Source organism: Streptomyces sp. NPDC043996, from assembly GCF_056435225.1.
The window spans coordinates 1-44,385 of record NZ_JBWKEY010000028.1 but is presented as its reverse complement, the minus strand read 5'-3'; the positions used below and the strand labels follow the sequence as shown (position 1 = coordinate 44,385).

General features: G+C 69.6%; 44 protein-coding genes. 31 read left to right on the top strand and 13 right to left on the bottom strand.

What is annotated here, in order from left to right:
• Window positions 1–165 precede the first annotated feature (165 nt).
• Entirely contained in the window at window positions 166–1,386 is a 1,221-nt protein-coding gene (locus AC07A4_RS41510) for a DNA polymerase III subunit beta (RefSeq protein WP_478609862.1), read from the bottom strand.
• Window positions 1,387–1,951: 565 nt separating this feature from the next.
• Between AC07A4_RS41510 and AC07A4_RS41505 the strand changes: the two genes are divergently transcribed.
• The 3 genes from AC07A4_RS41505 to AC07A4_RS41495 all read left to right on the top strand — a co-directional run bounded on the left by AC07A4_RS41505 (window position 1,952) and on the right by AC07A4_RS41495 (window position 4,651).
• The gene (locus AC07A4_RS41505) at window positions 1,952–3,259 is read left to right on the top strand and encodes a DUF2637 domain-containing protein (protein WP_478609860.1); all 1,308 of its coding nucleotides are present in this window, start codon (window positions 1,952–1,954) and stop codon (window positions 3,257–3,259) included.
• Window positions 3,260–3,500: 241 nt separating this feature from the next.
• Window positions 3,501–3,929, top strand: coding sequence for a hypothetical protein (locus tag AC07A4_RS41500; RefSeq protein WP_478609858.1), 429 nt, complete (start codon window positions 3,501–3,503; stop codon window positions 3,927–3,929).
• Window positions 3,926–4,651, top strand: coding sequence for a bifunctional DNA primase/polymerase (locus AC07A4_RS41495; RefSeq protein WP_478609855.1), 726 nt, complete (start codon window positions 3,926–3,928; stop codon window positions 4,649–4,651). Before AC07A4_RS41500 ends, AC07A4_RS41495 begins: the two co-directional genes overlap by 4 nt.
• A 13-nt stretch (window positions 4,652–4,664) precedes the next feature.
• Here AC07A4_RS41495 and AC07A4_RS41490 read toward each other — a convergent pair whose 3' ends face one another.
• From AC07A4_RS41490 to AC07A4_RS41470, 5 genes are all read right to left on the bottom strand, one after another.
• Window positions 4,665–5,510, bottom strand: coding sequence for a hypothetical protein (locus tag AC07A4_RS41490; RefSeq protein ID WP_478609865.1), 846 nt, complete (start codon window positions 5,508–5,510; stop codon window positions 4,665–4,667).
• 994 nt (window positions 5,511–6,504) lie between these two features.
• Window positions 6,505–6,843, bottom strand: a complete 339-nt coding sequence (locus AC07A4_RS41485; RefSeq protein ID WP_478609852.1) for a hypothetical protein — start codon at window positions 6,841–6,843, stop codon at window positions 6,505–6,507.
• A 118-nt stretch (window positions 6,844–6,961) separates the two neighbouring features.
• A complete protein-coding gene (locus AC07A4_RS41480) occupies window positions 6,962–8,941 on the bottom strand; it encodes an FtsK/SpoIIIE domain-containing protein (RefSeq protein WP_478609850.1) in 1,980 nt (659 codons plus the stop codon).
• 149 nt (window positions 8,942–9,090) lie between these two features.
• A complete protein-coding gene (locus AC07A4_RS41475; protein ID WP_478609848.1) occupies window positions 9,091–9,867 on the bottom strand; it encodes a hypothetical protein in 777 nt (258 codons plus the stop codon).
• A gap of 32 nt (window positions 9,868–9,899) precedes the next feature.
• The gene (locus AC07A4_RS41470) at window positions 9,900–10,700 is read right to left on the bottom strand and encodes a ParA family protein (RefSeq protein ID WP_478609845.1); all 801 of its coding nucleotides are present in this window, start codon (window positions 10,698–10,700) and stop codon (window positions 9,900–9,902) included.
• 223 nt (window positions 10,701–10,923) lie between these two features.
• On the opposite strand from AC07A4_RS41470, the gene AC07A4_RS41465 reads away from it, so the two are divergent.
• From AC07A4_RS41465 to AC07A4_RS41375, 19 genes are all read left to right on the top strand, one after another.
• Window positions 10,924–11,292, top strand: a complete 369-nt coding sequence (locus AC07A4_RS41465) for a hypothetical protein (protein ID WP_478609842.1) — start codon at window positions 10,924–10,926, stop codon at window positions 11,290–11,292.
• Between the two features lie 3 nt (window positions 11,293–11,295).
• Complete coding sequence (locus AC07A4_RS41460; protein ID WP_478609839.1) at window positions 11,296–11,658, top strand: hypothetical protein; 363 nt, start codon at window positions 11,296–11,298, stop codon at window positions 11,656–11,658.
• Window positions 11,659–11,709: 51 nt separating this feature from the next.
• Window positions 11,710–14,328: an ATP-binding protein gene (locus AC07A4_RS41455; protein WP_478609836.1), complete on the top strand. Its 2,619-nt coding sequence runs from the start codon at window positions 11,710–11,712 to the stop codon at window positions 14,326–14,328.
• The gene (locus AC07A4_RS41450; protein ID WP_478609833.1) at window positions 14,325–17,099 is read left to right on the top strand and encodes a hypothetical protein; all 2,775 of its coding nucleotides are present in this window, start codon (window positions 14,325–14,327) and stop codon (window positions 17,097–17,099) included. The genes AC07A4_RS41455 and AC07A4_RS41450 overlap by 4 nt, the downstream gene beginning before the upstream one ends.
• The gene (locus AC07A4_RS41445) at window positions 17,096–17,653 is read left to right on the top strand and encodes a hypothetical protein (protein WP_478609831.1); all 558 of its coding nucleotides are present in this window, start codon (window positions 17,096–17,098) and stop codon (window positions 17,651–17,653) included. Before AC07A4_RS41450 ends, AC07A4_RS41445 begins: the two co-directional genes overlap by 4 nt.
• On the top strand, window positions 17,653–18,642 hold the full coding sequence (locus AC07A4_RS41440; RefSeq protein WP_478609829.1) for a C40 family peptidase: 990 nt from the start codon (window positions 17,653–17,655) through the stop codon (window positions 18,640–18,642). Before AC07A4_RS41445 ends, AC07A4_RS41440 begins: the two co-directional genes overlap by 1 nt.
• Before the next feature lie 14 nt (window positions 18,643–18,656).
• A complete protein-coding gene (locus AC07A4_RS41435) occupies window positions 18,657–18,851 on the top strand; it encodes a hypothetical protein (protein ID WP_478609827.1) in 195 nt (64 codons plus the stop codon).
• Window positions 18,852–19,038: 187 nt separating this feature from the next.
• Window positions 19,039–19,269: a hypothetical protein gene (locus AC07A4_RS41430; protein WP_478609824.1), complete on the top strand. Its 231-nt coding sequence runs from the start codon at window positions 19,039–19,041 to the stop codon at window positions 19,267–19,269.
• 3 nt (window positions 19,270–19,272) lie between these two features.
• Window positions 19,273–19,671, top strand: a complete 399-nt coding sequence (locus AC07A4_RS41425) for a hypothetical protein (protein WP_478609823.1) — start codon at window positions 19,273–19,275, stop codon at window positions 19,669–19,671.
• Between the two features lie 106 nt (window positions 19,672–19,777).
• Entirely contained in the window at window positions 19,778–20,395 is a 618-nt protein-coding gene (locus tag AC07A4_RS41420) for a hypothetical protein (protein WP_478609820.1), read from the top strand.
• Window positions 20,392–21,015 carry a hypothetical protein gene (locus AC07A4_RS41415; RefSeq protein ID WP_478609818.1) on the top strand — a complete coding sequence of 208 codons (624 nt, stop codon included), beginning with the start codon at window positions 20,392–20,394 and terminating at the stop codon, window positions 21,013–21,015. The genes AC07A4_RS41420 and AC07A4_RS41415 overlap by 4 nt, the downstream gene beginning before the upstream one ends.
• A 146-nt stretch (window positions 21,016–21,161) precedes the next feature.
• Window positions 21,162–21,860 carry a hypothetical protein gene (locus tag AC07A4_RS41410; protein ID WP_478609816.1) on the top strand — a complete coding sequence of 233 codons (699 nt, stop codon included), beginning with the start codon at window positions 21,162–21,164 and terminating at the stop codon, window positions 21,858–21,860.
• Window positions 21,857–22,606, top strand: a complete 750-nt coding sequence (locus tag AC07A4_RS41405; RefSeq protein ID WP_478609814.1) for a nuclease-related domain-containing protein — start codon at window positions 21,857–21,859, stop codon at window positions 22,604–22,606. The genes AC07A4_RS41410 and AC07A4_RS41405 overlap by 4 nt, the downstream gene beginning before the upstream one ends.
• A gap of 24 nt (window positions 22,607–22,630) precedes the next feature.
• Window positions 22,631–22,933, top strand: a complete 303-nt coding sequence (locus tag AC07A4_RS41400) for a hypothetical protein (protein ID WP_478609812.1) — start codon at window positions 22,631–22,633, stop codon at window positions 22,931–22,933.
• 94 nt (window positions 22,934–23,027) lie between these two features.
• Window positions 23,028–23,369 carry a hypothetical protein gene (locus tag AC07A4_RS41395; protein WP_478609810.1) on the top strand — a complete coding sequence of 114 codons (342 nt, stop codon included), beginning with the start codon at window positions 23,028–23,030 and terminating at the stop codon, window positions 23,367–23,369.
• A 104-nt stretch (window positions 23,370–23,473) separates the two neighbouring features.
• Entirely contained in the window at window positions 23,474–24,055 is a 582-nt protein-coding gene (locus AC07A4_RS41390) for a hypothetical protein (protein ID WP_478609808.1), read from the top strand.
• Between the two features lie 104 nt (window positions 24,056–24,159).
• A complete protein-coding gene (locus AC07A4_RS41385) occupies window positions 24,160–24,777 on the top strand; it encodes a hypothetical protein (RefSeq protein ID WP_478609806.1) in 618 nt (205 codons plus the stop codon).
• A gap of 128 nt (window positions 24,778–24,905) precedes the next feature.
• The gene (locus AC07A4_RS41380; protein ID WP_478609804.1) at window positions 24,906–26,405 is read left to right on the top strand and encodes a ParB/RepB/Spo0J family partition protein; all 1,500 of its coding nucleotides are present in this window, start codon (window positions 24,906–24,908) and stop codon (window positions 26,403–26,405) included.
• 31 nt (window positions 26,406–26,436) lie between these two features.
• Entirely contained in the window at window positions 26,437–27,354 is a 918-nt protein-coding gene (locus AC07A4_RS41375) for a ParA family protein (protein WP_478609802.1), read from the top strand.
• Between the two features lie 84 nt (window positions 27,355–27,438).
• Here the strand turns inward: AC07A4_RS41375 and AC07A4_RS41370 are convergent, their stop codons facing one another.
• Window positions 27,439–28,392 (bottom strand): SUMF1/EgtB/PvdO family nonheme iron enzyme, encoded by a 954-nt coding sequence (locus tag AC07A4_RS41370; RefSeq protein ID WP_478609800.1) that lies wholly within the window; start codon window positions 28,390–28,392, stop codon window positions 27,439–27,441.
• Window positions 28,393–28,446: 54 nt separating this feature from the next.
• Entirely contained in the window at window positions 28,447–29,229 is a 783-nt protein-coding gene (locus tag AC07A4_RS41365) for an aminotransferase class IV family protein (RefSeq protein WP_478609798.1), read from the bottom strand.
• A 157-nt stretch (window positions 29,230–29,386) separates the two neighbouring features.
• On the opposite strand from AC07A4_RS41365, the gene AC07A4_RS41360 reads away from it, so the two are divergent.
• Window positions 29,387–29,938 carry a hypothetical protein gene (locus AC07A4_RS41360; RefSeq protein WP_478609795.1) on the top strand — a complete coding sequence of 184 codons (552 nt, stop codon included), beginning with the start codon at window positions 29,387–29,389 and terminating at the stop codon, window positions 29,936–29,938.
• A gap of 371 nt (window positions 29,939–30,309) precedes the next feature.
• On the opposite strand, the gene AC07A4_RS41355 is transcribed toward AC07A4_RS41360, so the two are convergent.
• Window positions 30,310–31,509, bottom strand: a complete 1,200-nt coding sequence (locus AC07A4_RS41355) for a hypothetical protein (RefSeq protein ID WP_478609792.1) — start codon at window positions 31,507–31,509, stop codon at window positions 30,310–30,312.
• A gap of 474 nt (window positions 31,510–31,983) precedes the next feature.
• Window positions 31,984–32,715, bottom strand: coding sequence for a hypothetical protein (locus AC07A4_RS41350; RefSeq protein WP_478609790.1), 732 nt, complete (start codon window positions 32,713–32,715; stop codon window positions 31,984–31,986).
• A 345-nt stretch (window positions 32,716–33,060) separates the two neighbouring features.
• Here AC07A4_RS41350 and AC07A4_RS41345 point away from each other — a divergent pair, with 345 nt between their 5' ends.
• From AC07A4_RS41345 to AC07A4_RS41325, 5 genes are all read left to right on the top strand, one after another.
• Window positions 33,061–33,369, top strand: a complete 309-nt coding sequence (locus tag AC07A4_RS41345) for a hypothetical protein (RefSeq protein ID WP_478609788.1) — start codon at window positions 33,061–33,063, stop codon at window positions 33,367–33,369.
• Window positions 33,370–33,579: 210 nt separating this feature from the next.
• Complete coding sequence (locus AC07A4_RS41340) at window positions 33,580–38,502, top strand: hypothetical protein (protein WP_478609785.1); 4,923 nt, start codon at window positions 33,580–33,582, stop codon at window positions 38,500–38,502.
• Window positions 38,502–39,245, top strand: a complete 744-nt coding sequence (locus AC07A4_RS41335; protein WP_478609782.1) for a helix-turn-helix domain-containing protein — start codon at window positions 38,502–38,504, stop codon at window positions 39,243–39,245. Before AC07A4_RS41340 ends, AC07A4_RS41335 begins: the two co-directional genes overlap by 1 nt.
• A 307-nt stretch (window positions 39,246–39,552) precedes the next feature.
• Window positions 39,553–39,888 (top strand): hypothetical protein, encoded by a 336-nt coding sequence (locus AC07A4_RS41330; RefSeq protein WP_478609779.1) that lies wholly within the window; start codon window positions 39,553–39,555, stop codon window positions 39,886–39,888.
• A gap of 118 nt (window positions 39,889–40,006) precedes the next feature.
• A complete protein-coding gene (locus AC07A4_RS41325; protein WP_478609776.1) occupies window positions 40,007–41,038 on the top strand; it encodes a DUF6292 family protein in 1,032 nt (343 codons plus the stop codon).
• Between the two features lie 24 nt (window positions 41,039–41,062).
• Here AC07A4_RS41325 and AC07A4_RS41320 read toward each other — a convergent pair whose 3' ends face one another.
• Together AC07A4_RS41320 and AC07A4_RS41315 are read right to left on the bottom strand one after the other, a co-directional pair.
• Window positions 41,063–41,461 carry a PIN domain-containing protein gene (locus AC07A4_RS41320; RefSeq protein ID WP_478609773.1) on the bottom strand — a complete coding sequence of 133 codons (399 nt, stop codon included), beginning with the start codon at window positions 41,459–41,461 and terminating at the stop codon, window positions 41,063–41,065.
• On the bottom strand, window positions 41,461–41,727 hold the full coding sequence (locus AC07A4_RS41315) for a hypothetical protein (protein WP_478609770.1): 267 nt from the start codon (window positions 41,725–41,727) through the stop codon (window positions 41,461–41,463). The genes AC07A4_RS41320 and AC07A4_RS41315 overlap by 1 nt, the downstream gene beginning before the upstream one ends.
• Before the next feature lie 528 nt (window positions 41,728–42,255).
• Here AC07A4_RS41315 and AC07A4_RS41310 point away from each other — a divergent pair.
• From AC07A4_RS41310 to AC07A4_RS41300, 3 genes are all read left to right on the top strand, one after another.
• Window positions 42,256–42,651: a hypothetical protein gene (locus tag AC07A4_RS41310; RefSeq protein ID WP_478609767.1), complete on the top strand. Its 396-nt coding sequence runs from the start codon at window positions 42,256–42,258 to the stop codon at window positions 42,649–42,651.
• Between the two features lie 249 nt (window positions 42,652–42,900).
• Entirely contained in the window at window positions 42,901–43,305 is a 405-nt protein-coding gene (locus AC07A4_RS41305; protein ID WP_478609764.1) for a DUF3846 domain-containing protein, read from the top strand.
• 100 nt (window positions 43,306–43,405) lie between these two features.
• Window positions 43,406–43,750, top strand: coding sequence for a hypothetical protein (locus tag AC07A4_RS41300; protein WP_478609761.1), 345 nt, complete (start codon window positions 43,406–43,408; stop codon window positions 43,748–43,750).
• A 339-nt stretch (window positions 43,751–44,089) separates the two neighbouring features.
• Here AC07A4_RS41300 and AC07A4_RS41295 read toward each other — a convergent pair.
• Window positions 44,090–44,385 (bottom strand): hypothetical protein (locus AC07A4_RS41295; protein ID WP_478609758.1); only part of this gene is annotated, 296 nt, incomplete at its 5' end.

Below are 44,385 nucleotides of genomic sequence, written 5' to 3'. Positions count from 1 at the left end.
GAGCTAGGCTCTACCTCTGCGCTTCACGCAGAGCGCACATCGGGGAATTCCGCTAAAGCGGAATTCAACCACACTTGCTAAAGATTAGCAACCCGCTTCGCGGGTTGCTTTACCGATTTGGAATTGGCTGACCAGAATGCGGTCAGCCAATTCCAAAAGGGCATTTCAGCTGTCAAGCCGGATCGGCATAAGCAGATACTTGTAGTTTCCGCTATGCGGATCGAGTTCTTCGGTGATCAGGACTGGCTTACTGAGTCGATGGGCATCAGTCAGTTGAATGTGGATGGTAATGGATTCCCCTGGGAATGAGTTTAGCGCATCCAGAAGGAAATCCGGGTTGAATGCGGTTTGATCCGCTTTCAGGGATGCGAGTGAGCCGTAGGCCTGCGTGCCCGGGGCGTGCATTCCCTTCGTCCTGTCTCGCTCCGGGGCATTCAAGACTGGAGTGACGGTGACCCCGGTAGGCCCGTAGGTGAGCGTGCACGGGGTGTTCCGCATGCCCTTGGCGTCCAGGATGGCAGCGGCCTTCTTGGTTGCCCGCGTCATCGCTTCGCGATCGACGCTCACCGCTGCGTGGTAGGCCTCAGGGAACAGCTTCCTGTAGGCCGGGAGCTTTCCCGCGAAGGGGCGCCCGCTGATCTCGATGTCTCCCAGGGTCAGGGTGAGGTAGTCGGCCATGCCGATGGCCACCTGGCCGTTATAGCCGCGCAGCTTCTGCATGAGCTTCCGCAGCAGCCTGGCAGGGAACATGGCTTCCACGGGCTCGCCGGCCTCTGTGACGCGCTCAGCGACGTCCTGCGTCTTCACCTCCCCGAGAGCAAAGCGGTAGCGGTCTGTGGCCGCTAGGCGCAGCAGTCCGCCTTCTACAGCCATGCTGACGCCTTCGAGGGTGGGGAGGGTGTCGTCCGTGCCTGCGGCCGGGATGACCCGTACCAGCTGGCGGAAGAGCTCCGGCCCGTCGACGGTGGCCACGTAAGGGGCAGGCTCGCGAAGCCGCGGGTAGGCCTCGACTTGGTAGGCCTCAATGGGTGCGGCTACATCTGGGGTAGCCAGGACGTCATCTTCAACGGTCACGGGAATGCGCGCGGCAACCGTCTTCTTTTCCCCTGCCGCTGCCGCAGCAAGAACCCTTGTGAGTTCCCGATGGTTGAGCAGACTGCGCCCACCAGTTTCAGTGACGTTGGCCCGAATGAGAACCGAGACAACAGTCTCGTAGTCAGTCGCCTTGGCCTTGATTCCATCGCCGCAGGACTCCAGCAAAACGCCCCGCAGTTCTTCGCTCGCAGAATTCGATTCTACGCCGAATTCGACAAGCTTTAGCGCCCGCGCCAATTCTTCGTGAGAAGTGGAGAACTTCACTGGGGAGGACGTTTTCGATTCAGTCATCTTCTTCCCTTTCAGGGTGAGACTTCGGCCTGCTGGGAGGGCTGCCACTGCCCAACCAGCATGAGAACAGTATAGGGCTTGAATCACGAATATAGGAGGTGGGCGCACTGATTAGTTATGACGAGATCCGGCCATCACCCGGCCGGGGCGCGGCGCGGTGGTCGCCGTCCGCAGCGCGGAGCGCGGTGGACTCGATTCCGGCGGCGCGGAGCGCCCAAGTTCAGCGCGGAGCGCGGGACTTGCCTGCCGGGGTCGGTGCGCAGAGCGCGGAGCGCTCGGTCGGGCGCGGAGCGGCCGGGCGCACGCCGGGTGCGGAGCACCCGGCCCTCCGGCGGCCGCCGGGGCGCGCCCCGGCCGGGTGAAGAGCTGATTGTGCCCACCCTCTGCTGCGCCCGCGCCCCCCCTCCCTGGCGGGCGGCGCGCACCCAGCTTGACATTGTGATGGAGTCCCTATACTGTTTTCTTGTGGCTCGTTAAGTTACATGTGACTCGTGCAATACCGGCGATAGCATGAACTCGCATGACGGGACCGCACGGTGAACACCCGTCACGGAGGAGGGAAGGGATGCAGAGCACCGAGGACACCACGGGGGGCCCCACACCCACGGAGCCAGCAGAGCACCCCCAGGTCAGCCACTGGCGCCCCCCGAAGCTCTCCTGGGTCGAATGGCTCTTCATGGCGTGCGTGGCCCTGGGCGCCCTGGTCGTGGGAGCGCTCGGCCTCTACAGCAGCTACGGGAACGTCACGCAACACATGGCCGCCAAGGGGTTCGAGCACCCCGCCCTTGTGCCAGTCGCCATCGACATCGCGATCCCTGTCTTCAGCTTGAGCTACCTCTTGCTCATCCGGCTCGGCATGGAGCTCGGCTGGGTGCGCTGGGTGTCCTGGATCCTGACCTACGTGACGATCCACCTGAACGTCACCAGCACCAACCAGCTGGATGCCCAGATCGCGCACGCGGCCCTTCCCGCCCTCTGGATCGCCTTCACCGAGGTTGTGGCGCACGGCTACCGCGTGTGGATCGGACGGGCCAACGGCACCCGCACCGACCCCATCCCCCTGATCAACTGGGCCCTGTCGCCATTCGCCACCGCACAGCTGTGGCGCCACATGAAGTTGTGGGAGGTCACCTCATACCGGACGGCCCTGGAACTGCGGAAACGGCAGATGCGCGCCCGCGCCGCCCTGCGCCGCCACTACGGGCGCCGCTGGCGCAAGAAGGCCCCCATCGAGCTCTGGTTCGAGTACCGCATCGGCGACCTCACCGCCGCCCAAGTCAACGACGTCCACCGGCACGGCGACCCCGAACGGCTGCTCGCCTACCGGACCAGCACCCAGGCCCCCGCTCCGACCTCCGCGCCTGCTCCCATTCCTGCCCCCCTGGATGCACGGCGCGAGCTGGAGAACCCCGACGAGTCAACAGCCCTTCCCCCCGGCGCCACGGCGGCCGTAACCCCCGTCGAGGGCGACTCGCCGTACACCGGATCGGACGTCAGCCTCAGCAAGGCAGCGGACAGTGCCGCCACCGCGCTCGCCGCCGGAGCCAAACCAGGCCCCCACAACCGCGCCACCCGCCCCCAGGCAGTCGCCACCGCGGCCGCTACGCCCCGGGTCTCCACCATGGTCAGCGTCGAGACCCGGATGGAGCGAGATGAGCGAGAGCGCCAGGAGCAGCAGGACGTGGCCGACCGGCGTGCCGCCAACTTCGAGAACGCTGTCGCTGTGGTGCAAGAGCTGGTCGCTCTGGGCGAGACCGTCAGCGGCCCGCGCATCGCCGGAGACGATCGCGTGAATGTCGGCACGCGCTCCGCGCAGCGGTACATCAAGAAGATGGTGGAGGAGGGCATCATCAGCCAGGCGGACGTCGAGTAGGCCCGACGTGTCGTCCCTACGGATCACGCTCTGAGTGCCGGTTTCATTCGCTACAGTTGGGCCCGCGGTCATCTGACCGCGGGCCCGGCTCATGGCCCGGTTCGTCTGGCCCAGACCGGACGAGCAACACCGAAGGTGCTCCGCGCCGAGCCGCCCACCACACCGCATCACCCTTGCTGGCCTCGCTCTTGGCGGCCGGTGAGTCTGGGATCACCACGAGCCGCGGAAACGAGAGCTTGAGATGCCGAAGAACCACGCGCGCAAGAACGCCCTGGCCGACCTCAAGGACGAGCTGGGCATCAAGCACGCCTGCGCCATCGCGCTCCTGGACCACCCCAACGCCAACGAGCGGGACACCCTGGAGCGGTACCTCGCGGAGTACATCGACATCAACACCTACCGCGAGGCGCTCGACTACCTCCGCCAGGAGCAGAACGACCCTCGCAACCAGCTCCTGTGCGAGCGGTGCGGCTGGACGAACGGCATGGTCTGCCCGGAGTGCGAGGAGGGGTGTGGGTGCGCGGTCGGCTGTACCGGGTGGCGGCACGGCGAGTACGGCGACGACGACCCGGACAGCGACCCGTACGGGTGCCCGGAGTGCGGTGCCGGCGGGTTCGGGGACCCGTACGGCGAGTGCTGCTGCTACGACGACGAGGCCGAGGCTGCGTGAACGTCCGCGACGTCCAGGCCGTCATCACCGCTAGCGGGCACGAGCGGCACGGCAGGCCGTACGGCGGCAGCGCCTTCCGCGCGTGCACCTGCCCCAAGGTCGAATGCGGGGCCGTCGCCAGCGGCAGCGAGCGCGATGACTGCCCCGAGCACCGCCGCAACCCGGTGCAGCTCTGGCACTGGGCTGCCGAATGCCCACAGGTCCTCACCGCCGCGCGCACGGCCGTCGACCGGGGCCTGGCCGTCTTCCCGCTCCCGATCGGCGGCCGGGTGCCCCAACATGGGTGGCAGCGCCAGGCCACCCTGCTGCCCGAGCGGCTGCCCGAGCTACTCGCCGGGCGAGGGGTCGGCATCGGCTGCCGGGCCTCCCACGTCGTCGCCCTGGACCTCGACGTGCACGGCGACGACGACGGGCCCCGCGTCCTCGCCGCCCTGGCCGCCCGGCTGGGGGAAGCGGTGCCCGAGACGTTCACCGTGTCCACCCCGTCCGGGGGGCGACACCTGTACTTCCGGGCGCCGATGGGCTGCACCATCGGCAGCACGTCCGGCGGGCGCACGAGGCTCGGGCCCGGCATCGACGTCCGCGGCCCCGGCCACCGCAGCGGCGGCTACCTCGTCGGGCCCGGCTCGCTCGTCGACGGACGGCCGTACGTCGTCGTCCGCGACGTGCCCGTGGCGCCCCTGCCCGACTGGATCGCCGAGCGTCTCCACGCTCACCGGTAGGAGGTGACCGCGTCTACAGGGGCCGCCGTCGCTGTCTCTGCCACTGATTCACCAGCGTGCTCAGCGCCGCTCGTTGTCGCTGCTCTTCAGCGAGGACGTCCCTGAGCGCTCGCCGGTTAAGGTAGGACTCCACCGCAGCGAGCACCAAGCGCCGCAGTTCAGCCGGGTCCAGGCCCTCGACCTCCCACTGCACCGGGCGTGCCGGGTCGTAGGCGTGACGCCGCGCCCAGGCCGCCCACCGCGGGTCACGCACCTTGCCTTCTGCGGCCACCAGGCCGTGCGTCTCGACCTGCTCCCGCGTCAGCAGTACCCGCTCCACCCGCGCCCAGCACCCTGTCCGGGCTACCCAGTCCCGCTCGACGTCCTCGCCCGAACAGTCCCAGTCCCCCACGTACAGCAACACCGCAGGCCTCGAATCGGCCGCCGTCCGCGCGCGCACCAGCTGTGCGTACGGCTCGCTGGCAAAGCCACGGACCACAAGCACCGGCACACCGAGCTCCCCGAGCCACGACGCGAACAGCGCGCGCAGCGTGTCCTTCTCCGCACACACGTACAGCGCCACCGGCTGCCCGGCCGTGCGGTCCAGACGGAACCTCTCCGGGACCTCGGCGAGCAGTTCGCCCGCGTCGGCCCACGCGGGCGGCACATGCACCTGCCGCGTGACGTCGACCAGCTCGGGGCCGTGCCCCATCCGCCGAGACGCAGCAAGGCGCGACGACAGCTTCCGGTACGCCCATCCCTGATGCGGGACCGCTCCCTCAGCGACAAGCCGGTAGTAGAGCTGGCGCAGCGTCACCGGCGTGCTGTACTCCGCGGCGATCGCGCAGGCCCGCTCCACCACCCGATTCCACTCAACCACCAGGTACAAGTACCCGCGCTGGAGCGTGAGTTGACTGCCGCAGCTTGCTCCGGTCTGCTTCCATGGTCTGCGTGATGATGCTCCTGACCCTGAGCGTGGGACTCGCTGCCGGGTACGCGGCACGGGTCTGGCGGCCGGGCCGCCGTATCGCCTCGTGGGCGGAACACCAGCCTCGCGGCACGGTCGCGTGGTGGGTCGCCCAACCCGTTCTCGTTGTGGCGATCGGCGCCGTCTGGCTCGCTCACCCTCGCCGCAGCCTCGCCAATACCCGCTCCTGGCACCGCACGGCACCACACGGTCAACCACCCGCGTACGACCCCGACTGGGGTGCCAAACGCCGCCGGATCAGCGGCTGAGCTGCTCTCGGCAGGACCGCACCACCGCGGACCCCAGTCCGCTGTCCCGCGCCCACCCGCACACCATCCGCGCGTCGAACTCCCGCGGCTTCACCGTGCCGCTGGGGCGCCGCACGGTGGGCCGCTGGGGCGTCGGCACCGATGAGGACGGCCGGGAGGCAGGCCGGGGCACGGCCGCTTCCGGCGCTGCCCGGCGTGCTGGTGCCGTAGGTGCCGCTGGAGCAGGCGGGGCCGCCGGGCGCGGCCGGTCCGGCATGACCGGCGCTGCCCGGCCCACAGACGGCCGGACAGGCTTGCGTGGTGCGGCCTTCCCCGACCGGACCAGCCGCGCCTTGCCAGATGGTTCGACGCGGGGGCCCGGTGAGGCGGACACCGAGACGAGCACCGAGCCCCGGCCGCCCGCCGGGGCGGCCCGCTGCTGCCCCTTGCCGGCCTCCGGCCCAGAGCCCACCGCGACACACCCCGTGGCAAGCAGCAGTGCGACCAGGGCCATCAGGGCCATGACGGGCTGGGTTCGGAGCATCCGCCTACCGTCGCGCACCACCGCCCACGTACGGCGGCAGCACGCCACGGGCCCACCAAGATGAGTGAGCACTCGGCCCTCCGCTCGCGCATCACTGATCAGTCAAGGTCGGCTGTCACCGGATCCGACGGGCGCACGTCGCCGGGATCACTCCGCCCTGCCCCCGCAGAATCCGCCAGGTCCACCCGCCCTTGCCGCACTTGTAGTAGGCCGGGCCCGACGTCGTGTGCTGCACCTCCGTCATGCACGACGTCACCACGTCCCCCCGGTGCAGATACCGCAGGACGCGGCCGGTGGGCCCGTACCGCACGGCCACCTTCTTCCCCGTGACCCGGAATTCCGGGCAGTCCCGCGCCACCGATGGCGCGGCGGGCATGGCGGACGACGACTGCGGGGCAACGAGGATTCCGGCGGCGGCCGCAGCCACCGCCACCATGGTGATCATCTTTCGCATAGCTGCCCAACCGCGCCGAAAGGATTGCGCGTCACGGTGCGCCCTTCGCGATCACCCCGACGAGCGAGGGCCCCGAACCCGTGATCAGGGTCCGGGGCCCTCGAGGGCGCGGGCGCCGCTACAGCTTGCGGTACACGGTGTCCGTGCTGCTGAGCTCGCGCGTGTCCGTGCCGTCCTCGGTGGCGTAGGTGATCTCGACGATCTCTTCGCCGTCCTCTGTCTCCCCGAAATGGAGATCGAGGATCTCGACCAGGTCCTCGTCGTCCTCCGCGAACTTGATGTGCTCGCCGGCCTCCAGGTCGTAGACGTCGACGGGCTCCAGGTCCCCGTCCTCTCCGCCGGAGAGGACGTCTTCGGCCTCCTGGTGGTCGTCCTGCCTCTCGGGGGCCTGAGGGCGAGCCGCAGGCAGTGCCGGGGTGTGCCGCTGCTCTACGGCCGTCGTGCCCACTGCGCCGAGGAAGTCGAGCTCGTCGTGGCCGTCGGGGCACTGCGTCATGCGGCGCACCAGCTCGGTCCAGACCGCGTCATCCTCGCTGTCGTAGGCGTCCTCATCCGAGGGCGTCAGCAGCCTGAGCACCTGCACCTGGTCGGGGCCGCGGTCGGTGGTGGCCATCGCGCGCCCTTGCACGCTGGGGAGGTCACGGCCCACGCGGGCGTCATCCCACATCATCACGGCGGCCTGTGCCGTCGTCCGATCCAGTGAGATGCGCTTGCGCATCGAGTCCCGCACGATGCCCGTTAGGAACTGGGCATCCGGCCTCTGGATGCCCACCACCATGTGGATTTCGGCCGTACGCGCCAGCACAATGAGGTCCTGGAAATGCTCCAGGCACGGATGCTCTTTCTGCTTGATTTCCTTGTTGGCTGCACGGCGCGCAGCCCAGATCTGGCTAATCCTCGATTTGAACACGAAGAATTCGTCGACGATCAGCAGGATCTTTCCGTGTGTTCCCTTCTTGGCTGCGCCTGCCTCGATATCGTCGTATCGCCGGTCCATCTCGTATTTGGTCCGCGTGATGGCGAGGGCGATTTCCTCGACATCGGTGATGACACGCACTCCTGGAATTCCGACGAAATCCAGGTACTCCGTCCGTTTCGGGTCACACAGCACCACCGGGATACCGAGCAGCCGTGCCCCGACGACCAGGTTTCGGATGAGTACGCTCTTTCCGCTTCCAGTGGGGCCGACCACCAGGCAGTGCGGATCCTTGCTGCCGAGCTTCCACGACTCAATCGTGTTTGATTCCGTGACTGCGTACGGGATCTCGTACCTCTTGTGCTTGTGGAGCAGCGGGTACGGCACGTTGGTGGGGAATGGCGGGCGCAATTCGAAGCGGACAGTGTCGTTTTCGAGGTCCCACAGGTCGTTCCACTTTCCGGGCAGCTTGCTGTCGAGCTGCATGATGACGCGCTGGCGGAACGCCAGCGACAGATCCCGGCTGGTGGTCGCGTACGACACCTCGATCATCGTGGGGGTGTCGTCGTCGAAGGCGATGTCGGCGACGCGGGCCGTGGCGCCCATGATCGAGCGGACGACATCTGTCGCCCGGGACCGCAGCCTCGCGCGCTCGGCGGTGTCGTCGGCGTCTGTCGCCGTCGCCGTCGTGTCGCTCTCGACGATGTCGGTCCTGTCGGGCGTCAGCGTCAGACGACAGACGACGCGTCGCCGGGGTGGCTGCCATGTCGCCTCGACGCGGCCGCCGAGTCGCTTGGCGATGATGTCGCGTACTTCCGTGCGCGCCTTGTCGTCGCGCTCGTTGAAGGTGGGCGGGTAGCGGACGGTGATCTTGGTGGGCGTGCCGTCCTGCCACTCGGCCATTTTGATCTTGTCCTTGGTGAAGCCTGGGCCGAAGTGCGGGGCGAGGGCAGCGTGGAGCTCGCGGACCGGCCGGGAGCGGCGGGCACGCCAGACGGATGCGGCGGACCCCACAACGGCCACCAGGGCGGCCAGGCCGATGCCCGCGGGCAGCAGCTGGGGGGAGTCGAGGAGTTGGGCGGCGGCGTAGCTGATCATGGCGAGACCCACGCCGTACATGACCGGGGCGACCGCAGCGGAGCGCTCGGGGTCGGGTGCGGCGGTGGTGCTGGGCGGTGCCATGCGTCCTCCGTTCACTGACGGGGGGTCACGGTGCGCCCCCCTCTCCGGGCTTGACAGTGCTGGTACGCTGAGGCTCTGAATCGCAGCTTCGCGAGAATCTAAGGTCTCAGCGGCCAGTCACTACCCGCCCTTCGCGGCGGGATTTTTCGTCACGCTGTGTCTTCTCCTTCCTCTTCCTGAGCGCCGCTGTTCGGCGTGGGGCGTGCTCCTGCGGATGCGGCCTGGGCAGCCCTGCGGCGGTTGCGGGCCCGTACTTGGGCGCCCCGTACAGCTCCGGCGGGACTGGGCCCGGTCCGCAGTCTCTCGACCTGAGGGAAGGGGTTCCCGCCGTTGTAGGTGTCCTCCAGGAAGGTCACGGTCTCCTCTACGGAGGCGCGCACCAGTTCGCTCATGTTGTGGTAACCGTCCGGCTGGAGCTGGGTGTGGTGCTGGGCAGCCCTCAAGCGGCCAATGAGCGAGGGCGGCATGGTGAAGGAGATCGGTCGCATCTCCTCCGCGTCGTCCGCCTCCTCCTCGCCGGCCTCTGCCTGGGCCGCGCGCGCTGGTGTCGCTGCGGGCCGCCGTCGTCGCGCGGGGGGTGTCGCTGTCGCCGCAGGCGTCATGTCGCTGTCGCCTTCCTGTGTCGCTGTCGCTGTCGCCGGGAGGGGCCCCGGCCTGTCGCCCGTGTCGTCTGTCGCGACATCTGCCGCTGTCGCATGTCGCCGTGTCGCTGTGTCGCCGTCGTGCGACATGTCGCCGTGTCGCTGACGCCCTGCGGTGTCGCTGTCGTCGTCGGCTGTCGCGGTCGCCGGTGTCGCCTGTCGCCGTGTCGTCTCGATGCCGGTGTCGCTGTCGCCCGCGGTCGCCGATGTCGCGACACCGGCGACCGCGATGTCGGCCGGGTCGGGCTCCTGTCGCTGCTGGATTACTGCTGGCCTTCTGCGCACGCGACGCCCTTTTCCTTGCCTGTCGTCGGACATCAGATTCCCCCGGACTCTTCGAGAACCAGATCGTAGAAACTCTGGTAGATGTCAGCAATTACCTTCAGGCCACTGCCGAATTCACGGCACGGGGTGTGATAGCTCTCAATTGCTTCAGGAACACGTGCCCGGTGCGGAACTGGCGGCTCAAGAATTGATGAGCCAAATGTTCGGCGCATCTCCGCAAGAACTCTTTCTGAATCTGCCGTCTTTTCGTGAGCCGCGACGATATAGCCCGCGATTTTCAGGTCCGGATTCCCCTTGCTCGCGATCCTCTGCGCCGTATACCTCATTTCTTCGGCACCCTGGGCCCCCCACACCGTTGCACGTGCTGTGATGAAGATTCTTTCCGCCCCCAGCAGTCCAGCGGCCGTGAGCTTCCCGATATCCCGCGGCAGGTCGATGATGACGTCGTCCACCAGATCGTCTATCTCACCTGAGATTCTGGCACTGCGGAGCGCTGCAATTCCGTCTGCGGTCATATCCGCCTCCCGGTTGGCCAGATAGCGGTCAGCGGACGCAACCCAGACGTTTTCCCAGGAGGTCGGCACCAGAACGTCGCGCAGCGCCAGCGGCCCCGGCTCGCCCGGCTGCTGCGGGGCCAGGACGTCCTTGATGCCCGCCGTGCGGCTGACCGGCTCGACCACCGCGGTCGCGTTGCCCTGGGGGTCCAGATCGATCACAGCGACCCGGCGCCTCCAGCCCCCACGTCGCGTCCGTCGCGTTGCCGCGTAGGCCAGCTCCAGGGCGCCGGTGGTACAGCCTGCACCGCCCTTGCCCTTGCCCACGGCAATCCACATGCGTCATGACCTGCTCTCTCCCCGCCATCGTGGTGTAGCTCCCCCCATGGAGTTACATGCGACACGATAGGGCTCAACTTCTGACCTGCTAAGTCCAGTTGACGACATGCGTTTATGCTGCTGCGCTGCGTGGCCAGAGGGCCTATCGTGGGGGACTATGCCCATGTCCCGCTAGTCACATGGGACTTGACGGGACTCCACCCACGACGAAGGGGCAACTTCCATGCGCAGCACCCCATCCGAAGCCAGGACGTCACGCCGTCATCTCGCCCGGCTCCGGCGGCGCCTGGCCGCCGTCGCCACCGCTACAGCCGCGCTGGTAGTGGGCCCGCAGGCCGCCCTGGCTCACGCGGCCGAAGGCGACGTCAAGGTCGACACCAAAGGCCTGAGCGACCTGCTGACCGAGAACCTCATCCCCATCGGCGTCCTGCTCGCCGGGCTCTTCATCGTGTTCGGCGCGCGCAAGAAGGACTGGGCGAGCTCGGTCAACCAGGCCGGCATCGTGCTGCTCGGCCTGGGGATCATCGGCCTCGCAGCCATCCCCACCGGCCTCGGCGACGCCCTGGTCGGACTGGTCACCGACGGAGGCTGACCCGTGAAGATGCACACCGACGACGAGGTCTATGCCGTCGACAACGTCTTCCTCGGCCCGCACGGGTTCACTCTGGCCTGGCGCGCCCGGTACCAGGCCTACGCCGTGTTCGCCGTCCTCACCGCGGTCATGCTCGGCGTCCTCAACGTGCTCGGCCTGCTCGGCTTCTGGCCCATCATCTACGGCCTGGTCGCGGCCGTCGGCCTGACCCGGAAGATCACACCGCACATCACCCACGACACCAGCGTCAAGGCCGTCCTGCGCACAGTCGCCAACGAGGTCCGCGCACCACGGCCAGGGAAGCACCGCCCGGTCGTCAAGGAGATGACCATGCGCAACGTGCACCGGCGCTCCACCGCCCCCTGACCGCGGCCTCACCACACCCCGCCTGCCCAACACATGAGGGGAACCACCACCTTGAAGCGCACCAAGAAGCCCTCCACACCACGCCCCCCGGCCCCGGAGCGCGTACGCCGCCAGCGCAGCAACCTCCAGCTCGACGGCGTCGTCGGCAACCTCACCATCGCCCGCAGCGGCCGCGTCACCGCCTGGTACGTCGCGTCGCCGCAGCGCTGGTCCTTCCTGAGTCACGCCGACTGCAACGGCCTGATCTCCAGTCACGCGCAGCGTCTGGCGCAGCTGGTCGGGCGCCGGATCCACATCCGCGTCACCCACCGCCCCTACCCCGTCGCCCGGTGGGCCGCCGATCTGCACGCCTCGGTCACCGACCCACTGCCCGGCTGGTCGGAGTACCTCAAGGAGGAGCAGACCAAGGTCGCCCGTCTGCCGCTGGATGACAAGGTCGTCTACTACGGCGTCCAGGTCGGACGGGTCAACAACGTGGGCCTGCCGCTGCTGCGCACCTCGCTCGACAAGCAGATCGGGAAGCTGCGGCGCGACATCGCGGCCATTGACACCGTCTTGTCCGGCCCCGGCCTGGAGGCGTACCCCGCGCAGGCCGCTGACATGGACTGGCTGATGACGCGGTCGCTGGGTCTGTGCCTGCCCGCCCCCCTCCACAGCCAGCCGCAGCCCACCGACGTATGGCACAGCGACGACCTGGCGGAGTGGACCGACGGCATCGAGTGGACCTCACCCGCGCCTCTGGCCCCGCACATCGTGGTGGCGGGCCCGCGCAACGGGCGGCGGGTCGAGCGGTACGTCTCCGTGCTCACGTTCGGCCGCATGCTGCTGCCCGACATCCCCGAGTCGCGGTTCGGCCCGTGGTTGCAGCGCCTGGACCGGCTGAAGTTCCCCTACGAGCTGAGCGCGACCATCGACGTCCGCGAGAGCTCAGAGGCAGGCAACGAGATCCTGGGGCAGCTCGACGCCATCCGCCACCAGTGGAAGCACCACCGTGAACACGGTGTCGCAGCACCGGTCTCGCTCCAGCGCCAGAACCAGACCGGGCAGCTCATCGAGGACGACATCAACCACGGGGCCACCGGCCTGAGCACCCGGACGCGCGGCTGGTACCGCATCGCGATCGGCGCCACCGACCCCGAGGTACTCGCCGACCGGATCCAGGAGGTCCGGGAGCTCTACGAACCGCACATCCTCATCACCCACCCCAAGGGGCAGCACGCCCTGGCCCGCGAGTTCGTTCCCTGCGAACTGCTGGCCAGCGACGCGTACGCGCGGCGCATGCCCGTGCGCACCCTGGGGGGCAGCCTGCCCGCCGTCACCTCCTCCATCGGCGACCGCCGCGGCTTCAATCTGGGCTACACCAGCGGCGTGGCCCGGCGCCCGGTGATGTGGCACCCCTGGCACGCCATGGAGATGGAGGAGAGCAACGGCCTCAGCGTGATCCTGGGGACCCAGGGCTCCGGCAAGACCGTCCTGGGAGGCACCACCGTCTACCACACCGCCCGCATGGGCGTCCCGTGGATCCTGCTGGACCCCTCCGGGCCGCTCAAGCGGCTCTGCCAGCTGCCCGAGCTGCGCCCGTTCTCCAGGAGCATCGACCTGATGGCCAGCGAGCCCGGCACCCTCAACCCCTACCGTCTGCTGCCGGACCCCAACCCCAGCCACTACACCCGGGAGCTCTACCGCGGCGAGGACAACCCCGACGAGGCGGCCGATCGCGCGTACCAGCTGGAGGTCCGCCGGGCCGCGCGCATGCGCAACACCCTGGCCACCGACGTCCTGCTGGGCCTGCTGCCCAAGCAGATCTCCTCCTCTCCCGAGACCCACATGGTCCTCAGCCAGGCCATCGAGCAGGTCGACTCCTCCGTCCACGGGTCCCCGCGCGCGATCCTCGACGCCCTGCGGAAGATCAGCTCAAGCCGCCAGGAACACGCGCGGGTCATCGCCGACATGCTCGCCGGCCTCGCCGAGACCCCCCAGGGGCAGCTCATTTTCCCGGAGGCCGACGGCGACGACTCGTACACGACGCGCCACTGGCGCCTGGTGGTGTTCAACCTGAAGGGCCTGGCCCTGCCCGCCAGCGACACCCGGGCCGAGGACTGGTCCGTTGAAGAGCGGCTCGCCATGCCCCTGCTACACCTGTCCGCCTGGTACACGCAGTCGCACATCTACAACCTCGACATCGGCGAGCGCAAAGGCCTGCTGATGGACGAGGCGCACAGCTTCCTGCGCGTCACCTCGGGCCGCGAGCTGGTCCGCCGGACCGGCCGCGACTCCCGCAAGCACAACGCGCGCTCCCTGCTGATCTCCCAGGACGGGCAGGATGCATTGACCGCGGGCATCGAAAACTGGGTCGAGAGCGTCTTCGTGGGGCGCACCGTCGGCCTGGAGGCGCAGCGCGCGGCCCTCAAGCTGCTGCGCGTGCCCGAGGCCAGCGGCTACGAGGAGATGCTGGCCGGTCTCTCGCCGCAGAGCCGCGCGTCCGGCCGCACCCGCAGGCGCGTGAACCGCGAGTTCATCATGTCCGACGGCACCGGCGTCGAGCGGATCACCCTGCCGCTGCGTCACCGCCCCGGGCTGCTCGACGCGCTGGACAGCACCCCGGCCTCCCAGCTGGAGGACGCCAACCCGTGGGCGCAGCTGGGCACGGCCAAGGAGGCGCGGGTATGAGGGACGTGATCCGGCGCCTGCGGCTGCGCACGGCCGGACGCCGGGCCGCGCTGCTCGGCATGCTCCTGATGCTGTGCGCCCCGCTGGCCGGTACCGCGCAGGCCTCCCCGCCTCCGGCCGTGGCCCCGGCCGCCGTCACCGCTCCGGCCGCCCCCAAGGACCCGTGCGACCAGCTGCCCAAGAACAGCAACGTGTACAAATACTGCAAGGGCCAGGACGACGAAGTCGACAAGCCCGGCAGCGACGCCCCCGAGGACGGGGACGGGCAACGGGATGACTCCGCCCCTGCCACTCCGGCCAAGGACGACGACCCGTGCTCCGCGGTCAAGGGCCCCGGCAAGGAGCAGTGCCAGCGAGGACATGCCCGGAAGGAAGCGGGCGACGACAGCGGCCCCCTCGACTCCATCACGGGCGACTGCAAGGCGGCACCGGAGCCCGAGAGCCCGGGGCAGGGCATCCTCGGGTGGATCGACTCCGGGCCCAAGAAGGCGCCCGCGCCGCGTGACCCGAAGGCCTCCGACGCCGACGCCTACATCTACGAGCAGTACGGGTACGCCGGACTGCGCTGGTCCACCTACGACCTGGGGTGCGGCGGCAGCCTGCGGGAACCGATGTCCGCGTCGGACAACTGGTTCGCCAACCGGGTCTTCACCTGGTCCAAGACCTGGACCGCGTTCACCGTCGTGCTGCGCCAGTACGCCACCAGCGACAAGCTGTTCGGCTCCCTGGACCCGGTCGTCGAGAACGCCACCCGCGCCGTGCGCGATGCCGTGTTCACTCCGTGGATCGGCACCTCGCTGCTGCTGCTCGGCACCGTGATCATCTACCAGTCGCGCAAGAAGAACCTGCCCGACGCCGCCAGTCAGATCGCCTGGGCACTACTGGTGATGACGGTCGCCACCGGTGTGGCCAGCTACCCCGTGCAAGCGTCGAAGGCCGTGGACAGCGCGATCAATTCCACGGTGTCCGCGATCGACCAGGGCTTCGCCGCCACCGACCTGAACGGCTCCGACGCCAAGTCCCAGGACAGCGGCGGCCTGACGCAGGTCTCCCACGCGCAGCCCTCCATCGACCCCGACACTCCGGGCGCCCCCGGCAACCCCTACCGGGAGCCGAGCGGGGACCGGGCCGCGGACTCCACGGCGCACGGCAACATGCTCGCGCACTCCGTGCTCTACCAGCAGTGGCTGCGCGGCGAGCTCGGCGACGACGACAGCGAAGTCGCGGAGAAGTACGGGTTCCAGCTGTTCGACGCGCAGGCCCTGACCTGGCGCGAGGACCGGATGCCCAACGACAAGCGCGCCAAGGTCATCAAGGACAAGAAGGAGACGTTCGAGGAGCTCGCCAACAAGATCAAAGAGGAGGACCCGACCGCCTACTCCCACCTGACGGGCAAGGAGGGCGGGCGCCTGGGCGCGGCGACCATCAGCAACTTCCAGGCCGCAGCATCCAACTCGTTCAGCATGGCCGCTGACCTCGTCATCACCGGCGGGAAGATCAGCATCAAGTTCATCGTGATCCTCTTTCCGGCCCTCGCGGTCATCGGTCTGCACCGCCGTGCCTCCGGCGCCGTGAAGACCGCCTTCCACGGAACCGCGGCCGCCGTCATCAACGTGCCGCTGTTCGCCGCGGGCGGGGCAGTCGACGTCCTGGTCGTGAGGGAGATCTCCGACCCCCAGGTCGACATGCCCGCCTGGGCCAAGGTCACCGTCCTGCTGCTCGTCAGCTACGTCCTGTGGAAGCTGCTGCGGCCGATCGCGCGACTGTCGAGCATGCTCGACCCCAACCGCAACTACCTCGGCGACGCCGGAGACGCCCTGGCCGCACCGGGCCGCTTCGCAGGGCGCGCCGCCAAGTACTACCTGGGTCACCGCGCCCTGCGGAAGATGCTCGGCTCGCGCCAGGGCGGGGGCGAAACGGTCGACGACGACCAGGACGACGAGGCCGCGCCCGGCCAGGGCCGCAGGCCCCAGCCCACCGGCAGCCCTGGACGTCGGGGCAGCCCGGACGATGACGGGCCCGGGTACTGGGGTTCCGCAGATGACTGGCCCTACAGCCGCAGCGGCGACGCCGCCGACCCGGACGGCGCCAGCAGCAGCGGCAGCGTGTTCGCGCCCCTGCCGGACGATGAGGACGACCAGGCCGCAGGCGCCTCCCTCCCCGCCATGGTGCCTCCCGGCGGCCGGGAGACAGCTCCCTACGACCCGACGACGGCCGACGAGGGCAGGACGGGCAGCCTCGACGATGACCTGTGGGACCGCGGCACCGCGGCCGGGGCGACCGGCCCGACTGCCGGTGGTGGTGCTGCGCGCGGCAGCACGCGGGCCCCCTACAGCGTCAGTACGGAGTCCAGCATCAGCACCGGGCCCGCCACCGGGGCGGACCTGCCCGGGACGGCGCCCACCTGGCTGCCGCCCGCCGATGCACCGGACAGCCCGCGATCCGTGCCCTACGGCACCCTGCCCTCCTCCCCCGCCGCGTCCACGCTCCCCCCGTCCAGCTCCCACGGCGGTACCTCGAGCGTGCCCGGCCCGCGTCACGCCAGCATCCCCTACGGCTCGGGCAGTTCGTCGGACACAAGCGACCTGCCGCCCGCGGCGACCGCCCCCGAGGGCGACCGGCCGTACCACCCGGCTCCCGACGAGGGCCCGCGTGTGGTGCAGCCAACCATCGACGAGGACGGCGGCACGGTCTACGCCATCTTCGACCCCGACAACGGCTTCGACCTGCGCGACGAGCGCGGCGACGAGCCTGAGGGAGGTGACCGGTGATGGATTCCGGAAACTCCCTGTGGCTATGGCCCCTGCACAGTGCCCGCCGCCTGCTCGCCACCATCGCCGTGCTCGCGGCCGTGGTGGCGGGCCTGGCCCTGCTCCTCAACTCCCCCAGCGGCAGCGGGGCAGGGGCACCGGCCGCCGCCTCGCCGAGCCAGGTGCCGGACAGCGGCGGCCCGGCACCGAGCCCCTCCCCTTCTGACAGCGCCTCGCCCTCGCGGCCCTCGCCCCGGGACTACGACCGGGCCATCGAGACCGCCAGGGCCTTCGTCAAGGCATGGGCCAGCGACCCCGGCGGACAGCGCGCCTGGTACGCAGGCACGGCCCGGTACACCACCGACCGCCTGGCCTTCCAGCTCACCACCGTCGACCACCGCAACGTGACCGCGAGCAAGGTCACCGGCACGCTGCGGCTGACGGACACCGGCGCCCGCGGCCGCACCGAAGTGGCCGTGCCCACCGACGCCGGCATCGTCTCGGTGACGCTGCTGGAAGCAGACGGCAGGTGGAAGGTCGACGACTTGCAGCCCGGCGCGCAGGCGGTGGACTGATGGGCAAGAAGCTAGGGCTGGCGATAGGCGCGGCCGCGGCCGGGCTCGCCCTCCTGCCGTACGTGTTCACCAGCATGCTCAGCGCCCCCGCCGAGAATCTGGATCTGCGCAACGTCGCGTGCGCGCTCGTCGACATGAAGCTCGGCAAGGGCTTCGGCCTCTCTGCCGAGCAGCAGGCCAACGCCTCCACCATCATCAGCGTCGGGACGCAGATGCGGGTGCCCGTGCGCGGCCAGGTCGTCGCCGTCACCACCGCGATGCAGGAATCCACTCTGATCAACAAGGATCACGGGGACCGCGACTCACTCGGCCTCTTCCAGCAGCGGCCCACGATGGGCTGGGGCACACGCGAACAGATCCTGGATCCGGCCTACAGCTCACGGACGTTCTACCGGCGGCTGCTGAAGATCGACGGCTGGCAGGACATGTCCGTCAACGACGCCGCGCAGGCAGTGCAGCGCAGCGGCTTCCCGAACGCCTACGCGCAACACGAGTCCCGGGCCGTGCAGATCGTGGCCTCGGCCTCGGGCTCCAGCGGCATACAGCAGATCAGCGCCAACTCGGGGTGCACACCTTTGAGCAGCCCGGCCAGCTACGACACGAAGGGGTACGTGTCGCACGCGCTGCGGCAGGTCGGCAAACCCTACGTGTGGGGCGGCACAGGCCCCGACGGTTTCGACTGCTCCGGCCTGATCGTCTACGCCTGGAGACAGATGGGCTATCAGCTCAAGATCCGCACGAGTCAGCAGATGTACTCCGTGTCCGCGCCCGTCCGTTCCGGGCAGGAACGCAGCGGTGACCTGATCTTCACCGAGTTCCGGGCGGGCGGACCCGCGCATGTGCTCATCGTGATCAAGCCAGGGCTGGCGGTGGAGGCGCCCCGCACCGGCCTGGACGTGCGGGTGCGCCCGTACAACCCGGCGACGGAGTCGATGCGTTTCGGGCGCCTGCCCAACAGCCAGATGACCGCCCTGACCGCCAAGGCCTGACCGGAGGGAGCCGCATGGGCCACACGGAGCGAGACCAGATCCGGCGCCGGATCCTCGATGCCGGAGTCGAGCACGTCGTCCCGGAACTCGACGCAGAGGGGGACCAGCTGCTCGTCGAGCTGCTGGCAGACGGCTTCTCGCCGGACGAGATCACTGACGTGGTGCAGGAGTTCCAGCTACCAGTCCACCGCGGCAGCCAATGGCCGTGATCACGGAGGGGCCGGACGTGTCCGGCCCCTCCGCCGTATCCAAGACAGACACTCGTAAGGGTGCTTGACAAGTGTTAGGGACCTGAACACTATTGAGGGGTCGGGATATCCGGCCTCGCACACGCGAGGGGCACGGCTCCGCTACCAACGACCGCCGCGCCCCTCCACCTCGCTAGGAGGCGCTCCATTGTCCCTCACCACCAACCCCATTGACCCCCAGCTGGCGCACGACGTCTCGCGGATCACGGCCGAGCTCGCCGTCGACACGGATGCACCGTCCGTGATCCGTGTCGCCGCCGACGTCGTACCCAAGCTCGCCGACCAGGTCCGCCGCAGCACCGCCGCGCCGGGAACCGAGGACGACGACCTGCTCGCCGTCGCGCGCTGCGTGGGGGTCCTCATCGAGAGGAACCGCTGACCCATGACCAACACCTCGCGCAGCTATAACGTCCGAGCCGTCCTGACCACAGGCGGACTGTGGCAGGCCAGCGTCGACGAACTGCCCGAGGTGAGGGACACGAACCGCTCGCTGTCCCAACTCCAGACCCGCGTAGCCAAGTTGATCGCTCAGCACACCGGCCTCCGCCCGGAGGACCTCGCGCTGAACGTCACCGCCAGCACCGGAGACGACGCCTTCGACGGCGAGCTGGCAGACGCCCGAGACCTGCGCCGCGAAGCCGAAAGGATCGCGGCGCAGGCCCGCACCGCAGCGGTACCGCTCGCCCGGCGCCTCACCAGCCTGGGCGTGTCCGTCCGCGACGCGGGCACCCTGCTCGCCGTCAGCGGCGCAACCGTCTCCGCACTGCTCAAGACCGACTGAGAAGCACCGGCCCTCGAACGGGACACACCCCGCCCGGCTCACCACCGGGCGGCCCGCACGAAGGCCACGGCCAACCGCACACCCTGCCCAACACCAGGGAGACGCAATGTTCGACCCCACGCACCCCCGCCCGCCCGAGTGGGCGCACTCCATCGCTGAGAGCCTGTACGCGCTCAAGGCGGCCGCCGAGCGCGCCCGCACCGCCTACGAGGGCGCACACGCCGCCGCCGAGGCTCTCCAGAAAGACGCGCACAGCCCCGACATCCCCGACACCCCGCACGCCGTGACCGTCAGCCAGTACGGATGCGGAGACCGGCACCCCTACAGCGAGGCCCTCAGCGGCATCGCCTACGCACACCAGGGACTCGACGGAGCACTCTCGATCGTCTGGCACCGCGCGGCCCGTCTCTACGCCTACGCCGCGAGCACCCTGCTCGCCGACCTCGCCAGGTACGGGCAGCAGGCGGCCGCCGCGTCCATCAGCGTCACTACCAGCCCCACCCTGGCGGTGCCCGGTCCCGTGGGGGACGACGCCGAGCTCCACGACGCCTATCAGGCCGCCGACGTCGCGCAGCAGCCGCTCATGCCCATCTACGCCCCGCAGGACGCCCCCACCCGGGCCCGCAGCGCCGAGAAGTGGCACCGCTTCGCCAACCTGGCCGAACAGCGGATCTGGCGCCAGGTCATGAGCGCGCCCCGCCCCGCCACCACGGTCGGGCGGTGACCGCTGTGACGCTCACCTGCACCGAATCCGAGGCCGAGTACCGGCGCGCCACCCAGCTCGGCGCCGCCCGCACGATCGAAAAACTGCTCCTCAACCCCACCCTCCCGCGCGTCAGTTCCTGGGAGATCGCCGAGTCGGGCACCGTGCGCGGGCAGCTCGCACTGGCCGACTGGTCCCGCACCGCGGCCGTGGCCGCCGTCGCCGCCGTGCACCGCACCTTCCGGGGCCCCGTCCGCCTGCGCCGCCGCCCCCACGGGGCCCGCGAGCTCAGCGCCCGTTTCGATCACTACCTCTGGCCCGTCGAACTCTGGGTGCACACCCGGCAACCCGACCAGCTCGCCGAGCAGCGCACGATCCGCGAACTGCACCGCGAACGCGCCCGGACGCACACCTACGTCGACCGGCTCGGCTGGTTCAACGAAGGCGACACGACCATGCGCCGCCACACGACGAGCGGCTGGTGGGAACTCACCACCGGCTACACCGACCTGGCAAGCGAGTGGCTGCTGTTCGGGCCGGACGGCTCGCCCTTCGGCGCCCCCATGTCCACAGGCGGCAAGCGGCTGGCACGCGCGAAGGCCGACGCCTACATCGCCGAGCGCGAGGCCGAGCAGGCCTAGGCCGCGCCCGCCCCGGCCGGAGCACGTCCGTGTGCTCCGGCCGGGGATCCGGACACTCCACAGTCCCCCGGCCGGGCCGCGTCTGCCCAACACACTCCGGCCCGGCCGGGTCCCTGCCCACCCACCCTCACCGGGAGGACCCTGCCGTGATCACCACATCCCGGCTCCACACCCACGACCTTGCCGACTCGCTCGCCGCGAGCACGCTCACCCTCTCCCCCACCCCCGCGCTCCCCCAGGCCGCCGAGGCCATCGCCGAAGAGCTGCTCGGCGGACTCGACCGCATGCGCCTGACCCTCCACTGGGAGGCCGGCAGGTACCCCGAGCTCACCCGCGACCGCCGGGCCGCCGCCCGCCAGGCCGTCGACGAGCTCGGGCACAACGTCCTGCAGAACGCCGTCGACGAAGCCCTGCACCGCGTGCGCGCCCTGACCATCCGCCAGCCGTGGACCGCCGCCATCCTGCACCTGGGCAAGCGGATCGAGAACCGCGGCCGCCGCACCCCCTTCCGCGGCCTGCTGCTCCTGCACGCCGCCCGGGACGCCGACGAACCGCTCATCGAGCAGGCTCAACAGACCGATCCCGGCATGCCCCTCTACCGCCAGGCCCTCGTCGGCAGCGCCCGCCTGACCGGCTGCCACCGCGCCGCCCTCGACGCCACCGGCACAGTGTGCTGCGAGCCCTCCGGCGGAGAGCACTGGGACGCAGACGCCTGCTGGCACTGGCAGATCACAAGCGTGCGCGTGCACACCGTGCCCGTGTACTGCACGGGCACCCGTGGCCTGTGGCAGCCCCCCGTGCTTGTGCTCGACAGCGTCATCGGCCTGCCCCGGGAGGAGTCGTGAGCGCTCCCGCCCGCGCTGTACGGGGCACGCCCGGCGCCTCCGCACAGCGGCACGCTGCCGCCCTGCGCCGTGAAGAGCTGCGCTTCCAGCACCGCCGTGCCGCCCGCTGGCTGCCGCTGGCCCTCGCCACATGGCCGGTCGCGGCCCTGTTCACCGGCCTGGTCCTGCCCGGCCTCATGTCGTGGCTGGCCGCCGCGCTCGCCCCCTACCTGATCCTGCGCCGGATCTACCAGCCCAGCCCCGACGTGATCCGCTGGGAGCGGGGCGCCTGGGGAGAGCGTCGAACCGCGAAGATCCTGGAGCGGCTCACCCGCCGCGCGGGATGGGTCGTCCTGCACGACCGGGCCCTGCCCGGCACCCGGGCCAACCTCGACCACCTGGCGCTCGTGCCCGACGGCCGCGGGGCCCTGTGCATCGACAGCAAGACGACCCGCGGCGGCGGCACGGTCGCGGTGCGCGGCGACGTGCTGTACCTGGGCAAGACCGGCTACCCCAAAGCGATCAAGACCGTCCGCAGCGAAGCCGCGAAGGCCTCCAAGGAGCTGGGAGTGCCGGTGCACGCGGTCATCGCCGTGCACGGCGCCACGGTCCCCAACGGCCGCATCCGGCACGACGGCGACCTGCTCATCGTCGCGGCCCGTGATCTGCGCGCCGCCCTGACCGCCATCCCCCACCAGCGCAACAGCCGCGCCGTCGAAGCACTCACCGCCAGGGCCTCCGCCGCCCTGCCCCCGTACACCAACTAGCCGCTCCCGAAGCGAGGTTCACCCGTGAGTGACCGCCCCCTGCCTCTCGTCGAACTCAGCGACGTCGACGACGCCGACGAGGTCCTGGAGCCCGCGGAGGAAGACCTCCTCGACGCGGCCGCCCTGCTGCACGCCGTGACCCAGGCCGTCGAGGACGGGCGCACCAGCCCCCTCCTCTCCCGGCTCCCGGCCCTCCTGGTCCAGCTGGAGCAGCTGCTGACCGCGTGCGGCCACCAGCTGCCCGACCACGAACTCAGCGCCGCGGACCACCACGAGCAGGCCGCAGTCCTGCGCGCGTTCACCGACCGGCTCCAGGCCGCCCGCTGACGGTCCGTGATGAGGACCGGACCCCCTGCGGCCCGGCCCTCGTCACGGACCGGACAACCGGCTCCAGCCACCCGACTGTCAGGAGCGCACCCTGATGCACACCACCCACAACAACCACATCCGCCAGCTCCAGCGCCGCTTAGCGCAGGCCTCACACCGGCTCGCCGTCCTGGACGCCGAAACCGCCCCCGTCGAACCCCGGCTCACCTGGCACTACCTGCGGCAGCGCGAAACGCTCCTCGACGGGCTCACCGACGACGCCGCACATCTCACCGCCGCGTACGCAGCAGGCGGCGACATGGCGGCCGCGCGCGCCGTCCTCGAACTCGTCGAGCACTACAGCCACCAGCTCACCCTCGCCCGGCGCGACCTCAAGATCTTCCAGCCCCAGCACGTACGCGCCATCAAGCAGGCCGCCGCGCGCCGGAACGGCTGACCACACACCACCTGCCCCAGGCGCCTCACATCTGCCCACCAGCGTTAACCCGTGGCCCTGCCCGACACAAGGCGACCGACCCAGCAGCATCCAAGGAGGACTCCATGCGAGCCGCAGTACCCGACTACGTCACGACCGACTGGCCCGAGGACCCGACCGACGATGAGGTCCGCTCCCTCGCCGCCTACCTCGCCGCACAGCTCCCCCGCCCCGGCAGCTCCGCCGGTACGGCGGTCGACGCACTGCTCGACGAAGCACACCGGCTGCTGCGCTCCGACCCTCTGCCGGTGGCCGCCGCAGAGCGCGTGCGTGTGTGCGTCGACCGCCTGCGCTGGCGCACCTACGCCACCGACGCCGGACACCTCTTCAGCACCCTGGCCCCCGTCGGGTGGCGCCTGGTCCGCACCGCGAAGTCAGCAGCAACCGGAGGATGCCGACTCGGCGCCGGGGCACCGTGCGACGGCGACGGCCGCGTGCGCGTGTTCGTGCACGACGCGTTCATCACCGAGCGGCCCCCGGGCTGCCCTCAGCATGCGGCCGAGGACGCCGTGCGCTGGGACCACGCCCGCAGCGTCGAAGTCGTCCTCGTTGGCGCCGAAGCACCCTGCAAGGACACCCTGGCCCGCATCGGTCACCGCCTGTCCCCTGCGCCCCGATGGATCTCTCTGACCCCGCCCACCACGTAGGCCACCACACCGAGACGGGCGGCCGCTGAAGCGGCCGCCCGTTTCCCGTTTCCTCTTCCACCCCGCCTCTCCGCCTCCCGCACGCACAGCGGGATACTGCGGGCATGGACCTGCCGCGCTTGGAGATCGAAGGGGCCGAGTGGTACCACGCCGTGCCCCCGCCCGCCGTCCCCGTCCCCGCGGCGAACGTCCCGGACCTCCACGGCGCCCGAGCGATCATCTCCGACCCGGGCACCGGGACCATGTACGACCTGCGCATCCTTGGCGACGTCCACCGCGACACCACGACGCCATACGTCGACGTCGTCCCGGAAATCGACTACTGGCGCACCAAGGTCCACCCCGGCCGCCCGGTCCACTCCCGCCAGGTCCCCCTCGACCAGGTCCACATCGAACACCGGCTCGCTTTCGACCCCGCCGCCGAACCGAAGCCGCCAGGGCCCGACTTCCTGCTGCGCCGCCTCGCCCCGCGGCCCGAGCAGCCCGGGGTCCGCACCCCCGTACCCGCCCGCACCGTCAGCAGCCTCCACGGACGCCGCATCATCCAGACGACGCCCATGGGGTTCCGCTGGGACCTTCGCGCCATCAGCGAGCCCTACGAGGACGACAACCGCGACATCGTCGTGAACCTCACCAGCGCCCACGAGTTCTACTCATGGGTCCTCGCCGGCATCGACCCCGACCCCGTCGCCATCGGCCTCTACCTGCTGTGGACCGAGTAGGCATACACGGCAAGAGGAAGCCAGCAGATCCGGCCGAGAGGCGGACTTCCACCCGTCGCAGCCTGCACCGAGCTCGGCGCCCGCTAGGGTTCGGAGCAGTCGCTAGCAGCATCACCCCGGAGGACCCCATGCCGACGCAGCGCCGTAGGCCCAAGCGAGACGCAGGCAAGAAGCTCAGCAACGCGCGCAACGAGGCTGGCGTCGGAGCCACTGGGGCCACCGCAAACGGCGACCCTTCTGGGATTCACAACCTGGAGCCGGAAGACGGCGAGCTGTTCGAACACGATCCGGCCGACATCAGCCCCAACCCCATGAACCGCCGTCTTGCGCTGCGGAACATGGACGAGATGGAAGCAAGCGTGGCGCGGCAGGGGGTGCACACCCCGGGGGCCGCCATGCACACCAAGCTGTTCATGGAGCAGTACCCGGAGTGGGCCGACAAGATCCCCCATCCGCAGCGCACTTACATCCTCGGCCCCGGGCACCGGCGGCACGCGGCCGCGCTCGCGACCGGCAAACCGATGCTGCTGATCTTGCGGGACCAGTGGGCCAAAGACCGCACCGTCGAAGAAAACCTGATCTCCGAGAACAACGACCGCGACGACCTCAGCCCCATCGAGCAGGCCCTTCAGCTGGACCTGCTGCGCCAGCGCGGTCTGACCGGCGAGCAGATCGCGGAGCGTTCCGGCTACAGCAACCGCGGAACGGTCAGCAAGTTCCTGAACCTCCTGGATCTGCCCGAGGAGATCCAGACCCAGGTCCACGAACGCAGGATGTCGCACGGCGACGGATACGTCCTGTCGACGATCCGGGACACGAAGAAGCGCAACGACTCCGAGGCCGCGCACAAGCTGCAACTGCGCGCCTTCGCCTGGATGACGACCGAGGGCATCACGGCCGAGGCCGCGAAGAGCCGCCTCAAGATGTCGTCCGCTGTGTTTCCCGCAGGAAACACAGCGCCTGAGGCCGCCGACAAGACCACCACCCAGGGCGCCGCTGATGGTGTTTCCCCCAGAAAACACCGCGCCCGCACGGAAGAGTCGGACCCCACCGAGCTCGACGAAGGCCATGCCAAGGAAGATGCACCGGCGGTGCCGTTCCCTCACCAGAACGCGGGCGGCGGCGAGGACCAGGAGCACGGTCCTGAGGCGGAAGCCCCCGACCCGGCCCCGAAGGCGGACACCGCGGAGCAAGACCGGCTGGCAGCAGCGAAGGAGTCGGCCCAGCGCCGAGCCCTTGCCTGTCAGACACTGCTCTCCCAGGAGAAGTACGCCACCGCACCCGACCTGTCCGCGCTACTGGTCAACGCCGTCCTCAACCCTGCCGAGTGGAAGGGTGCCGCCGCCCTCGCCCACTCGTGGCTTCGCGCTCTGGATCAGGGCCCGGCGATCGAGCAGCCCTCTGCCTACTTCTCCAAGATCGCTGCGGGCGGTGACGCCAACCTCAAGCGGCGATCAGCGTTCGCCATCGCTTTGGCCACCAACGAGGTGCGTGCCACCGAGAACGATCCCGGCTGGGACGACCGCGACCGGGCCCACCTGAAGTTCCTGATCACCAGCAAGGCTCTTGCCTACCAGCCCACCGCGTACGAGCAAGAGCTGCTCGGCCTGGTCACCTCCGAGGCGTGACCGCCTCTCTTCCGCTCCCGGAGATACATCCATGACAGCCACGACGACGCACGAAGCCCGCACCCGGGTCCTCGAAAAGACACGCGTTATCGTTCTCGCCCTCAAAGCAGGCGGAACCGCCAAGACCAGTTCCTGCACCAGCCTCGCCGCAGTTCTGGGAGGACGCGGCTACAAAGTTCTGGTCATCGACCTCGACGCCCAGTGCAACTCCAGTCAGGTCCTCGGGTACGGCACCTTCCGACCCGGGCAAAAGGGCGTCACCGACGTGATGAAGGAACAGATCGCGCTTGAAGACGCCGTCGTCCCCGCCCGCTACCTGGTCGATGACATCGACCCCGAGGACCCTGACGCCGCCTACGAGGTCATCGAGAACGTCTTCGTCGTGCCCGGCAACGTCGACGACCCCGACATCGACGAAACAGAGCGGCTCCTGAACGACCCCAAATACGCCGATTCGTACTGGATCCGTGACGGCCTGGCCGACATGGACGGACAGTGGGATGTTGTCCTCATCGACTGCCCCGCGACCTACGGCCGCGCCACCGTTACCGCGTTCGTCGCGCTCGACAAGAACGTCGACGGTGAAGTCCTGCCCCCGATCCTCTGCACCTACAAGGAGGGCGGCGCGCTGGTCCGACTGGAGAAGAAGCTCCAGGAAATCAGGGACCTGAGAAAGTACGCCGTCAAAGGCATCCAGCCCGAGATGCGGAACCTCCTGGTCTGCTGCGCACCCAACTCCTCGTTTGGCAAAGCAGAGCACCGCCGCACCCTCGCCGAGATCCAAGAGGCCTACGCCGACAAGCTGCTGCCGCTCGTGCACTGGTCCGGGGAAGTCCCGAAGATCTACCGGGACGAATGCCCCGTGCCGATTCTGGCGCCCAACAGCATGCCGGCCCAGGAGTACAACAAGGTGGCCACTGCGCTCGGCTTTCCCCGGCGCACAGCCTGACCTTCTCGACTCGTCGACAAGTTTCCTGCGGGAAACACAAAGGTGCGGTACCGGATCATCGGTGCCGCACCTTCAATATCTCTTCTAGCGTGCCCCGTCGCCCCCGCCAGGGGATGAGTCCGAAGCAGCGTCCGCAACGCACCGGAACCCCGTGTCGTCGTCGAGCATCTCGGCATCGGCATCGTTGTAGGTGGACGGTGCGCACCGGAAGAACGGGGACGTGAACGCGGACCCCTTGAGCTCGTAGCGCCCCGGAACCGTCTCGGTGCTGAGCCATTCCCAGGCATTGCCGCACAGGTCGTAAACGCCGTACGGGCTCACTCCACTGTGGTAGCGGCTGACCGGTGTGGTGCTGCCGATCCTGCTCTCGCGCACGTTGCACTTCGCGGCCGTGCGCTGGTTGCCCCACGGGTAGACGTCGCCTGCGGTGCCGCGGGCGGCCTTCTCCCATTCGTGGGTGGTCGGGAGCCGCTTGCCCGCCCACGCGGCGTAGGCGTGGGCGTCGCTCCAGGTCACCCACACCACGGGGTGGTCGTAGAGGCTCCGGGGGCACCGCTTGCCCTCCCAGTGCCGCGGAGCGGCGTGGGCTGTTGCCGCGCAGAATCGGGCGTAGTCGGCGTTGGTGACCGGTACCACGTCCATCAGGAACGCGTCGACCCAGACGGGCTCGTTGGCGCTGCCGCTGAGGTAGATCCCCTCCGGGACCGAGGTCATCAGTTTGCCGTCGGCCGAGTGTCGTACGGGTTCGGTGGCCAGGACCGGGGCCGCCACCGCTTCCGTGACGGTGGTCGTCCTGCCGCCTTCTCCTTCCAGGAGGCCGATGAAGCGTCCGTGGACGTCGGCGGCAGCGTTCGCGAGCATCCGGTCCAGGCACGCCTGGTTGATCATCCTGGGTTGAATCTCGGTTCCCGCTGCCTCCCAGTTGGAGATCATGCGGTCGCTCACGCCGATGAGCTCGGCGAAGTCGACAAGGGTGAGCCGCATTGCGGCGCGCAGGGCCTTGACTTCGCGTCCCGTCCATAACGTCACCAGCGGCATGCGGCTCCCCTTTCCTCTCCCGTCTTAGTGATCAACTCCTGCCTGCGGCTGCGGTTACAGCTCCTCGCCGGGGATCTCGGCGTACAGCTGCCGCAGCTTGCCGAGCACGGGGTGGTCCGCGTCGAACTCGACGTCGTCGACCGCCGTGATCGTGCGCACGCCGATGCTCGTGTTGGTGGCAAACGCGGCACGCATCCCGGTGAGGCCGCTCACGGTGACCGGGGCGGTGACGCTCTGGTCGTGAACGTCCTCCAGGAGTGCCTTGGTCACACCGGGCAAGACCTCGGCGTCAGGCCAGATCACCGTTCCCGTGTGGTCGACGAAGGCGAGGTTCCATGTGCCACCCTCCGAGATGCGGCCGTCGGGCTCGGTGAACGCCGCGTCGTCGAAGCCGGCGAGCTGTGCTTCCCGCCTCAGCCGCAGCTGGGAGAAGAGGCCGATGTGCTTCACCGCGGGAGTGTCGCGGGTGAACTGAAACGTCTTGACCTTCAGCGGGGGAGCGGGCATGGGTCCTGCGGGGCGGGTGGTGACCAGGACCTGCGGCTGACCTGCGTCCCCGGGGTGCCCCATGTCGAGGTCAGGGTCGAAGACCGTCACCCGGGTGACGAAGGCGCCGGGACGCCCTGCGACTGCCTGCCGTACCAGGGACCTCACCCGTTCACGGTCCAGCTCGGCTCCGAAGACGGTGCGCGCATCCCGCTCCAGGCGGTCGAGGTGGAGGGAGAGGCCCCGCACCTTGTGGTCGTCCACGCGCATGCTGGTGAAGTGTCCGTAGTTGGTAAGAGCAAGATTCTTCAGGGCTTCGGGGGTCACGGGTACGCCGTTGAGTTCAGCCATGGCGCCAGTCTTCCACTCCGCGGCATGCCTCAACGGCCAGGTCAGGCAAGAAAGTTCGGTCAAACTTCGGTGCTGCGCCGGTGCCACTGCATTCCGCCGCGAGGCTCTCAGCGGAAGGGTGAAGCTCACCATCTCACCCGTCTCACTCGGACACGACATGCCGCCCTCACACCTCCCTGAACTGCCCGACTGGCTATACGACGGAGCCCGCGTCTTCGATCACCGGCTGGAACGCTGGGGCGAAGTCGTGGGACTCAACTATCCGCACGAAACCCGCCAGATGTCCCGGACCTGGCTGCGCCCCCTGGGGGGCGGCTTCGAGTGGAACCCCGAAATCAGGGACCTGTCCGAGAAGCCATCACCAGCCCAGCTCACCAAACGCAGCGTCACGGAGACCCCCATGCACCGGCTTCCCACCTTGGCCACCAGCGACTACACCCAGGAGGAGCGCGCCGAGTTCCGTGCGCTCATGGATGACGCCGCGGCGCAGTGGTTCGCCCTCGTCAAGTCGAGTGCCCCTGATGGCGTCTGGGAGCCGACGGAGTCGACCTTGCTGAAGCAGCTGGAGGAAGCCGACCGGCTGATGGACACGCTGTACCACTCACTGGGCACGCTCCGAAAAGGCATCAACAAGATCGACTCCTCAGCCCGCAGGCGATACCTCGACCGCGCCGTACCCGACCGCGGCGCGGCCGCAGTCCTTGAGTAGGCCTCCCAGCTGCTCTCGGCTTGCTCACCGTGCCAAGCAGGCCGAGAGCACCCCGGCAGAAGGCCGGTCCACCCCGCACGCGATCGGCCTTCTGCCACACCCCGAGCGACCCCCCGGCTCCGTGTCTGCCCAACACCACGACCAGGAGCCGGGGGGTCTCTCTGTGTCTCCGCTCGACTCCTGCTCAGCTCGAGTCTGAAGCTTCTATAGATCGTCAAGCTCAGGCTGGGTGTGTTCGGGCGCCCGCCTCAGCGACGCTCCATCTGCACGCCGCCCGGAGGAAGCTCGATGGAGCCGAGTCCTGCCCTTCCATCAACACGAGGGTCCCGCCGCACGCGCGACGGGGCCCTCGGCGTCGTCGGACGAGGACGCTACGCCTCGGCCTGCGGCTGCCGGTCCCACAGATGCACGGTGCTGCCGGTGCGGAGCGGCGCACCCTGCGGGCCCTTGATGTGCCCGGGAACGATGCGGTCCTCGTGCTGGCAGTCCCCGGCCGCGTGTCCGCCGGGGTTGAGGCAGGTTGACCGGCGGTACGGGCGCACCGGCCACCGGCAGGACCACGACGGTTCCCGGCGGCCGGTGCTCGCTGCGGCGTCGGCGTCGGCCGCCTCTCGGGGCGGCCGTTGGGTCGTGTGGACGTTGACGACGCGGACGGTCGACAGTCCCGTGATGCCCTGCCGGGTGTCCCGCTTCCTGCCGGACCGCTCCCGGGGGATCTCCTCCACCTCTGCCCACCGGGTGCCGCCCGCAGCCGTCATGAGCTGCCACGCGGTGTAGAGGGTGTGCGTCCATACGTCGGTGGTGTCGGGCCGGGCCGGGGCGAACTCGGCCCCCTCGATGAGCAACACTTCGTTGTCCCAGTTGAGCGGCCCACCGGGGACACTGTGGCGCTGCGCCTCGACCATCCCGGCCGTCATGACTGACCCGTCCCGCATCGTGCCGAGCACGGTCTCCGGAGGCAGGCCAGAGAACAGGTTCCGGGGACTGTAGTAGGTCACCCAGATACCCCGGGTGCCGGGCGGAATCGCGGCGTACCCGTCGCGGGTGGCGTGGCCCCAGGTCACCGGGGCGCCCTCGACGTTCACGTCCTCCGGTGTCCACGCGGTCCACGACACAGCCACGATCGGTGTCGTGACCTTGGCATCCACCCCGGGCCGGGCGGCGAGGGTGTCCGCCAGGGCGGCCCCGACGTCTTCGACGTAACCGCCGATGGGTTCACCGAATACGATCAGCCCGGATTCCGCTGGCAGGCGGTCGATGCTCACCCGCTCCCGGGGTGGGGTGGCGGCGGCGGCCAGGGCCAGGGCCGTCATGTCCGCCGTGGCGTAGTACAACTCGGCCTGTTCGAGCCGGGCGCGCTCGGCCTTGTTTAGCAGGATCGCGGCGAGGGTGTCGGCCGCAATCGGCGCGTTGCGCATGGTGGGCACGATGGAACAGCGGCCCGCGCGGATCGCCTCGCGCATGGTGATGTTGGACGGGTTCGACGCGGTGAAGTCGACGAGCTGTGCGCGCCACTCCGGCAGTTCTCGGGGGTCCGGTGGCACCCATCGGGTGGGGGCGGCTTGTGTCATGGGTGGTGTCTTCCTGGTCTGTGATGATGGAGGCGGCGGGCCGCCCCTACTACCGGTGGGGGCGGCCTGTCGTCCTGTCGGCACCGTAGTGCCGTGGGGTGTCAGCGGGTGCGTTTGTCGGACAGGCCGGTGCACTCGGGGTAGGGCACCCATCGGCAGCTCGGGGCGCGTCCGTCGCACCGGGGGCATACGGCCGTGGTGGACGTCAGGGGCAGGCCGTACCCCCACATGAGAAGCCGTCCCGCAACTCCGGCACAGAGCTCCAGACATGCAGCGAGGCCCGCACCCACTTGTGTGGTGCGGGCCTCGCGTGGCATGTGCGCACGTTGAAAGCCATGGAGACCGGACGCGCTCACACGTCCGGTCTCCATGGCTTTCTGCGGATCGTCTTGCTCTCCGGGGCCTCCGTCGATCCCCCACAAGAGTGACAGCCGAGCCCTCGCGGAGAAGCGGGACAGCAGATAAACGACAAGCTCAGACCCCGTCGATGCGCAGCTCGTCGATGCGGCGCAGGACCGCGCCAGCAGCCGTGCGGGTCCGCGCGCTTCCTCCTTCGGTGAGCAGTTCGACGAGCTGCTCACCGAGCCACACGATCCGTGCTGGCTCGTCCTGGACCTGGTGCCACAGCGCGTAGGCGCGCTGGACAGCCTCCGCGATGCACTCGGTGCTGCCCAGGTCCTGCCACCCGCGGGCGGCCTCGATGTAGAGCTCGCACCCGACTCCCGCCATGCCGCAGGCGTAGGCGGCATGGGCACGCAGCTCCAGGGCGCGCAGCCTGAGGGGGTGCACGAGTCCGTACTCGTCGGCCAGGTCGTCGGCGAGGCGCCGCGCCAGCTTCATCGCGATGTGCTCGCGCCCGCCGGCTACCGCAGCGCTGATCTCGTCGACGGCGGCCGCCAGCTCGGGCGGGACATCGAGGGCATCAGGGTCGTCGGCCAGGACGCGGGCCTCATCCGGCTCCAGCACGGCACCGTCCGGGCCGACCACGAAGTGCCAGAGGCGGCCGTCCGGCTCCGTGGCCTCGACACGTACGGGGCGCCTGCTCTGCCGGGCGATGTGCCCGACGTGGCGAAGAGCGGCAGCACGCGCGCCGTCGAGGGTGCCGTCGACGGCACGGGCCACCTCGTTGCCGTTGACCCAGCTGCGCCCGTCCTCGGCGAGCGCGATGGCCATCACCTGCGCGCCCATGCCCGCACCCCCTGCCACGTCGTTAACCGTTCGGCGACTGTCGTTCTCACCCATCACACCATGTCAGCCTGTCCTACGGCCCGGAGCCCTTCGCCGCCGCAATGCGAGTTGCCAGCACGTGATTTGGCGAAGCCGTACCGAAGTGCCGCCCTGCGGGACCCGCCTGACACTCCGCCCGGGGGAGGGCCCCGCCGGGCGGGAAGCTGTGTCGCAGGGGTCAGCGTGGCACGCGTGACAGGTGAGAATGGGTGACGCCAATTCAAACATCAATGGCGACACGCGGCGCGTGAGTCTCTATGATCTCCCCATCACCCGTTAGCCTTCAGGCTCAAGTCAGTAAAAGTTCATTGGGGGTCGGTTGGGATGAGTCAGCAGGAACAGGACGACGGATCTAAGGTCCGTGACACCTCGCGTGTCACCGCTGATCTTCCTTTGCTGGAGTACAACTTCCTGGAGGACGCGCGCGTGCTCAACGCCGCCTCCACCACGGACATCCTGCGCGCCGTGCTCCGTCTGCACGACGGTGACCCGAAGCTCCAGAAGCGCGTGGCCGAAGAGATCGCCAATATCCGCAAGGAGAAGCTGCAAGCTCGCGGGGCCCGCGGGCACAGCTGGCGACGTCGGCGCGGCCGCGCCAAGACGGACGACACCAGCGAGGGACTTGTGGCATGAGTCCTTAGACCGCACGCGGTCAGCCGTAGCGACGGGCCCGCAAAAAAGCGAGGCCCCCGGCACCACCCGGAGACCTCGCCAAAGCTGACCGCACACCAACGACGGGACGCCCTTACCAAGCGACTCGTCCGCCCACCTGTCACGTAAGGCTTGTGTTCGCCGGGTACCAACCGGCGGGTGCGTGTCTGCCCAACGTTTCGAAGGGTAGCAATGTCGGCCCCGTTCGCCGAGACCGCAGGGTCATACGACCGATTTGTTTCCGCTCTGACCGCTGCTGGATCACGGATCGCGACACAGCGACAGCACAAGGTCAAGGCGACCTGCCCCCACCACGACGATGCCGAGCCTTCACTGGCCGTCGACTACAAGCCTGCCGACCGCAAGACGGTCATCCACTGCCACGCCGGATGCGACCCGTACGACGTCGTCGCCGCTGTCGGCCTGGAGCTCTCCGACCTCTACGACGACCCGATGCCCGAGGACCGCAAGAGCCAGTGGCGCCGTCCCGTCCCACGTGCGCGGCGCGGGCGGAGCGTCAAGCCGGTACCTCAGAAGAAGGCCACCCAGAAGAAGGACCCCAAGGCGTCCTGCGCAGGACCGTACCGCGAGGCGGCCCGGTACGCGTACGTACACGCCGACGGTGTCCTGGCCGGACACAAGATCCGGCGCGAGTGCGCCGGGTGCGCGACCTGCCGCGCCGACGGCGCCAAGCCTGCGAAGCGGATCTCGTGGGAGCGCCCCGTCGAGGACAGCGACGCGATGGGCACCGAGCCGAAGATGCCGGACAACCCGCCGCTGTACCGCACGCCCGAGCTGGCCGCCGCGCCCAAGGGGTCCACGGTGTACCTGGGGGAGGGGGAGAAGGTCGTCGCGGCCGCCGAGTCGCTCGGCCTGCTCGCCACGACGAAGCCCGGCTCGGCCTCGACGCGCTGGAACCCCGCTCACACGCCGCTGCTCGCCGGGCAGCACCTCGTCATCCTCGCTGACCGCGACGAGCCCGGCCACAAAGCCGCCTGGGACGCGCGGGAGTCCCTGCTGGCCCATGCCGCCTCCGTCCGCGTTCTTCAGACCCCCCTGGAGGCCAAGGGCGCGGACCTGGTCGACCATCTCGCCGCAGGCCTCGCCCTGGAGGACCTGGTCGCCGTCCCCGAGCCCGACGACGCGCAGATCCTCACCCACCCCACCGCGGCCGACCCTGCCGTGCCGCTCGGCGAGGGCGAGCCGTTCCCCGGCGATGACGGACGGCCCAACAAGCGCGACGAGTACACCGTCCGGCACGGTGAAATCGTCCAGGTCACCCGCAGGAAAGTGCCCCAGGACGACGACGGGTACACGCTGTTCGAGACCAGCTTCACCACCGTCCTGGGCTGCGACGCGCGCATCGTGCGCATCGAGACCCGCGACCTGGGCGACGCCGACGCGCACCGCCCCGCCAGACCCTCCGCCCTCGACGCCGACGAGGACCAGGAGCTCGACGAGGTCATCGAGCAGCGCCCCACCACCGGCTACGTGCTGCGCCTGGTCCACCCCAAGCACCTCGACCAGCCTGTGCTCATGCGGGTCACGCGCAAGGCCTTCGACGACGGGTCATGGCTGCACGATCTGCCCTGGCCCGGTATCTACTTCAAGCGCACCCGCAACGCGCTCGCGCAGGTCGCCACCGCCATCGGCGAGGTGAGCACCGACGCCGAACGCGTCCCGGTCTACGCCGCGACCGGATGGCGTCGCACCCCGGCCGGACAGTGGATGTACGTACACGCCGGGGGCGGCATCACCGCGGCCGGGCACATGCCGCTGCGCACCCGGTTCCCCGGCCGCCTGTCCCTCATGGCCCTGCCCGCTCCCAGCGCCGATCCGGCCCGCATCCGCCAGGCCGCGCTGCACTCGCTCCAGATTCCCCAGTACACCCCCGAGTTCGCCACCGTGGCTCTGCTCGGCCTCGCCTTCCGCGCGCCCTACTACCGGTGCCCCAGCTCGATCTGTCTCACCGGCTTGCCCGGCTCCGGCAAGACCGGCATCGGCACCCTCGTCCTGCGGCACTACGCGCCCGAGCTGGACCGCAACGAGAGCCTGCTGTCGATCTCCGACACCGGCTCCACCCAGCTCGGTACGACCGAGGTCCTGTACCGGCTTAAGGACGCCCTGGTGATGGGCGACGACTCCGCGCCGGACCGGTCCGTGCGGGATGCCGCCGTACGCACCAGCCGCATGGGCCGCACCCAGTACAACGGCGAGGGCCGCGTCCGCCTCAAGCAGGTCGACGGCGAACTCGAACTCGACGACCAGCGCGGCCCGCGCGGCTCCCTCATCCAGACGTCCGAAGTGCTCGCCTCCACGGAGTCCGCGCAGCAGCGCATGCTGACGATCCAGATGAACCGCGCGGAGATCAACCTCGACGAGCTCGCCCGGATGTCCGACCCCGCATTCGCCCACGAGTGCGCGCTGCTCACCGCCTCCTACATCCGGTGGGTCGCGGCCGACTACGAGGCGCACTGCACCACCGTGCGCAGCCTCGCCAACGCCTACGCCTCCCAGCTGCGTCCCTACTGCGGTGACCGCCCCGCCGAGCACCTGGGACATTTCGCGACCGGCTGGCACATGCTGCTGCGCTATCTCACCGAAGTGGGCGCGATCACGGTGGAGGAGTCGGCACAGTGGTGGGAGCTCGCCTGGTCCGGACTGCTGGATGCCTGCGACCGCGAGCGGAACCTGTTGGAGAACCAGACGATGCACCGCAAGCTGCTCGGCTACTTGTCCACCGCGTTCGCCGGACGCCACGCCTACCTCACCGGCCCCGACGGCAAGTGTCCCGCCAACCACGACACCGCGCTCCGCTACGGCTGGAGCGTGAGCGACAACTCCGCTGAGGACCCGGCCAACCCCGGCCGTCCCGTGCTGCGCGCCGGGGGAGTACGGCTGGGGGTCGTCACCACCGTTACTCGCGAGGACGGCACACGCGAAGAGCGGCTGTGGCTGGACCACCAGCAGGCCACCAGCATCGCGCTGCGCATGGCCGCCGACCTCCAGGAGCCCTGGACGGTGACCGCGAACGTCCTGACCGAAGCGCTGCGCCAGGCCAAGGTCATCGAGGTGGAGTACGAGACGAGCAAGAACGGCCGGTGGGTCAAGGCACGCCGCCCGATGCCCGGCGGCCGCCGCCGGGTGTGGGACCTGCCCGCCGCCGCCCTCGACCTCGACGGAGACGAGGACGGCGGCCCCGGCCAGGGCGCGCGCCCCGGCCGCCCGCCCGCCCCTCCCACCCCGCAGGCCGACCCGCTCTTCGACCTGTCCGCGCTCGCCGCCGTCAACGTCCCTGCCCCGGACGAGACTTCCGCTCCTGCCCCGGAGCCGACGGAGGCCCCCGCGGGCGGCTCGCCGGCCTCGGCAGCTCCGCCCGCTCTCGTCATCGAGGCGGAGGCGCCCCCACTTCCCGACCCCACCGATCCAGCACCCCCTGAGGCACCCCCCGTCCCGGCCGACGCGGGCGCGCCCGCCCCCGGGCCGGAGACCCCGGCCGGTACAGACGAGGCCTCCCCGCTCGACGAGCCGCTCATCGACGAGCTGGGTGACGAGCACGGCGCCACCGCCACCGCCCCCGGCGACGAGGACCAGGACGAGGACCAGGACGAGGACGACGCCCCCGAGGCCAGCACGTCGCCATGGCGCGCGGCGGCCGCCGTCGCCCACACCGACGGCCTGTACCTGCCCGACGGCACCGTGCACCCGCTGCCGCCCCTCGACGAGCTGCACGCCGGGCACCTGGCCCAGTTCGTCGACACGCTCGGTCTGGGGCACGGCGGTGCCCACCGCGGGACGGGGGCCTCGAAGAAGTGGCGCCCGGACGACGGGCAGATCTACATCAGCGCCGACCTCACCGAAGCGCTCGGCCTGCCCGTGCCCGAGGACGGCCCGGCCGAGGAACGCCGTGCTTTCCTCGCCGAGCACGTCGACCACCCCTTCCTGGCCCGCGCGCGGGAAGACGGCTGGTCCGTGACCAAGTGGGGGTCGCCCACCCGTATCTGGCGCGAGCGCCCTGGCGACGTCCGCAACCTCAGCGCGCAGCTCGTGGTCATCCCGCACGTGGCGCTCATGACGCGGTTCCTGGAGGACGACCCCGCACCGTCCGAGCTCGCCCGCCGCTTGCAGCAGCTCGCCGACACCATCGGCATCACCTACCGCACCACCCCCGGCGTCACCGGCCACGACCTGCTGCGCGCCACACGCCCCAAGAAGGGACGCCGCGCCGCACCGCTGGAACCCGCGCAGATGCCCCCGGTCCTCATGGAACGGCGCAATCTGTACGTGGCCAAGGTGTGGGACCGTCAGCCCACCCAGGAGGAACTGAGCAAGCGCTTCGTGCTGCTCTTCGACGCGCGCGCCTCGTACCTGTCGGTGTGCAGCTCGCTGAGGGTAGGCCGGGGCAAGGTCGAACACCGCAAGGGCCCTGCCTTCGACCCGACAGTGCCCGGTCTGCATCTGGCTCGTGTGCCGAAGTGGGAGCAGTGGGGATGCTTCGACCCGTTCGGTCCACGCCGCGAAGACGGCAGCCCACGCCTCTACCAGACGCCCACCCTGGCCTACGCGACGAAGGACCTGGACGCCGACATCGAGATCCTGGAGTCGTGGGTGTGGCCCGACCACTACCGGATGCTGGAGCCCTGGTACCGGCAGCTCGCCATCGCCCGGAAGTCGCTGACGCCGGACACCGACGAGCTGGTCGCCGCGACGCTCAAGGACGTCTACACCAACTCCATCGGGCTGTTCAACAGCGATCATCTGCGGGCCCGGCCGGAGTACGGCACCGAGGACTCCGAGACGTTCCGGCCCGATGTGCAACAGGCCGTGCTGGCAGCGCAGCAGGCGAATCTGGCGCGCACCATTCTGCGGGTGGGGCAGGAGCACCACATGTGGCCGATCGCGGTGAAGACCGACATGCTCGCCTACGTCACCGACGACCCCGACTTCGCCACCGCCGTGCCCGGCCTGAAGATGGAGAAGGATCTGGGCAACTTCAAGCCCGAAGGCGCGGCCCTGGCCGAGGACATCTTCGCCCACCTGCGGCCCGGACGCCGGTGGTTCCCCACCGCCAGCGCGTTCACTCCGGCTGAGGACTGGAACGGAGGGGAGCTCTGATGGCGATCCGCAACCAGGCACAGGTCCTGTGGCAGGCGTGGATCGGCAAGCTGCCGCGCACCGTGCGCGAGCGCGTCGACCTCGTCGGCGTCGACGAGGCGGCCCGCATCGCCGGAGTGCAGCCGCGCACCATCAAGGACTGGCTGCGCCGCGAGGAACGCGAGACGCCCAAGAGCGTCGGCCAGGCCATCAAGGAGATGGGCGGCGTGGACCAGGCCGCGCGTGCCGCAGGCGTGAAGCCGCGCACCATCAAGGACTGGCTGCGCGGTGAGCGGCGCGGCCGCACCCCGGGCAAGCGGCAGGCCGCGCACATCGGCAAGCTCACCGACGCCGCGAAGGAGATGCACGTCGCTGCGCAGAAGCCACGCGGCAACCAGGCCAAGCTTGCCGCGGGCGTGGTTGCCTCACCGCAGGCCCGGCAGCAGGCGATGAGCTCCCGGCGCGCCGCCCGTATCTCCAACAGCGGCGCGCACCTGAGCATGTCGGCCAAGGTCGTGGTCGACACCGGCCGCCGTAAGGACGAACGCTGGCGCAGCATCAACATGAATTTCCGCGACGACGTGATGGCCGACCCCACCAACGCGTTCCTCAACGGGGACGATGCTGGAGCCATCAGCAAGCTCAACGGCGCCTTCGGAGATCACTACGCGCCTGGCACCGGGTGGCAGTTCGGAGAGATCCGGTCGTTCCAGATCGGCGAGTTCAACCCGTCCAAGGGCGGCGTCTTCCCGGACGAGTACTGACCTGCGGGCGTCCGTGGCTGCCGCCCGGTCGGGCGGCAGCCACGGACGCAAAAAGGCCGGTACCCTCAGTCCGCCGAAGCGGGTGGCACGGGTACCGGCCCACCGAAGCCAACCCCCTTGGGGGATGGTCCGCTCGCAGTCTACCGGTTTCTCCGTGCTCAGCCGTGCTCCCTGGCGAGGCCAGAGAAACCTCTTCCGCCTCCATGACTCATGCCCTATGCTGTTTTTTCGCTGCCGTGTGCACCCCGCCCACGGCGAGGCCTCCACACACCACGCCCCATCAGGACACCGAGCCCCGAGGAGCGTCATGGAACCGTCGAAGGAACTCGTCACACCCGCCGCCGTCGAACTCGCTGCCGACCACGCCCCCCAGACCGACGAACTCGCCTACCTCGCCCCGGCCGCAGCCGCCGCACTCGGCCTGCTGGCCGACGCCATCAAGCGCCACGGGGCCGACCACGAAGCCGTCGTGCGCACCCTCCAGGACGCCGGAGTACACGAGGCCTTCGCCGACGTCCTGAGCGCCGCCTCAACCGCCGTGATGGAGAGCCTGGCAGACCCCTACGACTTCGACGGCCGCCTCCACAGCGACAACCTCTACGCCGCTGCGAGCGAGGCCCGCCGCCTCTTCCACTGGCTCTGAAGCAGCGCGCCCCGTTGCCGGGCGTGACCAGATACCCATACTGTTTTCGCTCACGCTTTGCCCCGGCAGCGGCTCGACGGTCGGGCAGTTGCCCGCCCTCCCGGAAGGACCCGCCGCCATGATCCGCGCCGGACGCGAACAACACGTGCGCACACTCACCGAGGTGGCTGCGGCCGCGGGCGTGTCCGTGCGGACCTACCGCAACCAGAAGCGGCACAAGCGCGAGGGGCACCCCGAGCCGATCAGCTCGCCCAGCGCCCGCGTCCTGCTCTACGACGCCGAGCAGCTGGCCGCCTACGAGGCCGGCAAACCCATCCCCCCGCTGCCCGACACCGACTCTCCCGACGACCTCCTGGACCACCACGAGGCCGCCGAGCTCGTCGGCGTGGCCCCCCGCTCCTGGGAGGTCTACAAGACCGACCCCGCCCTCACCGAGCAGGCGGTGACGGTCAAGGGCGTCCTGCACCACCCCCGCCGGGCCATCACAGCCTGGATCGAGGACCGGCCCGGAATGGGGAGCGGCGGCGGCCGCCCCACCGGCACCGGTGACCTGATGCCCCGTGAGGAACTGCTCCCGCGCACCGCGCTGCTCCTCGACGCCCAAGCAGACATCACGGCCGAGCAGGCCGCCGACGAGCTCGGCGTCCACCCCGACACCGCGCAACGCGCCCTCACCACACTGCGAGCGCAGCGCGTGGGCGAACTCCTCGACCACCACCAGGACGTGACCGAGGAGCAGATCACCGAGGAGCTCGGATACCCGCCCCGCGTGGCCCGTACCGCTCTCGCCACGGCCCGCGCGCAGCACCGCAGCAAGGGCGACGCCCCGTACGTCCACACCGTCCTGGAAGCCCTGCGGGACGCCGATGTGCCCCTCACGGGCGCGCCCAGCATCCAGGTGCGCCCCGGGGCCATCAGCGCGGCCGTCATCGTCCTCGGCCCTGGGGCGAAGGCCGGGTCACTGGTCTGGGATGAGCGGTACGGGTGGCGCACCGACCCCGGCCGTGCCCACCTCGGCCGTGAACTCCAGCCCCCGGCAGGCCCCGGCATCCGCTACCTCTCACACGGCATCCGCCCGGCCGCCGACACCGTCGTCAACGTGCTGAACGACCGGCGCGCCGGAACCAAGAGGCCGCGAGCCGCGCACTGACGTACCACGGCTCGCCCGGATCTCCTACTGGCCCGGGTGCACTGCCTGAACTCCAGTGCCCTCGTACGTTTCCGGCGCCAGCGTGAGCAGGAAGCGTCCGCCTGGGTGCTCGTTGCTGGGCAGTGCGGCATGGACCGCGTGCGCCGCAGCCCAGGAGTGGCCGGCACGGCGCAGCCCCACCGCGGTCCGGGCCGCCGCGGCGTCGAACGGCTCGACCGTGACGAACCGCAAGGCCTCGACGTACCCCAGCAGGCCGGGGTGCTCAGCGTCGCCCTCCGCCAGGGAGAGCACCGGGGCGTAGAGGTTCCCCAGCCCGCCCGACGCCTGGACGTAGAAGGCCGCCACAGCGTCCGTGTAGGCCCCCTCAGGGACGTACAAAGCGGCCGCCGTCGTATGGTCCAGGACGACGGCGATAGCGGCCACTAGGCGGCCGCCTGCGGGCCCTGCGCACCCAGGCGCTCCAGCAGCCTGCGGGCCGCCGCCTCCGCCTCCTCACCCGGCTCCCTGCCCAGCGCTGAGGCAACCTCCGCGCGAGCCTGCACAACCCGCTGCGAGGCCTCCTCACGCGTGGGCTGGAGCTCCGCGAGCTCCTCGACCAGGCCGCGGATCGTGGTGCCGTGCTCCTGCGCCAACAGGGCGAGCCGGTCACGCGTCTCGGCACTCACCTTGATGCTCGTCTCGTCTGCCATACCTCGACTCTACTGCCGGTAGAGGACCCCCCGCAGGCGCAGCAGGGAGCAGCGAGAAACAGCAGTTCCTACCGGGGTGGCTGGGGTGGCACTGCCCCCTCCGCGCCAAGGTGGGCGCTCCGCGCCCACCGCGTGCCCCGAGCCGCTCCGCGCCCCGGGGACCGAGCGCTCCGCGCTCTCACGCAGGATCAGGCACCCGGGCAGGCGCTCCGCGCCCACCCGTGCGCTCCGCGCTGCCTGATCCTCGGCGTGCTGGCGCAGAGCGCCAGCACGCAGCGCGAGCGGGGGCAGTGCCACCCCAGCCACCCCGGTAGGCCAGTAGGCCACCCCACCAAACAGCCTGTGATCAGGTCTGATGCACCCCGGCACCCTCCCTGGCCTACTGGCCTACCGGTGCCGAAAAAATACCCCTCTAAAATCCGTGTTCTCCCACATGGAGTGATATATACCCTGTACTGTTTTCTTTGTCGGGGGCAGTGGCAGCCACCGGCACACCGAAACCAACCCACCCAGAGGGGAACCCCACCCATGGCTCTCAACCTTCGCGGCCTCGTCGGCTTCACCGTCCTGTGCACCGACGGCGTGCTCTGCGACACCTACGAGGACAGCACCACCGTCCTCAACCTCGACCAGCTGCTCGACGGGCCCCGCCCTTACGCCACGCTCCGCCTGGCCGACGGCCTCGAACTCCACCACCGCCCCGTCACCAGCGCCCCTGCGAACCCCCTCGCCAGCGCCCTGGCAGCCCACTTCGGCTTCAGCGGCATCACCGTCTGCGGCGCGGCCTACGCCACCGGCGAGAGCGGCGAGAGCGACGCTGCGCCCGGCATGACCGGCTCCGCCATCGAGACCCTCGACGCCGCGACCGTGAAGGTCTGCAAGGCCCTGGGTATCCCGCTGGAGCGTACGGCGCCTCAGCAGTGACCCCACGCCGGGGCGGCCGCTCTGCGACCGCCCCGGTAGGCCAGTAGGCCACCCCTCAAGCAAGGCTCTGAGCAGGCAGAACCTACCTCCATACCTGCTCTGGCCTACCGGCCTACCGGTCCCAGAAAAACACCCCTCAAAGACTCGCGCCCTTCCCCAGGGAATGACTCAAGCCCTGTACTGTTTTCTTCGTCGGAGGCAGTGGCAGCCACCGGCACACCGAAACCAACCCACCCAAAGGGGACAGATATGTTCAACTCGGCGAACCCGAACGCCCGTTACGCTCTCGCCGTCCAGACCGACGGCGCCTTCGAGGTCCTCGACTGGCCCACCGGCACCGGCGCCCACCTCCAGACCCTCTACGCCGCCATCGGCTGCCGCCTCGTCCAGCCCGTCGACCTCCCCGACCTGACCATGTGGGTCGACGAGGAAGGCATCCTCACCCGGCAGCCCGCCAACCCGGGCGCCACCAAGCTGGCCTCCAGCCTCCAGCCCGTCTACCAGGACTTCCACGGCACCGCCGTCTACACCGGGTCTCCCGACCACCACGGCACCACCCAGGGCCTCACCGAGGCTCGCACCCTCGCCCTCATCGAGCACTACCTCAAGGTCCTCGACGCCGAGATCCCCCACCAGCGCCCCGCCACCAACTGACGAACCGTCAGAGTGACGCCCTGCCCCCTCACTAAACAGTGGGGGCAGGGCCCCAAAAGGCACACATCTCAGATCCAGGAACCCCAAGAAGGTTGCTCCTGTGACACCTATCACCTGCGCAAGCTGCGGCGGCCTGACCACGTACCGAATTCAGTCAGACCGACTCTTCGAGTGCGCCACATGCCACGACATCCTGGACCCCCGGGATATCGACCTCGACAGTTGGAACATCTGGGTAGTCGACTCCGCCGGAAATCTGGGATTCGTCGAGAAACCGGAGAGCGCCGCCGCTCGAATCCACGAGTACCTGGACGACTACCTCAGCGAGCCCCTCGACTCAGAATTCGAAAGTGGCATTCTGAATTCTTTCGAGTGGGCTGCCGCTGATCTCATCGACGCAATGAACGCCGGACTCAGGATTCCCGGAATGGAGAACCACCGATGACCGGTTTCCGGTACACCTTCGGCGACGCCACTGCGGAGTGCCGATACCCCGTAACCCTCGCTGGCCAGCACATCGGTTACGTCTACCGGTGGCATGGCGCCTGGTACTCCGTACCTGCTGGGCAGTCGACAGAAACCCGATTTGGCAAGGGAAGCATCGGGAAAGCACTCGCCGCCGCATCTCTCGTCGCTATGGCCGACATCGGCCTACTGACCCCCCAAGCCACCACCCCTAAGGACGAGGGTCCAGAAATCTCCACCGGCCCGGTGCCTCTGCTGCACCCACGAATGCCCGCCACACCGCGCAACGTCGAAAGCGCGCGCAGAGCAATGGAAACCCTCAGGAAAAACCACTGGACGCCCCTCCACGGCTACCCGGGGTCAGATAATCCCTGGCTGATGCGTTGTGAATGCGGATGGCAAGGGCCGCGATACTGGTCACATCTGCGCGGGAGGAACGGAAATCCTCCATCCTCGCGCCGTCATCCTCGAAAGTAGAGTTTCGGGGGGCGCGCAATTTTTGCGCGCCCCCCGAATTATCATTACTGAAAAAGCAGGGGGGATTCTTCGAATTCCGCTTTAGCGGAATTCCCCGATGTGCACTCTGCGCGAAGCGCAGAGTTACCGCATAGCGGA

Bases quoted from the DNA above. Each gene is read 5' to 3' on its own strand.
- AC07A4_RS41505 (WP_478609860.1), top strand. From the start codon at position 1,952: ATGCAGAGCACCGAGGACACCACGGGGGGCCCCACACCCACGGAGCCA.
- AC07A4_RS41355 (WP_478609792.1), bottom strand. From the start codon at position 31,509: ATGACACAAGCCGCCCCCACCCGATGGGTGCCACCGGACCCCCGAGAA.
- AC07A4_RS41340 (WP_478609785.1), top strand. From the start codon at position 33,580: ATGTCGGCCCCGTTCGCCGAGACCGCAGGGTCATACGACCGATTTGTT.
- AC07A4_RS41440 (WP_478609829.1), top strand. From the start codon at position 17,653: ATGGGCAAGAAGCTAGGGCTGGCGATAGGCGCGGCCGCGGCCGGGCTC.
- AC07A4_RS41425 (WP_478609823.1), top strand. From the start codon at position 19,273: ATGACCAACACCTCGCGCAGCTATAACGTCCGAGCCGTCCTGACCACA.
- AC07A4_RS41380 (WP_478609804.1), top strand. From the start codon at position 24,906: ATGCCGACGCAGCGCCGTAGGCCCAAGCGAGACGCAGGCAAGAAGCTC.
- AC07A4_RS41360 (WP_478609795.1), top strand. From the start codon at position 29,387: ATGCCGCCCTCACACCTCCCTGAACTGCCCGACTGGCTATACGACGGA.
- AC07A4_RS41450 (WP_478609833.1), top strand. From the start codon at position 14,325: ATGAGGGACGTGATCCGGCGCCTGCGGCTGCGCACGGCCGGACGCCGG.
- AC07A4_RS41395 (WP_478609810.1), top strand. From the start codon at position 23,028: ATGCACACCACCCACAACAACCACATCCGCCAGCTCCAGCGCCGCTTA.
- AC07A4_RS41325 (WP_478609776.1), top strand. From the start codon at position 40,007: ATGATCCGCGCCGGACGCGAACAACACGTGCGCACACTCACCGAGGTG.
- AC07A4_RS41510 (WP_478609862.1), bottom strand. From the start codon at position 1,386: ATGACTGAATCGAAAACGTCCTCCCCAGTGAAGTTCTCCACTTCTCAC.
- AC07A4_RS41435 (WP_478609827.1), top strand. From the start codon at position 18,657: ATGGGCCACACGGAGCGAGACCAGATCCGGCGCCGGATCCTCGATGCC.
- AC07A4_RS41310 (WP_478609767.1), top strand. From the start codon at position 42,256: ATGGCTCTCAACCTTCGCGGCCTCGTCGGCTTCACCGTCCTGTGCACC.
- AC07A4_RS41385 (WP_478609806.1), top strand. From the start codon at position 24,160: ATGGACCTGCCGCGCTTGGAGATCGAAGGGGCCGAGTGGTACCACGCC.
- AC07A4_RS41370 (WP_478609800.1), bottom strand. From the start codon at position 28,392: ATGCCGCTGGTGACGTTATGGACGGGACGCGAAGTCAAGGCCCTGCGC.
- AC07A4_RS41315 (WP_478609770.1), bottom strand. From the start codon at position 41,727: ATGGCAGACGAGACGAGCATCAAGGTGAGTGCCGAGACGCGTGACCGG.
- AC07A4_RS41345 (WP_478609788.1), top strand. From the start codon at position 33,061: ATGAGTCAGCAGGAACAGGACGACGGATCTAAGGTCCGTGACACCTCG.
- AC07A4_RS41305 (WP_478609764.1), top strand. From the start codon at position 42,901: ATGTTCAACTCGGCGAACCCGAACGCCCGTTACGCTCTCGCCGTCCAG.
- AC07A4_RS41365 (WP_478609798.1), bottom strand. From the start codon at position 29,229: ATGGCTGAACTCAACGGCGTACCCGTGACCCCCGAAGCCCTGAAGAAT.
- AC07A4_RS41335 (WP_478609782.1), top strand. From the start codon at position 38,502: ATGGCGATCCGCAACCAGGCACAGGTCCTGTGGCAGGCGTGGATCGGC.
- AC07A4_RS41480 (WP_478609850.1), bottom strand. From the start codon at position 8,941: ATGGCACCGCCCAGCACCACCGCCGCACCCGACCCCGAGCGCTCCGCT.
- AC07A4_RS41420 (WP_478609820.1), top strand. From the start codon at position 19,778: ATGTTCGACCCCACGCACCCCCGCCCGCCCGAGTGGGCGCACTCCATC.
- AC07A4_RS41465 (WP_478609842.1), top strand. From the start codon at position 10,924: ATGCGCAGCACCCCATCCGAAGCCAGGACGTCACGCCGTCATCTCGCC.
- AC07A4_RS41375 (WP_478609802.1), top strand. From the start codon at position 26,437: ATGACAGCCACGACGACGCACGAAGCCCGCACCCGGGTCCTCGAAAAG.
- AC07A4_RS41470 (WP_478609845.1), bottom strand. From the start codon at position 10,700: ATGTGGATTGCCGTGGGCAAGGGCAAGGGCGGTGCAGGCTGTACCACC.
- AC07A4_RS41485 (WP_478609852.1), bottom strand. From the start codon at position 6,843: ATGCGAAAGATGATCACCATGGTGGCGGTGGCTGCGGCCGCCGCCGGA.
- AC07A4_RS41330 (WP_478609779.1), top strand. From the start codon at position 39,553: ATGGAACCGTCGAAGGAACTCGTCACACCCGCCGCCGTCGAACTCGCT.
- AC07A4_RS41390 (WP_478609808.1), top strand. From the start codon at position 23,474: ATGCGAGCCGCAGTACCCGACTACGTCACGACCGACTGGCCCGAGGAC.
- AC07A4_RS41500 (WP_478609858.1), top strand. From the start codon at position 3,501: ATGCCGAAGAACCACGCGCGCAAGAACGCCCTGGCCGACCTCAAGGAC.